Consider the following 56,559-nt stretch of genomic DNA (forward strand, 5'->3'; position numbering starts at 1 on the left):
TCGCGGCCCGCGCCGCGGTTCCACACCAGGCCGTCGCCGGTGCCCAACAGCAGGTCGGGCAGCCCGTCGCCGTCGAGGTCGACCTGGCGCAGGCCCGGGTCGTCGAAGTCCAGGACGGGGGTGGAGCGGAAGGGCCGGAACGGCGACCAGCCGCCGTCCTCGCGCAGCGCCGAGCCGAGGCCTCCGGGGCCGGCGTCGACCAGGCTGAGGCGGCCGTCGCCGGTCAGGTCGGTCAGTCGCAGCCGTCCTTCGCCGCCGGGCGCCGCCGTCCCCGGCGAGGGCGCCGTCACGACCTGCTCGGGCGGGGCGAGCCGGCCGCCGCCGAGGTTGCGCTGGTACCACCACGCCCCGGCCTGCCGGTTCAGGGCGCCGGGAAGGCCCTCGCCGTCGAGGTCCACCCAGTACGGCCCGTCGCTGCCCTCCGGTGCCGGAACCGCCTCGACCCGCCGGGCCTCGGTGTCCGGCTCGGCCGTCGTCCAGCCGAGTTCCAGCGGGGGCAGGGCCGCGGTGCGGTAGTCGCCGAGCGTCGGATCCCAGTCGTAGCCGGTGTGGGTCACCGACACGAGTTCGGTGGCCACGGCGTCAGGCGCGAAGGTCAGGTCGGTGGAGGCCACCAGCCGCGGGTTGGGGCCGCCGGCGAACTCCTCGGGGAAGTCGTGGAACATCATCACCCGCCGACACAGCCGGCGGGTCCTCAGCTCGAAGCCGGCCCGGTGGTCGGAGAAGGCGTCCTCGCGCACCGGCCAGGGCCGTACCTCCAGCGGGGCCCGGTCGTGCTCGCCGTAGTCGAAGACGACCAGGAAGCAGGACGGATCGGCCGATCCGGGTTGCCGGTTGCCATAGCGGACGCTCTTCAGGTACCGCGTGGCCGGCGGAGGCCCGTCGAGGCGGTGGCGTTCGTGCAGCGCGGAGGGGTCGACGCCGGCCAGGTCCTCGGACTTGTAGGTGTACGTGGTGACGTTTCCGCGGTCGTCGCGGACCTCCTCCAGCAGCCACTGGAAGACCCGCCCGGGATCGTCGGGGTCGGCGACGCGCGCGCCGGCGTCGCGGCCGAACACGCTGGTGACGTTGTCGCGCGAGAGCGTGCGCCAGAACACCTCGCCGACGCCGAGGCGTTCGCAGCGCTCGATGCGGCTGAACGCGGTGTCGCAGCGCGGGCGGAAACGGCCGACCCGGTACGCGGCGCCGTCGATGGTCACGTCGCGGACATCGGGCGACCAGGAACCGTCCGGCTGCTCCAGCAGGACCGGCACGAGATCCTCGGCGTCCGAGAGCAGGTACACGTCGGAGGCGTCGTACCGGGGGACGCCCTTGGCGGTCTTGCGGGAGATCGTGGGGAGCCCGATGTCGAAGCCGAAGCCGAACGTGCCGTTCCCGGCGCCCGATTCGTACCGCAGCGCCAGCCCGGGGCCGCTGCCGGAGCGTCCAGGGCTGAGGGCGAGCGGGACCGACATCGAGCCGGTGCCGCGCGCGGGGTTAACGGTGAACTTCTCGCCCAGCCCGCGGATCGCCCCACCGCCCTTGGGCAGCGACGGGGTCGGCAGCAGCGGCCCGGCGGCGCTGTCGCCGGCCGACGACCCCGAGGGCGCCGCGGTGCCCCCTTCCGGCACCAGGACTTCTTCCGGCACGCTCACCCGGTTCCCCGATTCCCTCGGCCCCGGGAGCCGACTGTCTCCGCGCATGGCCGCGTGTCTGTGCGCATGGTCGCGGCGGGTGCGACCGAGCGCCGTTCGACCTCAACGTAAGGGCCCTCGGGAGGGGCCGCGCGCCGCCATCGCCCGTCCGGTGGTGCGGGAGGCGGCCATTCGGATCACGGAAACGGGGGGCCAGGGCTGTGCACGGCGCACAGCCGCCACGGGTCGTCCTCGGCGTTCCGCGGGTGCGGCGGCACGGCCAGGTGCACGAGAGCCGAGGCGTTCGATTCGGTCGTCGCCGTGCCACCGGGCCATCTCGCGGAGTGCCGGCCGGAATTCCCGGGTGAGGACCGCGTCGAACTCGCAGAACAACGATTCCCCCGCGCCCTTCTTGAAGGCCTGGCCGGGCAGCTTCGCGTCGAGGTCGAGGACGGACGCACTGCGGGACCGGACATCGATCACGCGGTGGTCCCCAGGAAACCCACCGGGGTGTCAGCGGGCCGTCGCGGCCAGGCTCTGGCGCGTCCGGAAGAGCAGTTCCAGGATGGTGTGTTCCGTCGTGCGGTCCGGGCCGAGCAGGCGGTTGCAGTGCAGGTGGACGTAGCTGTCGCAGAGGTCGGGCAGCGGCTTGCCGAGCAGCCGGTGGCGGTCCAGGTCGGCGAGCCGGGCAGCGACGTCCTGCGCGGCGCGGCGGCGTTCGGCGAGGACGGCGTCGATGCCGGGCGGGGCCGGGCCGCGCAGAAGTTCGCAGAACTCCGCTTTGCGGGTGCGGTACTGGGCGCCGGCGGAGCGCAGTCGGTGGGTCCAACGGTCGTGGACCCGGCGGTAGAAGCGCAGCCGGTCCGGTTCGTCGAGGCCGAGGCCTGCCAGCAGGTCGTCGATGGTGAGCAGGGCGAGCGCCGTGTCGTCGAGCGGCAGTTGTCCGGTGCGGCCGAGGGACAGCAGGTCGAGGACGGCGAGGCTGTCGGCGGTGTAGAGCTGCTCGGTGGCGTCCATGGCGGGGAGGCCGCCGTAGCGTTCGATCTCGCGGTCGTAGACGTCGAAGCCGAACCGGGAGAGGTGTCCGTCGGCCAGGAGGGTTCCGGCCCAGTCGCCGAGTGCGGGGATGAGCCGGCCGGGGTCGCCGCGCAGGCGCAGCCGCAGGTGGGGGTCGGGGTCCGCGTAGCGCAGGAATATGCGGCGGTCCGTGTGGTGCGCCGTGGCGCGGACGAGGTCCCTGACGCCGTCGGCGAGCAGGGAGTTCTCGTCCTGCCGGTCGCCGTAGAGCTTGACGTAGGTCCAGTCGCTTCCGGGGTGGCGCATTCGCTCCGTGCGGCCGATCGGGGCGTGGGCGGGCCGGGACCGCCGTGCGGGAGGGGCGGCGGCCCGGCGGGTCATGGAGACGACGAGTTCCACGATGTGGGGCCCGTCGGGCCCGGTGGCCCAGGCGTCGTCGAGACCGGGGAGGGCTTCTTGGAGGACGACGGCGCCGCCGGGCCGCAGGTGGTTCACGGCGCGGCGCAGTTCCTCCGTGTGGGAGCGCGCGGCGAGGTCGATGAGGAGTCGGTGGTCGGCGGCCTCGTCGCTGCTCGTCAGGTAGGTGTGGCGGGGCACCCGCCAGTGGCGGCGCCAGGCGTCGAGCGCGGCCGGGAACGCGTCCGGGTGCCCGGTGAGCTCCTGTCCCCGGGCGTGGTCGAGGCGCCACTGGGCCGGGCGCAGGACGAGCGGGCCGCGGGTGACGCGGGGCAGGTAGGGGAAGCCGCGGGCCGGTCCCCAGCCGAAGCCGGTGAGCAGGGCGGTGCCGTCGCGGCTCAGGTCGGCGAGGAAGCGGCAGACGGCCGGCGCCCGGCTGTGGTTGAGCATGTGTCCGGCGCAGACGGCGATCTCCCGGACGGTGCCGGTGCCGTCGTCCCAGATCAGCGCGAACCTGGCGTCGGTGACCCGGACGGCGAGTTCGTCGAGGGGGATCCAGCGGGTCGGCCCGGGCTCGGCGCTGGTGCGGATGCCGATCTCGTGGTCGCGGACGGCGGGGCGCACGACGACGTTGGCCGAGCGGGTCTTCTCGGGCAGGTAGACCAGTTCGGCCTGGACGCGCTCGGGGTCCAGGGCCTGTTCGGCGTCGGCGATCCCGGCGAGGGCGGGTACGGCTTCGGGCAGTGCCCCCGCGAAGCGGCCGAGGTTGCGTCCGGCGGCTCCGGCGCCGGTGTTGGCGCCGAACACGAGCCGGAAGTCGCCCGCGTCGATGGCGGTGGGCGATGGGGCGGCGACCATGGCGTAGAGGTCGAGCGAGGCGGGCAGCCGGTGGGGCTCGGGGTCCGCGAGGGCGATCCGGTCGATGGTGTCCTGGTCGAGGTCGATGCCGGTCAGGTGGTCGTGGAGCGCCTCGGTGGCGAGCCGGAGCAGGGTGTCGGCCCGTGTGGTGTCCAGGGGTGCGCCCGCCGCGGACGGGGAGGGTGTGCCGAGGCCGGCGACGGGGTCGAGGAGTTCGAGGAGGGGCACGTCGCGGTCGGTGCCGTACCGGGCCTCGAACGCGCGCCGGTAGCCGGCGATGTGCGGCGGCCCGTCCGGGAAGGGGGTGAGACGCAGGAGCAGTTCGGCCGCCGCCACGGCCGCGTCGGCGACCTCGCGGGATATCCGCCCGGCCGCGAGGGGCAGCGCCGCGTCGACTTGGAGGGGCGTGGCCGTGGCGAGGCCGGTGACCCGGCGGGCGTGGTCGGCGAGTGCGGGGAACGTGGCGGCGCCGGTGTCGGGGGGCTGTTCCTCCCAGTCCCGGACGGCCGCGAGCAGCGCGTCGAGGTCGGCGTGGGGCACAGCGGCATGAACCAGGTGGCCGACGCGGTTGTGCTCGGCCAGAGCGCCACGATTCACCTGGTCAGCCGGTTGGAGGACCGGGGGTGCTGTCGCGCTTCATGTGCCCGTTCGACCGTCGGGGCATCTACACCGGCGTGAGCGAGCCCGGGTTGAAGTTCCTGGAGGAGGCCCGTCCGACCAGCGGTGTCGCGCTGCGCGAGGGCGCCGGACATGTGTCGAGGCTATGGCGCGCACGGCCGTGCCGCCCAGAGGCGCCGACCGCCTGGGTGACGGTTCCGCTCAGGAGGCGGCCTGCGACCGCGTAGCCGGAGCGCGTTTGGCAGGGCCGATGTGGGTGCCGTCTCTGCCCGCCCCGCGAAGGCGGTACCCCGGCCAGGTGCGTCCGTGCCTCGGTGGCCCACCCAGGCGGAGGACCCGGGCGGGCATCAGGGTATCCGAATCGAGGACCCTGCCGAAGACTCGTGCTTGGTGGGCGGTCAGCCCAGTTCGATCCCCGCGTCGTACAGAGCGTCACCGGGTTTGCACCATGCCTCCTTGGTGTTGGCAATAGGTACGCCCTCACCGTGGTTGCGAGGGTACCCCTGTCCCCAGGCCCAGGCGCTGGCGACGCCGTAGAAGCGGCCGTCCAGCGTTTCGCAGGTCGCCAGGACACGCCACCGCTGCGTCGTTGGAGCGTACAGGCAGGCCCCCTCGGCGTACTGGGGGTTGTGGCCGGTCTCCTGGCGCAGGCTACAGTCCGCGGGCACTGCTTGGGCGACCGGTGCTGCGGCCAGGGAGGTTCCCGCGGCCGCAGCGAGGGTGACGGCGGTTGTCACGAGTGCCCTGATGGTCTTCACGGTTGTGTTCCCTTCGAAGGCCCGGGCGGGCATGTGTACGGCCCGGGTGGTATCCAGGTGCCGGTCGGCAGTTATCGGAAGCCAGCCGACATGGTCCCCGGCAGCACGCACAACGGATCCCGGCAGACTTCCCCCTCCCGGGCGAACTGTTCCGGGGCCGTTGGAGCGAGGCAGGGAGACCGCTGCTTTCCGAGGCCGTCGTACGGCCCCACCGGACCGGGCGGCATCCGTCTGTGCGTGAGCGTGCCCCGATGGGCGGTCAGCCCGTTTCGATGGTCGCGTCGAGCAGGGCGTCACCGGGGTTGCATGTTGCCTGCTGGCTGTTGACAACAGGTACGCCCTCGCCGTGGTGATGGGTGTACCCCTGTCCCCAGGCCCAGGGGGTGACGACGGCATACTTGTGGTCTTCCAGCGTTGAACAGAACGCCACGACGCGCCATCGCTGGTTTGTAGGCGCATAGGCGCAAGACCCCCTGGCGTACTGGGGGTTGCTGTAGACGGACTGGTACAGGCTGCAGTCGCCCTGATCAACGTCCGCGGCCGCACTGGGTGCCGTGGCCACGGAGATTCCCGCTGCCGCCACGAGGGTGACGGCGGCTGTCACGAGTGCCCTGATGGTCTTCACGGTCGTGCTCCTCTCGCGGGCCCGGGCGCATGCGCACGGCCCGGGTGGTATCCAGGTGCCGGTCGGCAGCTGTCGGAAGCCAGCCGACACGGTCCCCGGCAGCACGCACAACGGATCCCGGCAGACTTCCCCCTCCCGGGCGAAGTGTTCCGGGGCCGTTGGAGCGACGCGACGGGAGCGGAGCTGTCGAACGATGGCGTCGGGCTCACCGGCTGCGGGGGGACGGGGTTGTCGGCGTCGGGGCTGGAGCGGTTCGGGGGCTGGGCCTGCGAGGTGTCCAGGCCAGGTGTGGACGGCTCGCGCTTCGCCCGGGTGTCAGCCGGCGGTGATACGGGCGAGGGCGGCCTGGAGGCGTCGCACGGCGTCTTCGGCTTCGGTGTACTGCTCGGGGGCCGGGGGGACGGTGCCGAAAGCGTGATCGTCCGCGGGTAGGGCGCGCCAGCGCAGGACGGGTTCGAGGGCGGTGATGGCACCGGAGAGGAACCAGGCAAGGCGGCCGTGGGTGCCGGCGAGGGCGATGGCGATGACCGCCAGGACTTCGCGCAGGTGTTCCAGCCGGTTCTGCTCCGGCAGGACCTCTTGGACGTTTGCCGGGCCGATGGCCTCGCGCAGTCCGCCCTCGACCCGGATCGCGAGGTCTCGCTCGCCTGCGGACGGTTCCCATACCCGCTCGTGGATCTGCTGCTCGGCTTCCTCCGTCAAGCGCGCAATCGCCGTCCGCATGTCCATGCGGCTCACCGTAGTGCCCGTGTCCAGCACGCCGGGTTGTGGAGGATTCGGGCGCCGGGGCGCCGGTCGATCGTCCCCGGTGGCGTCCCCGGCGAGGGCCTTGTCCGGCACCGGGCCCGGCACCGTGGTGCCGACCGCTCGCCGCGAGGACCCGCCCCGTACGGCGGGACGCTGCTGCGGCCCTGACCGGCACCCGCACCTTGAGTCCCCGCCTCGGCCAGGAAGGACCGGGCCCTGTTTCCAGGGGCGTGCGCTGTGTGCAGGGGTTGCGGGGACCGCGTCCTGTGTGCGGCCCCCGCGGGATGCGGCTACTCGTCCGGTGATCCGTTGTACAGGGGGACCTGGAACGTCTGGCCGGCCTGGATGGTGACATCGTGTCCGGAGACGTTCTGCACGTTCAGCACTTGCTCCCCCTCGCCGGAGTCGCCGATGCCAGTGGTCGCGAAGTAGGTGGACGGGATTCTGTTCGAGAAGGCGGGATTCTGCATGGCAGCTCCGTGATCGGATGTGGATAGGGACAGGAGTGCTTCCGTGTCTACCTGTAGCCCAGCTGGCTCGGGGGTAACCGCGCGTCGCAGGGAACCGTCCGAACGAGGCCACCGACGCACACCAGTCCACCGGCGCCTGAAGTGGGGAGCGGATGTTCTCGCTGCGTGGGCCTCGGCCGTGGGGATCGCCCTGCCGTGGACGGTCGGCCGATCCGAAGCCCGTGATCCGTCAGATGGCCCGCGAACTCGGGGTTCACCATGAGGCCCTGCGCAACTGGATCCGCCAGGACGAGGCGGACCGGGGTGAGCGCGACGACCGGCTTCCCGGAGCCAGGCGGCATCTCGTCACGGAGCCGGTGGGCCGACCCAGTCGGGAGGGCGCTGTTGGTGTCACCACATGCGCGCGAGCTGTTCACCGTCGGATGATTCCGGCGGCCACTGCGTGACCTCGCGTCCGCCAGGCTCGGTAACCCGCTAGAAACCCCTCGACACCTGGAGGACATCATGCGACGCCGAAGCGTTGCCGCTGCCGTGCTCGCCGGACTCTCCCTGGCCTTCGCCGTACCTGCGGCGGCCCACGCGGCGCGCGGCCCGCAGATCACCATGAGCGGCTCCTGGAACGACACCGCCACGATCGAGGGCACAGGTCTCTCGTCGCCGAAGGACGTGATCTGGGACGGGGATACAAGCGGGTCCGTCGCCGTGGGCGGGCAGGACTGACCGAGTCGCAACCAGGGAGGCTGCGGTGTCCGGCACTCGGCCGGGCACCGCAGCCTGTCGATAGAACAGTCGCGGTGACGTTCAGGTGGGCGCTGAACAGGCCAGGTTCTCCCGAACGGGCATGGAGACTCTCGTCGCCTCCCTCTTGTCGGCGTCGCCGGGGTCCCGGGGGAGGGATGCGGGGTGTCGATCGCGAAGAGCCGGCGGCCGGCGACGTACCCGCCCAGGAGGCCTCGGCGGTGAGCGCACCGCCGTCGGGGGACAGACCGGTGACGGTCATGGTGGTCGAGAGGGCGGCGATGTCGCGGGCCGCCGCAACCCGCTGCGGTCGACGAACTCGTCGCCACCTGGGAGAACGAGGCCCCGGAAGCGGCCGCATCCGAGGCGTGCATTGCTCTGCAGCAGGTGGATCGCGTCGCCGAGGTCGCGTGCGTAGGCGTCGAGGGCATCGGCGATCGGCCGCAGGTCCCACGCCCGGCCCGCGCGCCGCTGGGACAGGAGCTCCGAGAGCGCGGTCTGCAGGGGGCTGCGGGCCGGGTGGGAGGCGGCGCGGGCCCGCTGGACAGCGGGGGCGCGGTGGGGGTGGCCCTGGGTGACGTCCGCCCAGATCAGGACGGTGGCGATGTCGCGGCGCACGGCGTCGTCGAAGCGGCGGGAGGTGCGCTCGGGCAGGTGCTCGGCCAGGCGGTTCCAGTCGGTCTGGGGGAGGGTCCAGCGGGCGAGGGCCTCGCGGCGGTAGTGGTAGTCCACCGGGTTCGGGTCATGGTCGAGGTGGGCGGCGAGTCGTCGCAGGCCAGCCTGGGCCTCGTCGGTGGCGCCTGCCGTGGCGAGGCGGCGGCGGGCGTCGAACAGCAGCCAGCCGGCGGTGGCCCAGGGCAGGTCCAGGCGGGAGGCGGCGAGTTTCTGCGATCCGCCGGCGGTCATCTGGACCAGGCGGAGGGGCACGGCCCGTCTGAGCACGTGGTGGAGATCGGCGGGGACGTCGAAGTGCTGCCGGATCCACTGGGCGGGCAGGAGCTGGGGGACGTGGCGCCAGCTGAAGGTCCCGTGGTGGGTGGGCGGGATCGGGGGCTGCGGCCTGCGCGGTGCCGGGGCGGGTCGCGGAAGGCCGTCGGCTTCGTGCACCAGGCGGCGTATCGCCGGGGAGGCGTCGCGTGTGCCGTTGAGGACGGACTGCCAGCGGTGGGGTGACCAGCGGACGGCGGCCAGCAGGCCGCTGATCCTGTACTCGGCTTCAGCGGTGTCGAGGGCGAGGAGGCGGTGGGCGGCGGTGAGGGTGCGGGCGGCGTCGGCCGGGTGTTGCGGGAGGCGTCCGTCGCCCCGGGGCTCTGCGGTGTCGCTCTGGTCCGGGGTGGCGGTCATTGGCCGCAGCAGGACGGCGGTGGCGCGCAGGTCGTTGAAGTAGGTGGTCGGGGCTCTTTCCCACGGAGCCCCTACCCGCGGGATCCCCGCCAGTGGCCGCGACCGGCCGGAGTCCCGCTGTGGCAGCGGTTCCGGGGCGAGGAGTGACCCACCCTGCGGGAGTTGCTGGCGCCCGCGCGGCGGGTGGCCAGGTGGTGGGCCCTGGTGCCGCTGCTGTTCTGCCTGTGGCCGTTCCTGGTCTTCCTGGCGCTCTACCCGATGGCCAGGTCGGCACGGCGGCTGGCGCGACGGGTGTTCATCGTGCCCGGGCCCCGGGGGATCACCGACGAGGTGGTGCTGCGGGTGCAGAGGATACGGGGGTGGCTGGCGCTCGGGGCGGCGCTCGTGGTGCTGCTCGTGTACGGGACGGCGGACGACTGGGACCAGCTCGACGACCAGTTCGAGACCCGGCTGACGGTCACCCCGTTGCTGGTGCTGGTGACCGCGCCCGTGGTGGTCGGGGTGCTGTTCCGGCTCGCCGGGCCGGCCACGCGCCCTGCCATGCGGGCCCAGGTGCGGCCGGCGGTCCTGATGGCTTCGCAGTACCTGGGCGCGTGCGCGGCGGTGCCGGTGCTGCTGTGGCTCGCCGGTCAGGCGCAGGGGTCGGTCCAGGGGCTGTTCCTCGGGCCGCTGTTCAACCTGCTGGTCCTGGCGTTGCCGATCTGGGTGCTGATGTTCGTGGCCTTCGCCTCGCCGACGGTGGTTCGCACGGCCTTCACCATGGACCGGGTGCACCCGGTGTTCCCGCCCGTCCTGACCGGCGTCCTGGTCTGGGAACTCACCCTGATCGGGCTGGTGTTCGGCGGCCTGCCGCCCGGCCCGCCGGCCGTCCAGCTGGCCGCCGTGGTCGGCGGGCCCGCGACGGTGACCGCGGTGGCGTGGTGGGAGGTGCACCGGCTCCGGAGCCGCTTCGGGGTCTCCCTGCGCGGGCGGGCGACGGCCGGGAGCGGGCGGTAGCCAGGCCGGCGGCGGTCTCGGGACCCGCGGCGGTAGCGGGCCGGGCACGCCCCGGAGATCGGGCGGACAATCGAAGGCATGGGCGGAGCGGACCGGTTCGACACCCTCGGTGACATGTACGAGGAGATGTTCCTCCTGCCCTGGCGCCGACACCTGGAGTCGTTCAGCGTGTTCGCCGCACTGGGCACGGTCACCGGCCGCAGCGTCCTGGACATCGGGTGCGGTACGGGCCTGTACAGCCGGGAGCTCAAGCGACGCGGCGCGGCGCGGGTGGTCGGGTACGACGTCTCCGGCGGCATGCTCGACGTCGCGCGGCGGGCCGAACGCGCCGAGCCGCTGGGCATCGAGTACACCGAGCGCCGCGACCTCGTCGAGGACGGCGCCTTCGACGCGTGCCTGGCCGTGTACGTCCTGCCGTACGCGGAGGACTACGGAGCACTGCTCTCCCTGTGCGCCCTGGCATCACGGACCCTGCGCCCGGGCGGCCGGTTCGTCGCCCTGCCCGTGAACCCGGACTTCCACGGCGAGCGCACCTACTACGAGCGCTACGGCCTGCGCCTGGTGGAGACCGAGTCGCGCCACGACGCCTCGCGGGTGACGCTGGAACTGTGCTTCGGCCGCTACGACGAACGGATCACCGCACGGTACTGGAGCCGGGCCACCCTGGAACGGGCCCTGCGCGAGACGGGCTTCGCCTCGATCTCCTGGCCCGCCTTCCGGGTCTCAGGGGAAGGAACCGCCCGCCACGGCGAGGACTTCTGGCGGCCGTACCTCGCCTGCCCCCACGCGGCGATCATCAGCTGCACCAGGACCTGATCCCGGAGAACCCGACCCCCGGAGCCCGATCCCAGAGACACCACCATGGCGACCACACCACGGGACCACCGCCGCCCCGGCCCGATCGAGGCAGGATTCCCCCCGTCCCCCGCGGCGGTCGACCCCGCGCGGTGGGACCGGCTGATCGGCCCGGACAACTTCTACAACAGCAGCGCCTGGGTGCGCGCGCTCGAACTCGCCCACGGCGACACCGGCGCGCTCACCGCCGCCTCCGGCGGCCGGCTGCTGGGCGCCCTGTCCGTCTGGCCCGGCGAGAACGACGAACCCGGGCTGTTCCACCTGCCCACGCTGTTCCCGGACCTGGCGGCCGCCCGGTCCGCGCGATGGCTGTGGCTGGGAGCCCGGCGCTCGACCTACAACGAACTGGTCCGCACCCGCGGCGAGGACCGCGACCGCGCCCTGGAAGTCCTGCTGGAAGGGGCGCTGCGGCTGGCCCGCGACCGCGGCCTCGACGGCGTGGTCCTGCCCTACCTGGCCGCCGGCGACGCCCGTGAGCTCACCCGGATCCACCCCCGGGCCGTCGTCCTGCTGCACGACGCGGACGCCAACGTCGCCGTCCCGGCCGGCGGCTACGCCGAGCAGTCGGCGCGGATGAGCCAGCCCGACCGCACCCACCGCCGGGCCGAACGCCGCGCCTGCGAGCGCGGCGGCACGACCGTGGAGTGGCGGCCCCTGGCCCACGGGGACGTCGCCCGGCAGGCCGCGGCCCTGGTGACGCAGACCCGAGCCCGGCACGGTGGAACCACCGACCCCGCCTGGATGCTCCGCTCCTTCGCGGCCCAGGCCACGACGGGCGTGCTGGACCGGGCCGTCGGCTGCTTCGCGGTCCGCGACGGCCGCCCCGTCGCCGTGAACGTCTGCTACACCCACCACGACCGGCTCTACGGCCGCTACTTCGGCTTCGACTACCGCGCCGCCCAGCCCCGGAGCGAGTACTTCGTGCTCTGCTACCAGGCCCCCGTCGACTACGCGGCCGCCGGCGGCTTCCACCGCTACCGCCTGGCCGTCTCCGCCTGGCAGATCAAGATCCGGCAGGGCGCCGTGCTCTCCCCACTCGCCGCCGTCGTCCTGCCCCTGCACGGGCGGTTCTGCGACCCGCGGACGGCGGCCCGGCACAACGCCCACACCGCCCGGCTCTGGACCGGCCGGTGCGCCGCCCGCCCCTGGGCCCTGGCACCCGAGTGGAACGACTGGGCCCAGGACGGCCCCGACGCTCCCGCCTCCGGCTGACCGCCGCCGACATCGGAAGGAGACCCGCCGTGCTGCACCTGGTCTACCTGATCCAGCCCACGCCGGACGCGGAGACGGACCCGCACGCTTTCTGGGAGTGGGTCCGCGCCCGCGAGTCCTGGTACTACGACGGACTCGACACCGTCCTGCGCACCCGGTGGGCGGTACGCACCGTCGGCGCCCACGTCCACACCATCGAACACACCGTCAGCTTCGCCGACGAAGCCGGCTGGGGCCGCTACCGCCGCCAGGTCGCCGACCGCGGCCGCGACCCGGCCTGGGAACACCGCCGCACCGAACAGACCCGCTGGTGGACCCTGCTGGACGCCACCCTGCTCAGCGACCCCCCGGTCCCCCTCGGCTTCGACCGCACCCCCGCACCGGGACGCACCCCGTGACCGGCACCGACGAACTCCTGCGCCGCAGCGGGCACCTGCTCACCCACGCCCGGTTCATGACCCTGGCCACCACCGACGGCACCGAACCGTGGGCCTCCACCGTCAACTTCGTGCCGCTGCGCGCTCCCGGCGCCCCCTTGCGGCTGCTCTACTACTCGCTGCGCACCGCCCTGCACTCCCGCAACATCGGCTACCACCCCCGCGTCGCGGGCTCGCTCTACCTGACCGGCCTGCCCGGACTCGGCCTGGACGGGGCCCAGTTCACCGGCACCTGCCGCGCCACCGACGACCAGGGCGTGGCGGAACACCACCGGCTCTACTACGAGTTGAACTTCCCCGATCCCGCCGTGCGGAGCGAATGGCTCCTGCCCGCATCCGACTTCCGGGGTTCGGGCCCCCGCCGCTTCTACACTGTCGAGGTCGACCGCTGGTGGCTGTTGGACATCGACCGCTGGCTCGTCGACAAGCACGACCAGCGCGTCGAGGTCCCCCTCCACGCCCTCACCGGGCCGGGCTGAGCCACCTGGCGCACCGCCGCTCTCCCGCCGTCACCCGCGACGGTGGCTTCCCCGCGTTGCGGGGGCGTCCCCCGGAGCGCCCCCTCTACCGTTCGCCGCATGCCGCCGCACGCCGCCCGCGCGGCCAGGGAATCGAGGACCACATGACGTCGGCCGTGAAGAGCAAGAAGTTCAACACCCTGTTCGACTGGTTCGACCTGAACGGGGACGGACAGCTGTCCCAGGAGGACCTGCGCGGCACCGCCGACGTGTTCGCCCGGACCGCGACCAGGGACGACCAGGCCACCATCCGGGCCCTGCACGACGCCTTCGCGCGCTGGTGGGACCTCCTGCTGGAGCACGGGGACACCGACGGCGACGGACAGGTCTCGCGCCAGGAGTTCCTCACCGTCATGAAGGCCGACGTGACCACGCCCGCGCACTTCGAGGGCACGGTGCTGGCGATCGCCGACGCCCTGCTGAACGCCTACGACACCAACGGCGACGGCGTCCTCAGCAAGGAGGAGTACGTCCACATGTACGAGCAGCTGGGCGTGCCCCGCGTGCACTCCGAGCAGGCGTTCCCACGGCTGGACCGGGACGGGAACGGGGTGATCAGCCTCGACGAGTTCCGCAAGGCGATCATCGAGTTCTACCTCAGCGACGACCCCACCGCGCCGGGCAACTTCCTCCTCGGACCGATCGGCTGACGGCCGGCGCGCGGCAGCGTGCGCCGGCGGCTCCCAGCTGGATCGGCTGATGAGAGCCGACACGGGCCGACCCGGTGTCAGGAACGGGTACGGCCCGCCGGTTTCACCAGTTCCGGCCCCGCGACCGGATCCGGTCCCGCGCCGCTACTCGTGGCACAGGGTCTCCGGGCGCATCAGCCGCAGGAGCTGCGGCAGGCACACCGCACCGGGTGTCGGCCGCCGTACGCGCTCCCCTTGTACGGCGGCCGACGGCGTTCCGGAGCGGTCGCGGGTGGCTGGACCTCGGGTGGTTGGACCTCGGGCGGGGGCGTCGGGCGGGGGGGCGTCAGGGTGCCGGGGTCTCCGTGCCCTCGACGCCGGCGAGCAGTTTGCGCAGGAGCCCGTCCAGGGTGGCCCGTTCCTCGCCCGAGAGGGCGGCGAGCAGCGCGGTCTCGTTGGCCGCGTGGTCGGTGAAGGCGGCGTCCACGAGGGCGCGTCCGGCCGCGGTGAGGGCAATGCGGACGCTGCGCCGGTCCGCCGGGTCGGTGCGGCGTTCCACCAGGCCCGCCGATTCCAGCCGGTCGATCCGGCTGGTCATGCCGGCCCGCGACATCAGCAGCAGCGCGGCGAGTTCGGAGGGCATCAGTTCGTACGGCGCGCCGGAGCGGCGCAGGGTGGCGAGAACGTCGAACTCGCCGCGCTGGAGGCCGTGTTGCTTGAACACCTCTTCGACGACCCGGCCCGCGAGCAGCGCGAAGCGGCCGAGGCGGCCGACGGTGCCGACCGCCGCCAGGTCGAGGTCCGGGCGCTCCCGGCCCCACTGGTCGAGCATGACGTCCACGTGATCCATGGGGACATGTTATTCGATGGGAGATAGTTAGACGTAGTACTATCAGCCAAGGAACTATCGGAGTGCCCACCGTGGGGAGAGACCAATGACGTTGATCGGACCGGAAGCCGTGGTCGTGCGGGGCGACGAAGCCGAGACCGTCTCGATGCTCGGCGGCACAGGGCGGCTGCTGGCGGACTCCAGCGCCACCGGCGGCGCCCTGAGCACCCTGCGCGTCACGCTGGGGCGCGGCAAGGACGGCGCCACCCCGCACTACCACGGGGGCTCCTCGGAGCTGTTCTTCGTCGTCGACGGCTCGGCCCAGGTGCTCGTCGGGAACGAGGTCGTCACCGCCCGCAGCGGCGACCTCGTGGTGGTACCGCCCCACCTGCCGCACGCCTTCGCGGCCGCGCCGGACTCCGGGGCGGACCTGCTGATAGTGATCACCCCCGGCGTGGAGCGCTTCGACTACTTCCGCCTGCTGGAGCGGATCCGCGCGGGCGAGGCGACGGTCGAGGAACTGCTCGCCAAGCAGGACCTCTTCGACAACCACTTCCTGGAGTCGCCGAGTTGGCGCGACGCCCGGGACGAAGCCGCCCGGTCCCAGCCGTAGAGCGCCCGGCAACGAGCCCGACCCGACACCAGGAGAAGACCCCCGTGACCGACACCCGCACCATCACCAACCCGCCCGACCTGCACGACCCCACGCCGTTCGGCTACAGCCACGCCGCCTCCGCACCCGGCGAACCGGTGTTCATCGGCGGCCAGTACGCCTCCGACGCCCACGGCCAGGTCGCGCCCGGCGACTTCACCGCCCAGGTGGAACTCGCCCTCGCCAACCTGCGCACCGCACTCGCCGGAGTCGGCCTCGGCTTCGAGCACGTGGTCCGCCTCGGCTCGTACATCGTCGACCACGACCCGCAGAAGCTCGCCGTCCTCGGCAAAGCCCTCGCCGCGGCCTGGGGCGACCGACTGCCCGCGCAGACACTCAGCGGAGTCGCCTCGCTCGCCCTGCCCGGGATGCTCTTCGAGATCGACGCGGTCGCCGTCCGGCCGACGGCGGAGGCAACGGGCTGACCCACCCACCCGCAGGGGTCCCACCCGCCGGTGGGACCCCTCGCCGTACCGCCCGCCGTACCATCGCGTTCGAGCCGACACGGACCGCCCACACGGCCCGGGCCGCCGCCGGTGGAACCGTCCTGCGCGCAGGTCGCGGAGCCGGCGACGGACCGAGGTGGCCCGGATGAGGCTGCCCGTCGCCCGCCCCTGTCGCACAATGCCAAAAGCTTGTCGGGAAAAGACGATACGGCCGCCCCGCGAACCACGACAGTGGACCCATGACCACACACCGCACCGACGTCCTCGTCATCGGCGCCGGAGTCGCCGGCATCGGCGTCGCCTGCCGCCTGCGCCGGGACCTCCCCGGCCGTGACTTCGCGATCCTGGAGCGCCGGGCCGGCATCGGCGGCACCTGGGACCTGTTCCGCTACCCGGGCGTCCGCTCGGACTCCGACATGTTCTCCTTCGGCTACCGGTTCCGCCCCTGGAACGGGACCAGGGTGCTCGCCGACGGCGAGTCGATCCGCGACTATGTGACCGCCACCGCCCGCGAGTACGGCGTGGACAAGGCGATCCACCACGGACTGCGGGTGCTGGCCGCCGACTGGTCGAGCGAGCACCAGCGGTGGACGGTGACCGCGCTGCGGGAGGCGACCGGCGAGCGGGAGACCTGGGTCTGCTCCTTCCTCGTCACCTGCACCGGCTACTACGACTACGACCGGGGCCACCTGCCCGAGTTCCCCGGCGCCGAGCGGTTCGAGGGCGTGCGGATCCACCCGCAGCACTGGCCGCGGGACTTCGACCACACCGGGAAGCGGGTCGTCGTGATCGGCAGCGGCGCGACCGCCGTCACGCTCGTCCCGGCGCTGGCCGACAGGGCGGCCCATGTGACGATGCTCCAGCGCTCGCCCTCGTACGTCCTCTCGGTGCCCTCGATCGACCGGATCACCACCTGGCAGCAGCGGTTCCTGCCCGGTCCGCTGGTCGCCAGGATGACCCGCCGACGCAACATCGGCCTGCAGCGCGCCCTCTTCCGGACCGCCCGGCGCTTCCCCCGCGCGACGCGCCGGATGCTGCTGGCCGGGGTGCGCCGGGCGGTCGGCCCGCGCATCGACATGACCAACTTCAGCCCGGCCTACGACCCGTGGGACGAGCGGCTGTGCGCCGTCCCCGACGGCGACCTCTTCCGGGTGCTCCGGGAGGGCCGCGCCAACGTCGTGACCGACACCGTCGAGACCTTCACCCCCACCGGCATCAGGCTCGCCTCCGGCCGGGAACTCGCCGCGGACGTCGTCGTCACCGCCACCGGCCTGAACCTCCAGGCCTTCGGCGGCGCCACGATCAGCGTCGACGGCGAACCGCGCGACCTGCACGACGTCTGCACCTACAAGAGCGTCATGCTCGAGGGCATCCCCAACCTGGCCTGGGTCTTCGGCTACACCAACGCCTCGTGGACCCTGAAGGTCGACCTCGCCGCCGCCTACCTGGTGCGCCTGCTCAGGCACCTGGACGCCACCGGCCGCACCGTCGCCGTGCCCGTCGACCACGGGGCCAACGCGACCGACGAGGGCGTGGTCGACGAGCTGACCTCGGGCTACATCCGGCGGGCGAAGGACGTCATGCCGCGCCAGGGGCGCGAGTTCCCGTGGCGGATGGTGATGGACTACCACCACGACCGGAAGGTCCTGCTGTCCGACCCGATCGAGGACGGCGTCCTGGCCTTCGGCGGGCCCGGGAGTGCGCGTCTTACCGGTCCGTGACGCCGCCCCGTGTCGACCGGCCGCGGGCCCGGTCGGACGCTAGCGTCGGCGGCATGAGAATCCTGGTCACCGGCGGTGCCGGCTTCATCGGCGCGTCCGTGGTGCGCGCCCTGGTCGCGGCCGGGCATCACGTGCGCGTCCTGGACGCCCTGCTGCCCGCGGTCCATCCGACCGGGAACCCGCCCGCGCTGCCCGCGGGTGTCGACTTCCGGCGCGGGGACGTCCGGGACGCGGCGACCGTCGAGGAGGCGCTCGCCGGGGTGGACGCGGTCTGCCACCAGGCGGCGATGGTCGGCCTGGGACTGGACCTCCAGGACGCACCGCGGTACGTCGGCTGCAACGACCTCGGCACGGCGGTGGTCCTCGCCGCGATGGCGCGGACCGGCGTCCGACGGCTGGTCCTGGCCGGATCCATGGTGGTCTACGGGGAGGGGCGCTACCACTGCGCGGAGCACGGCGAGGTGGCACCGGGGCCGCGGCGGCCCGCCGACCTGGACGCCGGACGGTTCGAGCCGCCGTGCCCGGTCTGCGGCGCTCCCCTGCGGCCGGGCCTGGTCGCGGAGAGCGCACCCGCCGACCCGCGCAGCGTCTACGCGGTGACCAAGCTCGCGCAGGAACACCTCTCCGCCGCCTGGGCACGCGCCTGCGGCGGAACAGTACTGACGCTGCGTTACCACAACGTGTACGGCCCCGGGATGCCGCGCGACACCCCGTACGCGGGGGTGGCGTCGCTGTTCCGCTCGGCCCTCGCCCGCGGCGAGGCGCCCCGGGTCTTCGAGGACGGCCGCCAGCGCCGGGACTTCGTCCACGTCGAGGACGTCGCCGCCGCCAACCTCGCGGCACTGACGGCCGTGGGCGACCGGCCGCCGGGCAGCGTCCGGGCGTACAACGTGGGCAGCGGCGAGGTGCGCACCATCGGTGAGATGGCGGCCGCGCTGGCCGCGGCCCACGGCGGTCCGGCGCCGACGGTGACCGGCGAGTACCGGCTCGGCGACGTACGGCACGTCACCGCCGACTCGAACCGGCTGCGCGCCGAACTGGCCTGGCTGCCGCGCGTCCCGTTCGACCGGGGCCTGGCGGAGTTCGCCGCCGCACCGCTGCGGGTCTGAGGTCAGCTCCGGGCGGACGGCAGGGCGATCTCGAAGCAGCAGCCGCCCGCCACGTTGTGGACGCGGGCCCGCCCGGCGTGGGCCTCGACGATGCCGCGGACGATGGCGAGGCCCAGGCCGGCACCGCTGCCGCCGGCCTCGGGCCGGTCGGACCGCCCGCCGGGATCGGCCGGCCTGGGCGTGCGGGCCGCGGTGCCACGCCAGCCGGTCTCGAAGACCCGGGTCAGGTCCTGGGCGGGGATGCCCCCGCAGCCGTCGGTGACCGAGAGCAGCACCTCGTCCGCCTCCCGCCGCGCGGAGACCGTGACCACGCCGTCCTGAGGGGTCGAGCGGATCGCGTTGACCAGCAGGTTGCCCAGGACCCGGGTGATCTCGCGGCTGTCGACCTCGACCGGTTCGGGCTCCACCTGCCGGCCTTCGAGCCGGACGCCGCGCTGCCGGGCCAGCGCGTGGGCACCGGCCAGCGCGTCGTCGACCAGGTCGTAGACGGAGACCCGGGAGAGCGAGAGGGCGAGCGTTCCGGCCTGGATGCGGGAGAGTTCGAAGAGGTCGTCCACCATCCCGGTGAGCCGCTCGACCTCGGTGCGGATCCGCCGGAGGTAGCGGTCCGGCTCCTCGGCGACGCCGTCCTCCAGCGCCTCGGCCATCGCCCGCAGCCCGGCCAGCGGGGTGCGCAGGTCGTGGGAGATCCAGGCGACCAGCTCCCGCCGGGACTGTTCGAGGGCCTGTTCGCGGCCCCGGGATTCGGCGAGCCGGGCGCTGGTGGCGGACAGTTCCTCGCTCAGCTGGGCCAGTTCGCGGCCCAGCGGGTGGACGGGCGCGGTGAAGCCGGTGTCGCTGCCGACGGTCCGGGCGGCCGCGGTCAGGGCCCGGCTGCCGGCGACCACCTGTCGGCCCAGCAGGGCGGCGGTGCCCAGGGACACGACGGCGGCCATGGCGAGCACCGTTATCACGACACCGAGGTCGTGGGCGGAGAGGAACATGGCCTGCGCGACGGCGAAGGTGCCGGAGACGACCGCGAGCACGGTGACGACGGCGACGCAGAACAGCGAGAGCGCCATCGAGCGCCTGCGCAGCAGCCGGACGGCCGGCCAGCCGAGCAGGCCCGCTCCGCCGGCGCCGAGCGCGGCGAACAGGGCGATCAGCAGCAGGTCCTTCACCCGCGGTCCTCCCCGGCACCGGGCACCGGGTCGTAGCGGTAGCCGACGCCCCACACCGTGCTGATCATCCGGGGGGCGGCGGGATCGTCCTCGATCTTCTCGCGCAGGCGCCGCACGTGGACGGTGACGGTGGAGAGGTCGCCGAAGTCCCAGCCCCAGACGCGGGCCATCAGCTCCTGGCGGGAGAACACCGTCCCGGGGAACCGCAGGAGGAAGGCCAGCAGGTCGAACTCCCGTGCGGTCAGGGACAGTTCCCTCCCGGAACGGTGAGCGCGACGGGCCGGCCCGTCGACGGTGATGTCCCCGGAGCGGACGGGCCCGGCCGGGGCGCCCGCCGCGGGTGCCGCCACGCGCGAGCGCCGCAGCACCGACTGGACCCGCAGGACGAGTTCGCGTGGACTGAACGGCTTGGTGACGTAGTCGTCGGCGCCCAGCTCCAGGCCGAGGACGCGGTCGTCCTCGTCACTCCTGGCGGTGAGCAGCACGACCGGCAGCTCCCCGCCGGCGGCCTGGCCGCGCAGCCGCCGCAGCACCTCCAGGCCGTCGATGCCCGGGAGCATCAGGTCCAGGACCACGAGGTCGGGCTGGTGGGCCCGGGCGAGGGCGAGCCCCCGCGGACCGTCGGCGGCGTGGTCGACGTGGTGGCCGGCCCGGGTGAGGTAGCCGGCGACGACCTCGGCCACGGTCGGGTCGTCGTCGATCACCAGGATGCGGCCGGCGGCCGACGGCCCGGCGATGGCGGAGGGCACGTTGGCGGAGGGCTCGTTCACCCCGCCGAGAATAGGCGCCGGACGCCGGTGCGGACGCCGCCGCCGTCCCCCCGTTCGACCTCCGTAAGATCCTGGGCCCCGTCCGCACACCCGTCCGCACACCGGTCCGCACCGGTGCGGCCCCCGACGGCTCACCGGTGGGCCGTCGGCGCGACGTTCGGCTTCCGTAAGGCTGCGGCACCACCGTCCCGGGCCGACCCGCCCTTAGCGTGGCCGACGTGACCTCCGCTACCCCTCGTTCGTCCGGTGTCGATGTCGTCCTGCCCTGCCTCGACGAGGCCGAGGCGCTGCCCTGGGTGCTCGGGCGCATCCCGCCCGGCTGGCGGGCCATCGTCGTGGACAACGGTTCGCGGGACGGCTCGGCCGAACTCGCCCGATCGCTCGGAGCGACCGTGGTCGAGGAGTCCCGGCGCGGGTTCGGCGCCGCCTGCCACGCCGGGCTCCTCGCCGCCACCGCCGAGCTGGTCTGCTTCCTGGACTGCGACGGCTCGCTCGACCCCGCCCAACTCCCCCGGGTCACCGCTCCGGTGGCCGACGGCACGGCGGACCTCGTCCTCGGCCGCCGCCGGCCGGTGAGCACGGGCGCCTGGCCCGTGCACGCACGGCTCGCCAACACCGTGCTGGCCCGCCGGCTGCGGGCCCGCACCGGCGCCCCGCTGCACGACCTGGGCCCGATGCGGGCCGCCCGACGGGAACGCCTGCTGGCGCTCGGTCTGGGCGACCGCCGCTCCGGATACCCGCTGGAGATGGTGCTCGCCGCCTCGGCCGCCGGCATGCGGATCACCGAGACCTCCGTCGACTACCTGCCGCGCGCGGGCCGTTCGAAGGTCACCGGCACGGTGCGCGGCACCTGGCAGGCGATCCGGGACATGCGGGCCGTGCTCGCCGCCCCGCCGCCCACCCTGCTGGTCATCGCCAAGTCGCCCGTACCCGGCCGGGTGAAGACCCGGCTCACCCCGGCCTGCACGCCCCAGCAGGCGGCGGCGCTGGCCGAGGCCGCGCTCTCCGACACCCTGCACACCCTGGCCACCGTGCCGGCCGGGCGGCGCCTGCTGATCCTGGACGGCGAACCGGGCCGCTGGCTGCCGCCCGGGTGGCAGGTGCTTCCGCAGAGCGGCGGCGGACTGGACGCCCGGCTGGCGGCGGCCTTCGGCCACGCGGCCCGGCTGGCCCCGCACGCGCCCGCGCTGCTGGTCGGCATGGACACCCCGCAGCTCAGCGCGGCCACCCTGGCCGAGCCGCTCTCGCCGGCGGGCCGGGCCGGGGCCGACGCCTGGTACGGGCCCGCGACCGACGGCGGCTTCTGGGCCCTCGGCCTGGCCCGGCCCACCGAGGACCTCGCCCAACGGCTCCTCCTGGGGGTTCCGATGTCGACCCCGGACACGGGGCGGGTGCTCCTCGACCGGCTCGGGGCGGCCGGCCTGACGGTGCGCACCCTGCCGGAAGCCACCGACGTGGACACCGTCGAGGACGCCCTGCTGGTCGCCTCCCAGACACCGCGGAGCCGGTTCACCGCCCGCCTGCGCTCGTTCCGCACCGTCCCCGAGGTGGCGGGTTGACCGGCACCTCGACGGCATGGATCGACGACCCGTTCGCCGACGCCGTCCGCACCGGACGCGGTCCGCTGTGGCTGCGCGGCGACGACGGACGCCGGATCCCGCTCGACATCGAACGCTGGTGCGCACCGGCCGCCGGCGGCGATCACAGCCTCCTGATGCGCTGCTTCCACCTGTCCGCGCCGGTCGTGGACCTCGGCTGCGGACCCGGCCGGCTCGTCGCCGCGCTCCTCGCCGTGGGCGTCCCGGCCCTCGGCGTCGACGTCACCCCGGCGGCCGTCGCCCGCACCCTGGGCCTCGGCGGCGCGGCCCTCTGCCGGTCGGTGTTCGACCGGCTCCCCGCCGAGGGCCGCTGGGGTGCGGCCCTGCTGGCGGACGGCAACCTCGGCATCGGCGGGAACCCGGAGGCCCTGCTACGGCGTGCGGCCGAACTCATCGCGCCGGACGGGCTGTTGCTGGTGGAGGTCGAGCCGCGCGAGGTCGACGAACGCGTCACCGTCCGGGTCGAGGGCCCGGACGGCCGGCTCGGCCCGCCCTTCGCCTGGGCACGCCTCGGCGCCAGGGCCGCCGCACGCCGGGCCCACGGCGCCGGGCTCGTCGAAGCGGAACGCTGGACCTCCCACGGCCGACGCTTCCTCACCCTGCGCCGCCGCACCGCGCCCGCCCGCTGAGAGCGCCCGCCATCACCACCCGTCGGCCGACCTCTCTCGCCCTACGCCCTTCGACCAGTTCACCCGCACTCACGATCCGACCCGAGCCGCTCCGTCAGACCCCGTCGGACTCCGTCAGTTCCCGGCCCCCGCCACGGCGGCGACCCGCCCCGTACGGCGCTGGCGCAGCAGCGGGACCAGGAGGACGACGCACAGGGCCGTGCCGTAGGCGAACTGCTGCGCCACCGGGCCCTGCACCAGGTAGAGCGCCTGCCCGGCGGCCGGGACGGCCAGCCACTCCCAGCGGCCGTCGAGCGCCACCAGCGCGACCACCAGGAGCCCGTACCAGGGGTAGGAGGGCGCGACCAGCAGCAGCGCCGTGCCCGTCACCAGGAGCGCGCCGGCCCACGGCTCACTCCGGTCGCCCCGGCGGAGGACCCGGACCGCCACGGCCGCCAGGACGAACGCCGCCGCCCACGGCGCGAGGCGGTCGGACAGCACCAGCCGCAGCAGCCCGAACCGGTCGATGTGCCCCTGCTCGTAGCCCTCCTCCTTCAGGTAGCCCGGCAGGTAGCCCAGGACCGAGGTGCCCGAGGCCACGACGTACGGGAGGTAGGACAGGGCGAAGGCGCCGAGCGCGGATCCGACCAGCAGGACGTCCTTCCGGGAAGGGCGCCGGGCCGACAGGCCCGCCAGCGCGCCGGGGAGGACGAGGGCCGGCAGCAGCTTGGTCGCGACCGCGCCGCCGAGGAGGAGCCCCCCTCGCACGGCCCTCCCCCGCGCCGCGCAGCCGAGTCCGGCGACCGTCAGCAGGGCTCCGAGCGTGTCCACGTGCGCGTCGTTGACCGCCCACACGGCCACGCCGGGGAACCACCCCCACAACGCGGCCCGCCACCGCTCCCGCCCCACTCTCAGCAGCAGGGCGGTCGTCGCCACCGCCAGCACCGCACCGCCGGCCTGCACCCCGCGGACCCCGCCGCCGAACGGGTGCACGACGACGAACCAGACCTGTGCCACCGGCGGATAGATGGTGTGCACGGCCGGCCGGTTGATCCGGGTGCAGTCCCCGGCCGTGGTGCGCCGCTCGTCCCAGCCCGTGCAGCCGTCACCGACCGGGAAGAGCCCCGGGTCACGCAACCGGGCCAGCGCCGGATCGTCCGGGGTGTGGGCGTAGGGCGAGATCCCGGCCGCCTGGACCCGGCCGTCCCAGACGTAGCGGTAGGCGTCGTCGCTGGTGCGGGGTGGGGCCAGCAGCCCGACGGCGGCGACGGCCACGGCACCGACCAGGACCAGCGGTGCGACCAGCCGGCCGGGCACCCCGCGCAGCAGCACCACCGCGACCGCGAAGAGGGCCGTGTCGAGGACGTACCAGACGGCGAGCGGCACGGAGCCGCCGTCGGTGACGGTCAGCGCCAGAGCGCTGACCAGGGCCGCGAGCGCGAGCGCGCAGGACGGAACGGTACGGTCGATCATCCTGCCCAACCTCCCGGTGATGAAGTCTCGCGGCCCCGGCGTTCCCTCGCCGGGATGGGGCGTCAGACGCCGGGGACCCCCGGAAGACCGGTCGTGAGACCGTCCAGGGCGTGCGGGCAGGGGCACTCGCGCACCAGCGGCAGCCGTTCCACCGCCTTGAACAGCACGGTGCGCAGCCGGTCGACGTTGCGGGCGAACTCCTTCAGCACCTCGCCGTGGGTGACGCCCGCGCCGCTCTCCACCCCGGCGTCGAGATCCGTGACCAGGGCCAGCGAGGCGTAGCAGAGCCCGAGTTCACGGGCGAGGACGGCCTCCGGATGTCCCGTCATGCCGACCACCGACCAGCCGTTGGCGGTGAACCAGCGGGACTCGGCGCGGGTGGAGAAGCGCGGGCCCTCGATCACCACCAGCGTTCCGCCGTCGACGGGCTCCCAGGCCGCCTCCCGGGCGGCGTCCAGTGCCGCCTTCCGCCCCGCCGGGCAGTACGGGTCGGCCATGGACACGTGCACCACCTCCGGCACCGTGCCGTCCGGCAGCGGCAGGCCGTCGTAGAAGGTCTGCGGGCGCCCCGAGGTCCGGTCCGCGAACTGGTCGGGCACCAGCAGCGTGCCCGGCCCGTACTCCGGGCGCAGCCCGCCCACCGCGCACGGTGCGACCACCTGCCGCACACCCAGCGTGTGCAGTGCCCACAGGTTGGCGCGGTAGTTGATCCGGTGCGGGGGAAGCCGGTGGCCGCGCCCGTGCCGGGGCAGGAACGCGACCCGGCGGCCGGCCGCCTCTCCCACGAACACCGCGTCGCTCGGTTCGCCGTACGGGGTGTCCACCCGTACCTCGGTCACGTCGTCCAGCAGCTCGTAGAGCCCGGAGCCACCGATGACGCCCACCTCGGCGCTCGGCGGGACGTCCTGGTCGACCGTCATCCCGGTCCACCTCTCTTCTCGGGAACAGCCTCCCGGCCAACTCTAGGAACGGACCGGGCCGGAACCGGGGCACCATGCCTTACGGATCACGAACGTCCCCGCGCCGCCGGCTCGCGGCGGGGCTTGTGCGACCGTCCCCGCCGGGCGGTCGCGGCGAGCAGGCAGAGCGCCGAGACGGCGAAGAACGCCGCGGTCAGCAGCAGCCAGCGCCCGAGGAAGACGTCCGGGTCCAGGCCGGTGGCGGAGCGGTACCCGGGGACGCGACGCAGGACGAGCGGGTACCAGACGACCAGCAGCAGCAGCGAGAGGAACGCGGGGACGCGGACGTAGTTGACCGCCGGCATCCGGTGCGTACCGCCCGCGGGAGCCTGGCGGACACCCGTCAGGGCCTGGGCGGCCCGGTCGGTGAGCGTGTAGAGCGGCAGCAGGACCAGGTCGTGGAGCAGTGCGGCCCCGACGAACCAGATCGCGACGCCGAGCGGATCGCCCTTGAGGAGGCGGATCCCGGCGTACAGGGCCAGGGCGAAGGAACACAGGAGGAGGAGCAGGTGCAGGGGGGACGCGCCGTAGCGCTCGCGGAAGCCGCTGCGGCGCTTCATCCGGTGGCTCCGAAGGTGAGGCGGGTGACCCATTTGGTGTTGTGGACACCGGGGTTGGCGGGAACGATGATCCGGGCCGGGTAGCCGTGGTCGGGCGAGAGGTCGGCTCCGTTGACGCGCAGGGCCAGCAGGGAGCGGGCGTCGCGGACCTGGTTGTCGCGCAGGACGGTGGAGGAGAAGGACCCGCCGCGTTCGACGGATTCCACGAAGACGTCCGGTGGGCTGTCGGTCAGGCCGACGAGCGCGGCCAGCTCGGTCAGCCGGACGCCGGTCCACTCCTGGTCGGGGGTGGACCATCCCTCGACGCAGGCGATGGGCAGGGCCGCGGTGGTCTGCGGCAGGCTCCTCAGCTGGTCCAGGGTGAGGACGGTTTCGCGGCCGGGGCCGCGGACGGTCAGGCGCCAGTCGGGGCCGATGTCGGCGGGGCGGATGCCGACGGCGGCGGCGGTCTTGTTGATCTGGAAACCGTTCGGGCCCTCGCCGGGCTCCTGGCCGTGCGGGGCGAGCAGCGCGGTCCTGCGCCACCATCCGCCGATGCTCTGACCGACCGTCACCGCGAACAGCGCGAGGGAGCCCGCACCGGCCAGCGCGAGGGCTCCGCGCCGGGAGAGGGTCGCGGGGGCGGGGCGCGGGGAGACCAGACCGGTGTCGTCGGGCGGCTCGGGCAGCGTGTCGGCGGCGCCGGTGCGCAGTTCGGTGCGCAGGCGCCGGCTGCGCAGCGCCCGGACCATGACCGGGACGCGGAACACCACGTGGACGACGAAGGCGCCGATGAAGACCCAGGCACCGTAGTAGTGCAGGGTGTAGAAGGAGCCGGGAAAGATGTAGTGCAGCTGGATGTTGAGGACGCCGGTGGCGAACTCGAACAGCGCGCCGCCGACCAGGAGCAGCAGCGACAGGCGCTCGACCGCCTGGGCCGGCGAGCGGAGCGGCGGCCAGGCGAAGAGCTTGGGGATGACCGACCAGAGCTTGGCCAGCAGCACCGGGACCAGCACGATGCCGAGGGTCACGTGGATCCCCTGGTTCAACCGGTACAGCCAGCTGGGGCTGGTCGGCCAGGAGAAGAGGTAGAAGCCGAGCCAGCCCTTGTCCGGGGTCTGGTCGTTGACGGCGGCGAGGTCGGGGTTGTAGGCGGCGTAGGACAGCAGCCCGGTCACGAACACCACCGTGATCCCGGGCAGCAGCACCAGGCCGAACACCGAGGTGAGCCAGGGGCCGCGCAAGGGGCTGCGCCAGAACTCCGGGCGTGCGGGCCCGGGCGGGGGGCCTACGGCGGGCGCGGCACGCAGGCGGGATCCCCTGGGCTTGGGGGCTGTGGGTGTCGGCGCGTGGGGCTGCTCGGGCTGCGGGAGCGGTGGCGGAGGTCCGGCGGCCGGCCTGCCCGCGGAGGGCTGCGGTGCCGGGGCCGGCCCGGGCTCCCGCTCGGGTCCGGGTTGCGGGCGGTGGGGTCCGTCGGCGTCGTCGTGGGCGTTCAGGGTGGCGCTCCTTCGCGGGTGCGTGCGGAGGCGGGTTGGCCGCGCTGACACGACCGTATGCCGCAGATCACCCATGAAGCAGCAATCAACTTATTACGGAATTTCAGGTCGCCGTCGGCCATCGAGGAAGCATCCGACGTCTCACCCAATGGATTTGACTACATGTCAGATCATCCTCTGCCGTGGCACCGTGACTCGGCCGTCCGAACCCCCGCGCCGGCACCGGTCGCGGAGCGCCACGGTCACGGGCGGACGGCCGCTGTCCCGCGCCTCGAACGAAGGCCTCGCGACCGACATCCGGTTCGTCGAGATCCCCAACGCCGGCCACTTTCTGTCGGAGGAACAGCCGGAACTCCTGAGCCGCGTACTGATCGGCTTCTTCAAGGCTCGCGCGAACGCGGCACCCACCAGGCAGCCGGTCATTCGAGTTCGACGAAGATGACATGGGTGTCCGTCGTTCCGATGTTCTCGCCGACGTGGGTCCGGGCCGGCAGCCGGTTCGCCTCAGGTGCCCGTGTCCGCTCGACCTCGACCACGGTGTCGCCTCCTCGGTCATGCGGCGTCGGAAGGTACTCAGGACGACCATGACGCTGTCGGGGTGGCGGTGGAGCCCGGTCTTGGCTCCGGCCGTAGGCGGCCGGCGACGGCGGCGGGCGGGGCGATGACGACCGGCGGCGGACCGCCACGCGCGGCGACAGCCCCGGGCCTCCGACACTGCCGCGATCAAGAACGAGGCGCAGCCTGACGCCGCCGACCGGCCCCGAACCACGATTGCGCCGAACGCGGACGTACTGGTCGTACAACCCCTGGTCAGCCGGATGAAACCGTTGCTCGGACGGGGCCGCACGAACCCGTACGGGTGACTGGGACCAGCGCCTCCACCGGCTCCTACGCGACCCTGACCACGTACTTGCCCCGGACGCCGCCCGCCTCCAGCGCCCGGTGTGCCGCTGCCGTCTCCTCCAGGGGGAAGACCGTGTCCACCGCGGGGCGCAGCTTGCCCTCGGCCACGTGGCGGGCGAGGTCGTCGAAGTCCGCCCGCTTGGGGTCACCGCTGAAGAAGCGGACCCGGCGGTGTCCGTGGACCGTGCTGGCCGCGACGTAGCCGAACGTCGCGGCGGGCCGTTTCGCGTCGAAGGCGAGGGCGACCATGCGCCCGCCGGGGGTCAGCAGGCGCCGGAAGACCCGCAGGTCGGTCCCCACGGCGTCCAGGACCACGTCGAAGCGGCCCAACTCGGCCGAGCGCACGGTCCGATGGTCGACGGCCCGGTGCGCGCCGAGCCCGCGGACGAAGTCGAGGCTCGCCGCGCGGGCGAGGGCCGTGACCTCGGCGCCGTACGCCCGTCCGAGCTGGACGGCGGCGTTGCCGACACCGCCGGCCGCGCCCCGGACGAGCAGTCGTTCGCCGGGGCGCAGCCCGGCCTTGTCCCGCAGGGCGGTGATGACGGCGGTGGCCACGGGCAGCGCGGCGGCGTCCACCGGGTCGAGGCCGTCGGGGAGCCGGCCGACCCGCTCGGCGGGCACGGTGACGTACTCGGCGGCGCTGCCGAACCCGGAGGTGCGGCCCAGGACTCCCCAGACCCGGTCGCCGGCCGCCAACCGGGTGACTCCGGCTCCCGGTGCGGCGACCTCGCCGGTGAAGTCCAGGCCGACGCGCTTGGGGAACGTCCGGCCGCTCAGGAGGCGGAGACGGCCGGCCCGGACGGCCAGTTCGCCGCCGTTGACGCTGAACGCGCGCACCTTCACGAGGACCTCGCCGCGGGCCGGCTCGGGGCGCGGCACGCGGCCCGTGTAGAGCACGTCGGGGCCGCCGTAGCGGTCGTAGAGCACTGCCTTCATCATGTGGTCGTCCATCGTTCCGCCTTTGCCGCCGGGGGCCGCAGGGATCTGGCAGCGACCGTAGGCTCTCAAGTGGACGCAATCGTCCGTTTCGACCGGAAGCGAGAGACAGTGATGGCGGAATCCTCTCGGATCACAGCCCGGGACGGGGTGCGGGCGGACGCCCGGCGCAACCGGGAGCGCGTCCTCGTCGCCGCCCGTGCGGTCTTCGCGGAGCACGGGATCGACGCCCCGATGGCGACCGTGGCCCGTCGGGCCGGGGTCGGCGTGGCGACGCTGTACCGGCACTTCCCGACCCGGGACGCCCTGGTGCGGGGCGCGTTCGCGCGGCAGATGGAGACCTGCTCGCGGGCGCTCACCGAGGCGCTGGCCGCCCCCGACCCGTGGCAGGGCTTCCAGCAGCTGGTCGAGACGGTCTGCGCCCTGCAACGGGAGGAACGCGGCTTCCCGGCCGCGTTCGTCACGGCCTTCCCGGACAGCACGCCGGAGCACGCGCCGTCCCGGCGACGAGCCGAGCGGGACCTCACGACCCTGGTGCGCAGGGCCCAGGCCTCGGGCTCGCTGCGGGCCGATTTCCACCCCTCCGACCTCACCGTGGTCCTGCTGGCACACTGCGCCCTGGTGACCGCCCTGCCGGACGACGGTGCGGCGTCCCGGCGCCTGGTGGCCTACCTGCTCCAGTCGTTCCGCGCCGACGCGGCCAACGGACCGCTGCCTCCGCCGGCCGCGCTGACACTGCGCAACCTCCCGATGCCGACGGACAGTTCGCAGCGGCAGCGGCACCCCAGGGGCTGACACGAGACGGCACCTGCCGCAGGGCACGCCAGTCCGACGACTCCGCCGACGTCCCGTCCATCCGTCCGGTTGCGGGGCGCTCGGGGCCGGTGCCCTCACGCTGGTGTCGGGAACGACGAGCCTCAGTCCCCTCCTGTGGGGAGCGACGAGCCACCCCGGCCCTACGGGGTCCGACGCTGCACGCCGTCGAGCAGCAGACCGAGCCCCAGCTCGAACCCGCGGTCGTCGAGGCCCGTCGCGCCGCCGCCGCGGGCGAAGGAGCTGTCCAGGGCGTCCGCGAGCGCCGGGTACTCCGGCCGGTACTCGGCCGGTGCCCGGGTGAAGCCGGCCGCGAAGGTCTCCACCGCGGAGCCGAGTACCAGGTAGTCCACCGCCGCGGCGACCTCCGCCGCGTCCGCGGGGCCGAGGCCGGCCCGGCCGAGGAGGGCGAGCAGCCCGTTGTAGCCGCGCAGCGCGCTGGCCGCTTCGACGCGGCGGCGGGCGAGCAGGGCGATGGCGTTCGGGTGCCTCAGGAAGACCGCGCGGTAGCCGCGCGCGTACGCCGCGAGGCCGGCCCGCCAGTCGGAATCACCCAGCGGTGTGTGGTCGATCTCGTCGTTGACCAGCCCGGAGACCGCGTCGACCAGCTCGTCCTTGCTCTGGATGTGGTTGTAGAGCGAGGCCGCCTTGACCCCGAGCCGCTCCGCCAGCGCCCGCATGGTCAGGCCGTCGGGGCCGTCCTCGTCCACCACCTGGAGCGCGGCGAGCGCGATCCGCTCGCGGGTCAGCACTGCCCTGCTCGGTCGGCCCACAGAAAAATCCCCTCTTCCGCTCCCCGTGTCCGGAGGCTATCGTGCCAGATCAACAGCGGTTGCTAACAAAGTTAGTTTTATCTGGAAGGCGCAGCCCGTGGCCGAGACCACCCCGACCGATGCCGACCGGCTGGCCACGCTCGGCTACCAGCAGGAGCTGCGGCGCAGCCTGACCGTGCTCGGAAACATCTCCATGGGCTTCGCCGTCGTCTCCCCGGTCGTGGGGCTGTACGCCGCCGTGCAGGTCGGCATGAGCGTCGCGGGCGGGGCCTGGGTCTGGGCGCTGCCGCTGTGCCTGCTCGGGCAGTGCCTGGTCGTCGCCGTCTACTCCGAGCTCGCCTCGCAGTGGCCGCTGGCCGGCGGCGCCTACCAGTGGAGCAGACGCCTGGCGAGACCGGCTGTCGCCTGGCTGAGCGGCTGGATGTGGCAGTTCGCCGTGATGTTCGGCAACACCACCGTCGCCTACCTCGCCTCGCCCTGGCTCTTCGCGCTCTTCGGCACCGTCCCGACGCCCGCCGAACAGGTCCTCGTCTCGGCCGGCTTCATCCTCTGCTGCACCCTGGTCAACGCCTACGGCATCAACTTCCTGCGCTGGTTCGTCGGCCTGGGCATCGCCGCCGAAGCCGTCGCCTCCGTCCTGGTCGGCCTCACCCTGCTGCTGGTCTTCCGGCAGCACGGCCTCTCCCTGCTCACCGACTTCCTGAACGCGCCGAAGGGGCTGGGCATCAGCGACACCGGTGCCCTGCTCGCCGCCGTGGCCGTCGCCGGCTGGGCCTTCATGGGCTTCGACGCCTGCGTGTCGACCGCCGAGGAGACCAAGGACGCCGCCCGACAGGTCCCCAGGGCGTTGTGGTGGTCGCTGCTCAGCGTCGGACTCGTCGTCATCCTCAACGCGGTCTCCGTCGAACTCGCCCACCCCGACCCCGCCGACGTCGTCGCGGTCAAGGACCTCGACCCGGTCACCACCGCCGTCACCCACGCCTTCGGCGGCTGGGCCGAGAAGCCCTTCGTCCTCGTCGTCCTGATCAGCTTCACGGCCTGCCTGATGGCCTCCCAGGGCGGCGCCGCCCGCGGCCTCTACTCCCTCGCCCGCGACGACGTCTTCCCCTTCTCCCGCCACGTCCGCAGGGTCAACCGGCACAAGGCACCGATCGGCGGCCTCGTCGCCGCCACGGCGGTCAGCTGCGCCGCGCTGGTGCTCGGCCTGAACACCTCGGCCATCGGCAGCCTGATCACCTTCGGCAGCGCCGCCATCTTCGTGCCGTTCTTCATCCTCGCCCTCGTCGCCCTCGTCGCCCGCCTGCGCGGCACCTGGACGCCCGCCGGAGCGGTCGGCTACGGACGCCTCGGCACCCCGCTCAACGTCCTCGCGGTGCTGTGGACCGGCTTCGAGCTGGTCAACATCTGCTGGCCGCGCGCCATCCTCGCCCCGGCCGGAGCACCCTGGTACCAGATCTGGGCGGCGCCGCTCGGCGTCGGCACCGTCACCCTCGCCGGCCTCGCCTACCTGCTGGCGCGCCGCCCCGACCGCCGCATGACCGACACCGACCAGGAGCACCCGCACACCGCCGAACTCGCCCCCGCCGTCCTGTAGCCGGCGTCGGCCCGGGCGGCACCGCTCGGCCGACGCGTGCGAAGCTGCATCCCATCCCCCGGGCGGGGTCACGTCCCACCAGCGGCCCAGCGCCGCACCTTCGAGGCCCGACACCTCGGACCGTTCAACCGAAAACCCTGGAGGCACCCGCATGACACGCGCATTCGACGTCGTCGAGACCGGTATCGCCGACCTGCGCGCGGCGTTGGAGAAGGGCGAGACCACCGCGGTCGGCCTGCTCGACGCCTATCTCGCCCGGATCGACGCCTACGACCGGCCCGGCACCGCCACCGCGCTCAACGCGCTGGTCGTGACGAACCCCCGCGCCCGCGCCGAGGCCGAGGCCTCCGACGCCCGCCGCGCCCGCGGCGAGACCCTCGGCCCCCTCGACGGCATCCCCTACACCGCCAAGGACAGCTACCTCGCCGAGGGCCTCACCGCCGCCGCCGGCTCACCGGCCTTCGAGCACCTCATGGCCCAGCGCGACGCCTTCGCCATCGAGCGCCTGCGCGCCGGCGGGGCCGTGCTCATCGGCCTGACCAACATGCCGCCGATGGCCAACGGCGGCATGCAGCGCGGCGTGTACGGCCGCGCGGAGAGCCCGTACAGCGCCGACTGGCTGACCAGCGCCTACGGCTCCGGCTCCTCCAACGGCTCCGGCACCGCCACGGCCGCCTCGTTCGGCGCCTTCGGCCTCGGTGAGGAGACCTGGTCCTCGGGCCGGGCCCCCGCCTCCAACAACGCGCTGTGCGCCTACACGCCCAGCCGCGGCGTGATCTCGGTGCGCGGCAACTGGCCGCTCGTCCCGACCATGGACGTCGTCGTCCCCCACACCCGCACCATGGCCGACCTGCTCGAACTGCTCGACGTCATCGTCGCCGACGACCCGGACACCCGCGGCGACCTGTGGCGCGCCCAGCCCTGGATCCCGCTGCCCGCGCCGTCCCAGGTCCGTCCGGCCTCCTACCCGGCGCTGGCCCCCGCGGACGCGGCAGCGGCGCGCGCGACGCTCGCCGGGCGGCGCGTCGGCGTCCCCCGGATGTACATCAACGCCGACCCCGACGCCGGCACCAACCCCGACGGCGGCATCGGCGGCCAGACCGGGCAGCCGATCGACACCCGCGCCTCGGTGATCGCCCTGTGGCAGGCCGCCCGCCGCGACCTGGAGGCCGCCGGCGCCGAGGTCGTCGAGGTCGACTTCCCCGTGGTGACCAACTACGAGTCGGACCGCCCCGGCGCGCCGTCGCTCCTCACCCGAGGCCTGGTCGGCCGCGACTTCCTCACCCACGAGATCCTCGACCTCTCCGCCTGGGCCTGGGACGACTTCCTGCGCGCCAACGGGGACCCCGCGCTGGCGACCCTCGCCGAGGTCGACGGCGCGCTCATCTGGCCCAAGCACCCCGGCGAACTGCCGGACCGCTACGCCGGCTTCGACGACGGGATCGCCGACTACCCGCGGCTGGTGCGCGACCACCCCTACGCGTCGATCTCCGAGATGCCGCACCTCGAGGAAGGCCTGCGCGGCCTGGAGGAGACCCGCCGGATCGACCTGGAGACGTGGATGGACGAACTCGGCCTGCACGCCGTGGTCTTCCCCACCGTCGCCGACGTCGGCCCCGCGGACATGGACGTGAACGAGGCCTCCGCCGACCTCGGTTGGCGCAACGGCGTCTGGGTCGCCAACGGCAACCTCGCCCCCCGCCACCTCGGCATCCCGACGGTCACCGTACCCATGGGCACCATGGCGGACACCGGCATGCCCGTCGGGCTGACCTTCGCGGGCCGCGCCTACGACGACAACAGCCTGCTCCAGCTCGCCGCCGCCTTCGAGTCGACCGGACACCGCCGCACGGAGCCGCCGCGCACCCCGCGCCTTCCGGCCGTCTGATGACCTGACGGACCGTCAAGACACCGAGGAATTGGCGGGTTTACACCTTCCCGACCGCGATTCCACAGACCGGAGAGGCCGTTTCCACCAGAGGGTGGAGGCGGCCTCTTTGGCCCTTTCCTTCCGTCACTGGACGCTCGCCGCGGGTCGTACGACGATCTCGTTCACGTCGACGTACGGCGGCTGGGAGATCGCGTAGGCGACGGCGTCCGCGATCGCGGAGGCCGGCAGGGCCACGGCGCGGTAGGTCCGCATGGCCGCCCGGGCGGCCGGGTCCGCGATGCCGTCGGCGAGTTCGGACTCCGTGACGCCCGGCGAGACCAGCGTGACCCGGACGTCACCGGCGGACTCCTGACGCAGGCCCTCGGAGATCGCACGGACCGCGAACTTGGTGGCGCAGTACACGGCGGCGGTGGGAGAGACCTCGTGCGCACCGACGGAGGCGATGTTCACGATGTGCCCGCCGCCCTGGGCGCGCAGCACGGACAAGGCGGCGGAGATGGCCGCCAACGCATTGGCCGAGGCCCTGTACTCCCCCTTCGAAGCGATGGACAACCTGGCCCGCATGGTCTTCCTCGACCCGGCAGGTCGACCGTTCCACCCCCGATGGGACCGGACGGCGGAGACGGTGGTGGGACACCTGCGCCAGGCGTCCGGCGTCGACCCGGGCAGTCCGCGCCTACGGGCTCTCGTAGGCGAACTCAGCACGCGCAGCATGGACTTCGCCCGGCTGTGGAACACCCACACCGTGCGCGGCAAGACCCGCGAACACAAGCACGTCCACCACCCGGACGTCGGCGGCATGACCCTCACCCATCACGCGTTCGACGTGCGGGACGCCCCCGGCCAGCAGTTGATCATCTACCATGCCGAACCCGGCAGCCCCAGCGCCGAGGCACTCGGCCTGCTCGGCTCCGTGCACGCCACAGCGAACCGCGCCTACCGGTCCGCCGGGTGACAGCCTGCCCCGCGACCCCCGGCGGATTTGCCTTAACCTTCATCCATTGCAACGTTCCGTTGCGTTCGACCCCAGCGTCATTGCATCAGTTTACCGCCGTTGAGCTGGCACAATGCCTTTCATGCGATTGACGCCACGTCAGGAAAAGTCGTAGCTTTCCAGTTATCCGAACGTGCGGCAACGCGAAACGAGGCACGGCCATGGGGGAATCCCCGCACACCGTCACGACCATGCCGGCGGCGCGCCGCCCCGGCTGTCCCTTCGACCCGCCCGCCGAGCTGATCGACGCCCGCCGGCACGGGCCGATGAGCCGCTACACCTTCCCCGGCGGGCAGCCCGGCTGGCTGGTCACCGGCTACGACCTGGTCCGGGCGGTGCTGGCCGACACCCGGTTCAGCTCGCGCAAGGACCTGATGCTCCACCCGACCATCGACTACGGCGACTTCCAGATCCCGCCGGCGCCGCCCGGGGAGTTCGTCCTCATGGACGAGCCCCAGCACAGCCGCTACCGCAAGCCCCTGACGGGCAAGTTCACCGTCCGGCGCATGCGGCTGCTCACCGAGCGCATCGAGAAGGTCACCGCCGCCCGCCTGGACGCCATGGAGGCCGCCGGGCCTCCGACGGACCTGGTGACCGCGTTCGCCAAGCCCATCCCCGCCATCGTGATCTGCGAACTGCTCGGGGTGCCGTACGAGGACCGGGGCTCCTTCCAGGAGCAGGTCGACTCGTTCATGAACGGGGAGACCAGCGACGAGGACCTCATGGCGGCCTACGCCGCGACCCAGGAGTACCTGGCGGAACTGGTGGCCGCCAAACGCGCCAACCCCACCGACGACGTGCTCAGCGACCTCACCGACAGCGACCTGACCGACGAGGAGCTGAAGGGGATCAGCCTGATCCTGCTCGCCGCCGGTCTCGACACCACCGCGAACATGCTGGCCCTCGGCACCTTCGCGCTGCTGCGCACCCCGGACCAACTGGCCGCGCTGCGCGCCGATCCCGCGCTCGCCGACCGGGCCGTGGAGGAGCTGCTGCGCTACCTGAGCGTCGCCAAGACCTTCATGCGGACGGCCCTGGAGGACGTCGAACTCGGCGGCCGGACCGTCAAGGCCGGCGACCGGCTGATCCTCTCGTTCAACACCGCCAACCGCGACCCCGAGCGCTTCCCCGATCCCCACGTGCTCGACCTGAGCAGGCAGGACGGCGGACACCTGGCCTTCGGCCACGGCATCCACCAGTGCCTGGGCCAGCAGCTGGCCCGCATCGAGATGCGGGTCGCCTTCCCCGCGCTGCTCGGCCGCTTCCCCACGCTGCGGCTGGCCGTACCGCCCGAGGAGGTCGCCCTGCGCCCGGAGCTCGCGGACATCTACGGGGTGAAGAGCCTCCCCGTCACCTGGGACGTGTGACCGATGAGGATCACCGTGGACCTCGACCGCTGCATCGGCTCCGGAATGTGCGCCCTCACGGCCGGCGAGGTCTTCGACCAGCGCGAGGACGACGGCACCTCGGTCGTACGGCAACCCGAGCCTCCCGCCGAGGCGTTGGACGCGGTGCGCGAGGCGGTCGCCCTGTGCCCCGCCTCGGCGATCAGCCTGTCGGCCGAGCTGTGACGGCCGGGCCGGTCCGACACATGATCGCCCGGTCGTCTCGCGGAGCCGGAGGCCCGGGGAGGGCCTGCGGCGCCAGGGCCCGCGGCCGGGCGTTCGGTGGCCGTGACCAGCGCCGACGGTCTCGCCTTAGGATGCGGGACATGAACAGCACCACGCCGCCGCACGGAGAGCCCATACCGACGACGCGGCGAACCCGCTGGCAGGAGGCGGGGCAGAGCGGGAACTACGGCAAGCGGTTCGCCGACCTCATCTCCGCCGGCGAGGACGTCGACGGTGAGGCCCGGCTCGCCGACACCCTCCTGCCGCGCGGCGCCCGGGTGCTCGACGCCGGCGCCGGCATGGGCCGGGTCGCCGCGGCGCTGCTGCGGCGGGGGCACGACGTGGTCGCGATCGAGCCCGACCCGGCCTTGGTCCACCAGGCCCGGGAGACCTACCCCGGGCTGGCGATCGAGGAGCGCGACATCCTCGACCTCGGCCCCGACGACGGCCCGTTCGACCTGGTCGTCTGCGTGGGCAACGTCATCGTCTTCCTCGCCGAGGACACGGAGCGCAGGGCGCTGGGCGCGATGCGCGACGTGCTCGGCGAGAACGGCCGGATCCTGGTCGGCTTCCACCTCCAGGACCCGCCGCCGCACGCCCGCACCTACCCGGCGGCGGAGTTCGAGGCGGACCTGGCCGCCGCCGGACTGCGCGTCGACCTGCGGGCCGGCACCTACCAGCTGCACCCCGCGAACGACGCCTACGGCGTCTGGGTCCTGAGTCGCGCCCAGGCGTAACGCCACCTCCCGGGGCCCTGCCCAGCCGCCGGGACGGTGCTCCCGTCCGTCAGGCGCGGGCGGCGGCCCTGCGCAGGCAGTAGGCGGCGGCACCGGCCGCGATCACCGCGGCTCCCCACAGGACCGAGGAGGGCGGCAGGGCGAAGGCCAGGAGCACGCAGCCGACGGCGCCGACGACGGGCACGATCCGCACGGGGCCCTTCACGGGGGTGAGGGTCCAGGCGGACACGTTCGCGATGGCGTAGTAGGCCAGCACACCGAAGGAGGAGAGGCCGATCGCGCCGCGGACGTCCGTGGTGGCGGCCAGGACCGCGACCACCGCGCCGACCGCGAGCTCGGCGCGGTGCGGCACCCGGAAGCGCGGGTGGACGGCGGCCAGGACGTGGGGCAGGTGCCGGTCGCGGGCCATCGCCAGGGTGGTGCGCGAGACCCCGAGGATCAGCGCGAGCAGCGAGCCGAGCGCCGCGACGGCCGCCCCGGCGCGCACGACCGGGGCGAGCGCGGGGACGCCGGCGGCACGCACGGCCTCGGTGAGCGGTGCGGCGGTGTGGGCGAGCCGGTCGGGCCCGAGCACGGCGAGCACGGCCACGGCGACGGCGGCGTAGACGACGAGCGTGATGGCGAGCGCGGTGGGGATCGCTCGGGGGATGGTCCGTTTCGGGTCGCGGACCTCCTCGCCGAGGGTGGCGATGCGCGCGTAGCCGGCGAACGCGAAGAACAGCAGGCCGGCGGCCTGGAGCACCCCGCCGAAGGTCGCGTCCGCACCGACGGCGAGCCGAGCGCCCTCGGCGGCGGGGCCGGTCAGGCAGGCGGTGACCACGGCGGCGAGCACCGCCAGGACGACGGCGACGATCCCCCGGGTCAGCCACGCGGACTTCCGCACGCCGACGTAGTTCACCGCGGTCAGCACCACCACTGCGGCGACCGCGACCGCGTGCGCCTGTCCGGGCCACACGTAGGAGCCCACCGTGAGGGCCATCGCCGCACAGGAGGCGGTCTTGCCGACCACGAAGCCCCAGCCCGCCAGGTAGCCCCAGAACTCGCCGAGCCGCTCACGGCCGTAGACGTAGGTGCCGCCGGACTCCGGGTAGCGGGCGGCCAGCCGGGCCGAGGAGGTGGCATTGCAGTACGCCACCACCGCGGCCAGCGCGAGGCCCGGCAGTAGGCCGGACCCGGCCGCGCCGGCGGCCGGCGCGAGCGCGGCGAAGATCCCCGCGCCGATCATCGACCCGAGCCCGATCACCACGGCGTCGAACACGCCCAGGTGGCGCCCCAGCTCCCCGGCCCGGGCCGCTGCCGGTGTCCCCATCGCTCGCTCCTCGACCACGGCGCACGGCCGTTCCGGACTTCGGTTCCGGCGCACGCTATAGGAGCAAGGTGTCGAGCCGGCCTCGCGGACCGGACCGAGGCGAGGCCTGGCCACCGCCCGCGAGCCAGGACGCCTCACCGTGAGTCGGCACGAGCCCGCGGGTCGGTCCCCGCGGAGCACGTCATCCGACCTCGCGGGTGGCGGACCGAGCCGGAACACCGAGCACCCGCCGCAGCTCCTCGACACTCGGCGCCCCGTCCACCCGGCCGTCCGCGCTCCGGTAGAGCCGGCAGGACACGCTCGGCGGTGTTCCGGGGGCGGCGAACGGGTCGTTCCCGTCGACCAGCAGGGTGGGCGAGCCGTGCATGCCCAGGCGTTCGGCGTCCTCCTGGTCCTCGACCACGTGCCGCACCAGCCCGACGCCCGGCAGGTCGGCCAGCACCACGGCGAGCCGCTCCGCCAGCACCGACTCGTTCGGGCACCGCGGAACCGTCAGCATCTCCAGCCGCACGGCCGCCACCTCCTTCGTCCTCGTCGTCAGCACCGTTCACGCTAGACCGGATCACCGCCCGGCGCGGTGGGTGCCCGGGATTGGCGAGGTGAGGGGTCAGGCGGCCGTCACGTGCCCCCACTCTCCGCATGAGCCGAAAGGTAAAGATTCTACCAAGTACGCAAGTATGCCCGGGGCGGAGGACTATGCTTTTCGAGGTTTGAAGAAGGCACCTCGTTCGGTGAGGCTTCTTCACGGACACAGGCCACTGATCCGACGACGTCGAGAGACGCCCAGGGTTAGGACAGATCCTCCCGACCTAAGGGTTGATCCGAAGTGGCTTCCGGCCTATGCGGCCGGACACGCCGTGGAGTGCCAAAGCTCTGACGAGTTGGGGTGAGTCGGCCGCTGTTTCCGCGCGCCGGCGAACTCCTTGCCGTGTCGATCACACGCACCACGGGGTGCGTCGACCGGGAGGAGGCGAGAGACATGGATTGCAGTAGTCCGGGCCACAGTCGGCCCTTCCCGCGCCTGCCCTCGTACACCTCCGGCACGCGGTAGCCACCTTCCCCGCGCGCACACGCGCCGCTGCGTCACGCCCGCCCGACGGCTTCGCTGTGCCCTGCGGCGTCGCGTCCTCGCAGCGCGCAGCGCGGTCTCCACCGGTTGCGATATCGGCACGGGTGCCCTGCGCACCTACCCGCCGATCGTGACGGTCCTGGTCGTCATCACGATCGTCCGGACCGCCCCGGGCGGCTGACCCACCGCGCCGGGGGCGCCGGCCGCGTGCCACCGTCCGTACCCCTCCTCCCGTGAAGGAGGTGCCGTCGTGCACACCCTGACCACCGTCGACTTCCTGGTACGGCTCGCCACCGGCGTCGCCTGCGGCGCGCTGATCGGCGTCGAACGCCAGTGGCGGGCCCGGATGGCCGGCCTGCGCACCAACGCCCTGGTCGCCGCCGGCGCCACCCTGTTCGTGCTCTACAGCGAGGCCGTCGGCGACGCCGCCAGCCCCACCCGGGTCGCCTCCTACGTCGTCTCCGGCATCGGCTTCCTCGGCGGCGGCGTCATCCTGCGCGACGGCGCCGGCGTACGCGGCCTCAACACCGCCGCCACACTCTGGTGTTCGGCCGCCGTCGGAGTGCTTGCCGCCTCCGGCAAACTGCGGTTCGCCGTCCTCGGCACACTCGCCGTCCTCGTCGTCCACCTGGTCCTGCGCCCCGCCGGCCGACTCCTCGACCGGGCCCCGCAGGCCGGCAGCGACCCCGACTCCACCACCCGCGCCACCGTCCACCTGGAATGCGACCGCAAGTCCGAGACCCACATCCGGGCCCTGCTGCTCCAAGCCCTCGCCGCCTCCGGACTCGCCCCCACCGGCCTGCGCGCCCGCCGCACCGACAACGGCGACGCCACCAGCCTGCGGGCCACCGTCGCGATCGCCCGACAGATCGCCCCGGCGCTCGAACAGGTCGTCACCCGGCTGTCCTTGGAGCCCGGCGTACGCGACCTGCACTGGCACCTCGACGACGGCCGCGACGCCGCCGAGCAGCCGACAGCCGGGCACCCGACGACAGCCGCGGAGCCGGCACTCGCCTGAGTACGGCCCGCACCCGGCCGCCCGTCGAAACCACCCCGACCACCCCGACCGAGAGGACACCGCAGTGATCACGGCCCTCGACCACGTCCAGCTCTCCGCACCACCCGGCAGCGAGGCACTGCTGCGCGCCTTCTACGGCGACGTCCTCCAGATGGCGGAGCTGCCCAAGCCCGGGCCGCTGACCGGCCGCGGCGGCTGCTGGTTCGCCGCCGACGGCGGCCGGGTCCGGCTCTACCTCGGCGTCGAGGAGCGCTTCCGCCCCAGTACCAAGGCCCACCTCGGCCTCGCGGTCTGCGAGATCGACGACTTCGCCCACCGGCTCGCCGAACTCGGCGCGCACGTGGTCTGGGACGACAGCCTGCCGCCCCAGCGCCGCTTCTACACCACCGACCCCGTGGGCAACCTCCTGGAGTTCGTCGAAGCCGCGGCCCCCTGACCGGACGGGGCCGGGCGCGTCACAGCGCGGCTTCCGCCCCGGGTTCGAGCTCGAACTCGGCGTCGTCGGCGTCGTAGTCGTACAGCTCCGCGTACCGACCCCAGTCGATGGCGGTCTCCAGCTGCCGGCGCGCGCCGACCGGGTCGAAGCCGCGCCGCAGCAGGTCGAGGAAGAGGCCCTCGCGCAGGGTGTGGTCCTCGGTGGCCGCCAGGGACTGGACGATGGCGCGCACCAGCGGGGCACGGCGGGCGGCCAGCCGGGCGAAGAGCTGCTTGCTGGCGAGGATGTCGGCGGCCGCGAACTCCCGGCCGACGCCGGTGACCGCGATCCGGCCGGCCATGGTGGTGGCCAGGCCCAGCAGGACGGCGGCGTCCACGATCGGCAGGAGGTCGTCCACCTCGAAGTTGAGCTCGTCGGCGATCTCCGCGAGGCTCTCCTCCCCGCCCATCGCGAGCAGGATCTCCAGCAGGCCGGCGAGGCCGCCCACGCTCGCCTGCGGCAGCGGGACGGTGATCGGGGTCTCGACCGGACGGGCGGCCGGTCCGGCGCCGGCGGCCGCGCCCTCCTCCCGCCCGGTGAGGATGCCGTAGACCGTGTCGACCAGCGCCTCGAACTGCGGGGTGCGACGGTCGCGGGGCCGGGTCAGGTCCACCGTGAGTTCGGCGCGGATCCGCCCGGGGTTGGAGGAGAGCACCAGGATCCGGTCGGCGAGCAGCACCGCCTCCTCGATGTTGTGGGTGACGATCAGGATCGCCTTGACCGGCGCCTCGTGCCCTTCCCACAGGCCCACCAGCTCGGAGCGCAGGTTCTCGGCGGTCAGCACGTCCAGCGCGGAGAACGGTTCGTCCATGAACAGCGCGTCCGGCTCGACCACCAGGGCCCGGGCGAACCCGACCCGCTGCCGCATGCCTCCGGACAGCTCCTTGGGGTAGGCGCCCTCGAAGCCGTCCAGACCGATCAGGTCGATCGCGTCCAGCGCCCGTCGGCGCCGCTCCTCCTCCCCCACCCCGCGGGCCCGCAGGCTGAGTTCGACGTTCTGCTGGACCGTCAGCCACGGCAGCAGCGCGAACGACTGGAAGACCATCGCCACCCCGGGGTTGGCGGCGGTGAGCGGATCGCCCCGGTAGGAGACGGTGCCGGACGACGGGGCGATCAGGCCGGCCAGGCAGCGCAGCAGGGTGGACTTGCCGGAGCCGGACTTGCCGAGCAGGGCGACGATCTCGCCCTCGACCAGGCGCAGGCCGATGTCCTCCAGCACCGGCAGGGCCCGCCCGTCGGGGGTGGTGAAGGTCTTGGTCACGCCGACCGCCTCGACGATCGGGGTGTGGACGGTGCTGGTGGTCATCGCGCTCCCTCGGTCCTCGGCCTCTCGGTCCCTCTGTCTCGCCGTCCCGCTGTCTCGCCGCCCCTCGGTCTCTCGGTCCCTCGGCCCCTCGGTCAGAGTGCGTAGCGGGTGTCGGCGATCCGGTAGAGCCTGCGCCACAGCAGGCGGTTGAGGGCGACGACGTAGATGCTCATGACGCTGATCCCGACCAGGATCCTCGGGAAGTCGCCGGTGGCGGTGGCGGCGGTGATGTAGGCGCCGAGCCCGGTCGCGGTCAGGTGGTGGGATCCGTAGTCGACGACCTCGGCGACGATGGAGGCGTTCCACGCGCCGCCCGCCGCGGTGATCCCGCCGGTGACGTAGTACGGGAAGACCGCCGGCAGGATGAACGCGCGCCACCGCAGCGTCCCGCTCACCCCGAAGCCGGTCATCGCCTCGCGCAGGTCGGAGGGGATCGCGTAGGCGCCGGCGATGACGTTGAACAGGATGTACCACTGCGCGCCCAGGGCCATCAGCAGCACCGCGCCGACGTTCAGCGAGATGCCCACCGCCACGAAGAGCACCGTGGCGAAGGGGAAGAGGAAGTTCGCGGGGAAGCTCGCCAGTACCTGCACCACCGGCTGGGCGAAGCGGGTGACCTTGGGGTTCATGCCGATCCACACACCGATCGGCACCCACACCACGGTCGCCGCGACGAGCAGGACCACGACCCGGCCGAAGGTGACCGCGCCCAGCCACAGGGCGTGGACGAACTCGCCCAGCCCGACCGTGGCGTCGACGTAGTCCAGGGCCCGCCAGGTGCCGAGCAGCACCACGGCCGTCACCGCGCCCGCGAAGAACACGTCCCCGGTTCGCTCGCGCGCCGCCGGAGGGGCCAGCGGGTGCTCGGCCAGGCCGAAGGCCCGGGTGCCGCGGTCGAGCGCCGTGCCGACCGGCCGCAGCGGCCGTCCGAGCAGCTCCGGCACGCTGGAGCGGCGCAGGAGGTCCAGCACGGCGCTGCGGGGCCGCTCGGCGGCCTCCGACTCCTCCACCCGGAAGCGCTCCGACCAGGCCACCACCGGCCGCCAGAACAGCACGTTCACCCCGACCACCATCACGACCATCACCGCGATCGCGATGCCCACCTTCCCCAGGTCCCCCTCCTGGATCGCGGCGGCGGCGTAGGACCCGATGCCCGGCAGGGCGTACTGGTGCCCCAGGACCCTGATCGACTCGGACGCGGCGAGGAAGAACCACGCCCCGCCGAAGCTCATCATCCCGTTCCACACCAGCGGGATCATCCCGCCCGGCACGTCCAGCTGCCAGAACCGCTGCCACTTGGTCAGCCGCATCACCCGGGACGCCTCGTCCAGCTCCCCGGGCTGGCTGGTCAGCGAAGCGTAGAAGGCGAACGTCATGTTCCACGCCATCGACGTGAAGATCGCGAAGATCGACGCGCACTCCAGCCCCAGCGTGGAACCGGGGAAGAGGTTGATGAACGCGGTCACGGTCACCGACAGGAACCCCAGCACGGGCACCGACTGGAGGACGTCCAGCACCGGCAGCAGCACCTTCTCCGCCCGCCGCATCCGCGCCGCGGCCGTGGCGTAGACGAAGGTGAACAGCACGGAGACGACGAGCCCCACGAACATCCGCAGCAGGGACCGCACCGCGTAGTACGGCAGGTCCGACGGATCGCTCGACACCCTGGACGGCGCCTGCTCCGGCAGGAACGGCGCGTCCAGCGACGGGGCCAGCCGCAGCAGGCCGTACAGCAGCCCCACCAGCGCCGCCGTCACCAGCACGTCCACCCAGCGCAGTGCCGGGCGCCGCCACACGCCGCGGGAAGGGAACCCGCCCTCGCCCGACATCCGCACCACCCTCCGAAACCCCTGGTCGCCGCCGTCCGCGCCACTGAACCACGCCCGGCCCGCCGGACCGCCCATCCCCGGGCACGCGACGGGACCGCTCACCGGCACGGACCAATGCCCCGGGCCCGGGCCCGGTGGTGTCTCAGGCCGCGAGGCCGACGTCGAGGACCGGGGCGGCACCGGCGGGGCGATAATTCCGGCCGGTCTCCGCAACCCGCCTGTTAGGCTCCGCGGGTGTTCATCGTGATGTTCATCTGACGGTCCTGGGTCCCTCCCGCCCAGGTTCTGATCCGTCGAGGGTGCGGTTCCCCATGCCCTCCGGACTTCGATCACCGTCAGACGTCGGCGGCCGCGCACACGACCCCGGCCGCGCATCATCGGAGCCTCCTCATGCTCGCAGTGCTTCTCCTTCCCGGCGCGCTTCGCGCCTTCCTCCCCGCCCTGGTCGCCCGGTCCGCCCTCGCGATGGGCGGCCTGGCCCTCCTCCTCGCCGTCCAGGCCAGTACGGGTTCGTACTCCCAGGCCGGCTTCGCCACAGCGACGTTCGGGATCGCCAACGTCGTCGCCGCCCCCTGGCGCGCCCGGGCCGTCGACCGGCTCGGGCAGCGGATCGCACTCACCGCCATGGCGGCAGGCCAGGCCTCGGGGTTCGTCGCCCTCGCGCTCATCGCGGGAGCCGAGGGCGTCGCGGATGCCTGGTTCCTCGTCCTCAGCGCGGTGGTCGGCCTGACGGCGCCGCCCCTGGGGGCCGCGATGCGGATGATCTGGGCGTCGCTCACGACCGCCGGTGACCAGCGGACGAAGGCGTTCAGCATCGACGCGGTGTGCGAGGAGCTCCTCTTCGTCGGCGGTCCCGTCGTCATCACCGCGGTCATCGTGGCCACGTCTCCCGCCACCGGCCTCTGGGTGACCGCCGCCACGGTCTTCCTCGGCACCGCGGCGATGACGTCCAGCGCGTCGTCGGGGGCGCTGCGCGGAACCGGAGGGGGCGTCGCTCGGGGTGACCGCCCGCTCCAGCAGCCGGGATTCGCACGGGTGTTGACCGTCCTCGTGGGCGTCGGCGGCGTGCTCGGCGTCGCGGAGATCGCGGCGCCGGCCGTCGCCGCGCAGCGTGACGCCGTCGCGGCCTCGGGCTGGCTCCTGGCGGCCTTCGCCGGCGGAAGCGCCCTCGGCGGGTTCCTCTACGGGCAGCTGAAGCTCACGTCGGGAATCGGCGCGAGGCTGTTCACCCTGTGCACCGGCATGGGGCTCGCCGCGGTGCTCGTGTCCCAGCTGCACCCGCTCGGTCTCTTCGCCGTGGGCCTCGCCCTCGTCGGCCTCTTCCTCGCCCCCTCCCTCATCACCGGGTACCTCATCGCCGACACCGTCGTCCCGGAGTCCGGCCGGACGGAGGCGTCGACCTGGATCAACACCTCCGTGAACCTCGGCGCCTCGCTGGCGTCCGCCGCGGCCGGAGTCGTCATCGACAGGTCCGGCGGCTGGTTCGCCCTCCTGCTCATGGGAGCGATCGCTCTCGCTCTCGCCACGGCCGCGCCGTTCGCACGACTGCGCGAGATGGAGCGGCCCGCGGCCCCGGCTCCCGATCGTTGCGAGAACGGCTGACGATCCCGTTGGCGTCACCGACGCCGACACCGGGTCCGGGCCCGGACCGGACCGGACCGGACCGGACCGGCCACGACGAGCGACGAGGCCGCAGCTTCCGGGCTGCGGCCTCGTCACGGTGAGGAGCGTTTCAGTGCCGAACGCCGCCGTGGCACAGCCGGGCGGTGTGGACGGTGTCGGCCGTGAGGTAGAAGGCGTCGGGACGTCCGAGGATGCCCGCGGACGTGTCGCTGTCCAGGAGCTGCTCCAGCGTCGCGCGGTCCTCCGGATCCAGCCGGTCACCGATCCGGTCGCGCAACCGGGTCAGACGCAGGTGCAGGTACTCCCGCGCCGACATCCCGAGGGGGGACGTGAGATCGGTGAAGAAGCTGCGCGTCCCACTGGGGACGAGCCCGGCACGGGCGAGCATGGCCGGCCAGTCCTCCACCGTCGCGGCCACGCCCGGCAGTTGGTCGCGCATCGCGCCGAAGGCATCCTCGGCGGCCGCGTCCAGGCGGGCCTGCAAGCCCGGACGCCCCGTGCCGATGTCGCGGGGCAGGAAGCGCGGGGGAAGCCCGCTCTCGGCGACGGCGAGGAGTCCGCCCGGCCGCAGGCAGGCGACCAGGGAGCGCAGTGCCGCCTGCTGGTCCCCCACCTGCTGGACGCCGTGACGGCTCCAGATCAGGTCGGCGGCACCCAGCGCGTCGAACTCGCCGCTGACGTCCGTCAGTTGAGTGACGACGCGGTCCGCCACCCCCTGCGCCGCCGCGCGCGAACGGACCTGTTCCAGGAGGCCGGGCGACCGGTCGACGGCAACGACCTCGGCGTCCGGGAAGGTCTGCGCCAACAGGCAGGTCACCACGCCCGGGCCGCTGCCGACGTCCAGCACCCGGTGGACGGGGGCGTGTCCGCCGCCGCCGATCCGCAGCAGACCCCGCAACCACTCCACGGCCCGCAGGAGAGCGGGGGCGTGCACGCCGGCTTCGCGCTCCTGGAGCGCGCCGGAGGCGTCCCACCCGAGGTCCTGGTCGTGATGCGGGTTCATGAGTCCATGCCTTCCTTCGTGGGTCGGTCCGGGTCCGCGCTCAGCGGAGGAAGGGTGCGAGCTGGCGCTCCAGGACCGGCTTCGGCGCGGCCCCCGTCCACACCATGGCGACGGCGCCGTCGGTGTAGACCACGAAGGCGGGGATCGACGTGACCCCGTGCCGCTCCGCCAGTCCGGGCTCCTCGTCGACGTTGATCTTGACGACGTCCAGGACGCCCGCGTGCTCGGCGGCCAACGCCTCGACGATGGGAGTGACCCTGATGCACGGCCCGCACCACGCGGCCCAGAACTGGACCAGGACGGGGCGCTCCGCCTTCAACACGCGGGCGGGGAAGGTCTGTTCGGTGACACTCTCCACGAAGCGGGTGGACTTTTCGGCCATGGCGGGGCTCTCCTCTTCCGGTGCGTTCGCGCACGAGCGCCGCTCCCGGCGGGACCGGACCGGGACCGGGGCGGCGCTCGAACCTCAGCTCCGAGGGTGCGCCCGCAATCGCGGAGGCGGCAAACAGGCTTGCCGTTTTCGCAAATATGGTTCCTGGTTCAGGGAAGGTGCGGGGGCCGGGGCACGCTCGGTCTACGATGCGGCCGGGTCGTGGAACGACGCGTCGGCGGGCCCCTGACGGAAGCCGGTGAACCGTACCTGAAGGCCCTCACGCTGCGGGGAGCAGCAGAACGGGCCGGCTGATGCCACCGCCTCCGGTGCCAGCGGGGCGAGCCGGACCATGCGCCACGGGTCGTCGTCGCGACGGGCCCGGATCGTCAGGGCATCGCCGACGCGGCTGGCCCGGACGGTGATGTGGCGCCCGTTCCAGTCGGGCACGGGGGCCAGGGACCAGTCGGACTGGCCGCGGGTGACGACGGCGCCCAGGTGCGGGACGCCGTCCGTCATCTCCACGCCGGCCTTGATCCACGTCCGCTCGTCCACCCGGACCATGAGTCCGGCCTGGTCGTAGAGGGCGTCGAAGTCGGCGACGAAGGTCACTTCGACGGCGCTGGCGTCCGGCAAGGGGGTCAGCAGCGCGTGCCCGTCGTCCCGGACGAAGCCGTAACTGGTGGTGCGCCAGAAGTCGCTGCGGTCCCGGGTGGTGACCAGCAGCCCGGAGCCGTCGTGGACGGCGTCCAGCGGAGGGTTGAGCCAGGTCGCGTCGTCCCAGCCGATGGTGTGCTGATCGCTCATGTCTCTGCTTCCGTTGTGCGGATGGGGCGCTCGGTCGGTGTTCGTCGGCCCCGGACTCCTCCGCGCCAGTCGACACGAGGGGAACCCGTCGCGCGGCGGGCGTCTACGGGTGGTGGAGGGCGTCGGCGTGGCGTCCCGTCAGCAGGCCCCCGGGGGCCAGGAGGATGCCGGCCCCACCGCGCCCGTGCCGGACACCGGCCGCCCCCGGCCCAGGGTACTGGCCAGGGTTCGACACTGGCTCGACGGGCCCGTGGTCCCGGGATCGTGGTCGGTGGACGCCGCACGGCTTCCACGGCCGCGAAGGAGCTGACGGGGGTGGGGCCTGTTGGCAGGGGCTTCCGGCGTCGGCACGACCGCCCTGGGGCCCGCACGCCGACCAGCGCCGGACGCCTTGCCGGCCTGCCGGAACCACGGGTGGACGGGCTCCGCGACGACGACGCCCGGACGTTGCTCGACTCGATGCCGCCCGGTCCGGTGCACCCCCGCGTGCGGGACGCGATCGTCGTCGAAGCACGCGTCAACCCGCCGGCGCTGCGGGAGCTGCCGCGCGGTGGGAACGAAATCAGGAAGGGGCAAGGGGACATGACCGGGTTCCAGCGATGGGGCGTCGCCACGGCGATGGTGGGCCGCGAGGACGAGCAGGCGGAGCTCGCGGCGTTCGTGACGGCCGCGACGGGCCAGGCGCTGGTCCTGCGGGGGGAGACGGGGGTCGGCAAGAGTTCGTTGTTGAGCCACGCCGCCGCGCTGGCGGAGCGGGAGAGCCAGGTCGTCATCCGGGCCGCCGGTGTCGAGGCGGAGTCCGAGCTGCCCTATGCCGGGCTGCACCAGGTCCTCCATCCGCTGCTCACCGACGTCGCGCGGCTGGACGACGGGACCCGGGCGGTGTTCGACGCCGTGTTCAGCGGAGTGCGGGGCGATCCGCCGTCGGTCATGGCGCTCGGCATCGCCGTGCTCAGCCTGCTGTCGCTCTCCGCCGCGCAGCGGCCGCTGCTGCTGGTCCTCGACGACGCGCAGTGGCTGGACGACTCCAGCGCCGACGTCTGCGGCTTCGTGGGCCGACGCCTGGCCGGCGGCCCGGCGAAGATGCTGGTCGCGGTCTGCAGCGACATCACGTCCCGCTTCGACACCGCCGCACTGCCCGAACTGCCGGTCACCGCCCTCACCGACGAGGACGCGGCCCGCCTGCTGGACCACCGGTACCCGGAGCTGAGCCGACAGGTCCGTCGGATCGTCCTGGAGCGGGCCCGGGGCAACCCGCTGGCCCTGCTGGAGCTGCCCGCCCACTTCGCCGGCCGGTCGAGCGATCTCCCGGTCGAAGACCTGATCGGTCAGCACGGCGTGCCGTTGCCCCGACGGCTGCAACGGCTGTTCGGCACCCGCATCGCCGCCCTCGACGAGCGGGTGCGGACCGAGCTGCTGATGGGCGCGCTCGACGGCGCCGGGGCCCCGAGCGGCACCGACACCGTCCCCGGCACCCGTTACGGCATGCGTGACGCCGACACGGCGGTGGCCGCGGGGCTGCTGGACGTCGAGGTGGTCACCGGCGATCTCGTCTTCCGGCACCCGCTCGTACGGTCCGCCGTCGTGCGGATGGCCACTCCCAACCAGCGCCGCGCCGCCCACCTGGCGCTGGCACAGGTTCACCGGGAGAACCTCGAACGCCGGGCGACGCACCTGGCGGCGGCAACGGTCGATCCGGACGAGGACGTCGCCGACATCCTGGAGGCGGCGGCCGAGTCGGCGACCCGGCGCGGCGGCGCGCTGGCGGCCGTGGCCTGGCTGACCCGGGCCGCCGAGCTCAGCGAGACCCACACCGGCCGGTCCCGGCGCCTGGCCGACGCGGCCTTCGTCGCCGCTCACGCCGCCCGCCTCGGCCAGGCGCACCGGCTGGTCCAGGCGGACCTCACGCCCGGCTCGACGGGGTCGCCGGCCTCGGTGCTGGCGGCCGCCTACCGGGCGCTCCACCAGGACGGGGACGTCCGCTCCACGCACCGCCAGGTCTCGGCCGCGATCGAGAAGCTCCGGGACGGCGGGTCGGCCGTCGCGTCGACCGTCGGCGAAGCCGAACCTGACGAGGTCCTCACCCGACTGGTGGTCCTGCTCCTGACGATCAGCCAGTACAGCGGGGACCGCGCGGCCTGGGAGAGCACGCACGAACTCCTCGCCTCCCTGGGCAGCCTCCTCACCCGGCGCTCGCGTCTCTACAGCGGCACCTGGAGCGACGTGACCAGGCACGGAGCCGGCTTCGCCGGGCCGGTGCGACAGGCCGCCGCGACCCTGCCGGATCTGGAACCCTGGGACGTCACGCAGTTCGGCGCGGCCGCGTACCACCTCGACCTCCTGAGCCACTACCGCCCCCACCTGCAGCGTGTCGTCGACCGCGAGTTGGAGACCGGGGCCGTGGCAACCGGCATGGTCATGCTGCACCAGATCATGCTCGACCAGTTGACGGTCGGAGAATGGGCCGAGGCCGAGGACACCGGACAACGCGGCCTGGACCTGGCGACCGAGCACGGCCACCAGCTGTTCGCCGCCCAGAGCCGCGCGTACCTGGCCCAGCTCGCGGCGCTGCGCGGACAGGTCGGGCGGGCCCGGGACCTGCAGGCCGAGGTGGACGCCTGGGCCCGCCCGCGCGGACTGGGATTCCTGACCCAGGTCGCCGACGCCGCCGGCGCGACCGCCGCGCTGAGCTCCGGCGACTACGAGACCGCGTACCTCTACGCCATCGGCATCACCCAGCCGGGCAAGTTCCGGCCCTACGCCTACCAGGCCTCGCGCACCCTGCTCGATCTCGTCGAGGCCGCCCGGCACACCGGACGCGTCGACCAGGCCCGGGCGCACGCCCTCGCCGCCCGCGACGCCGGTCTGCCGGAGGTGTCGCCCCGCCTGGGGCTGATCACCTACGGCGCGCTGGCGATGACCGCCGAGGACGAGCGGGAGGCCGCCGAGATGTTCACGCGCGCCGAATCCCAGCCGGACGCCACCCGCTTCCCGTTCGAGCTGGCCCGGATCCGGCTGGCGCACGGCATCCGGGTGCGCCACGTCCAGGGCCCGGCCCCGGCGCGGCAGTACCTGGTCCCGGCGGCCGAGGTGTTCGAGCGGCTGGGCGCGGCCGGCTGGACCGAACGGGCCCGGGCCGAACTGCGCGCCACCGGGGCCCCGCCCCGCGTCCCGACGCTGACCGTGGCCCCGCTGACCTGGCAGGAACGCCGCATCGCCGACCTGGCCGCCGGCGGCCTGACGAACAAGGAGATCGGCGCGCGGATGCACCTGTCGCCGCGTACCGTCAGCTCGCACCTGTACCGCGTCTTCCCCAAGCTGGGCATCACGGCCCGGGCGGCACTGCGCGACGCGTTGAGCCGGACCGACGCGGCGCAGGTCTGATGCCCGCGCTCACCCCTGTGGGGCCACGGCCTCGACGCCGTTGGCGGCCAGCCAGCCGAGGACGTGGTCGGCGACCGAACGCCAGCCGCTGTCGAACACCAGGGAGTGCCCCCGATCGGCGAACTGCTTCAGGTCCGTCACGGCGGAGGAGTCGCCGTAGAGCTTGTAGACCGAGCGGGTCACGGCGTCCGGGACCATCCGGTCCTCCTGGCCGGAGACCAGCAGCAGCGGTCCGCGCGCCGTATTGGCCGTGTCCACGACGGTGCCGACCGGCCCGGTGGCGGTGCCGTCGAGACCGAGGTCCGCGAGCAGCCGGAGCGGGGCCGGGACGGCGTACCGGTCGAAGAGCCGCTCGGCCTCCCCCTCTCCGACCGTGTTGACGACGAGGTGTCGGAACCGGGCGCGCGGCAGCTGCCCGAAGCCCGGGTGCCGGGTCGGGCCGGCCGACATCAGCGGCCACGGCCGGGACCGGCCGTCGGCCGGCGGCACACCGCCGGCCGGCAGCGGCGCGAGGGCGACGGCGGCGCGGCCGAGGTCGGCCCCGAGGAGGTGCTGGGCGATGAGGCCGCCGGCCGAGTGCCCGATGAGGACCGGCGGGTCGTCGAAGCTGCGCACGACCTGCTCGTAGTGGGCTGCGAGCGCGGCGAGCCCGAGGTCGCGCGGCGGGCCGGGATCGCGGCGGGCCCGGTCGGCGGTGTGGGCTTCGCCGGGCCAGCCCGGGACGCACACCGCGTAACCGTACGCGGTGAACCGCTCGGCCCAGCCCTCCCAGGAGGACATGTGGAACCACGCACCGTGGATGAGGACGACGGGGGTTTGTTTCACGGCCAGACCTTCCGAATTGCACGCACGACGATCCGCCGGCATCACGGCGCTCCTTCGAGGATCACCGAGCGGCAGGCCGGCGGACACAGTCGAATGACTGAATCCGGCGCCCCGGCAGACCCTTCGCGGGTCCGCGGGCGACTTCCCGCGTCTCGACGTCATGTGACCGATGCGTCCGGCCGGCGGCCGGAGAACAGTGGAGGCACCAGCGGGTCTCCAGGAAGGATCAGACATGATCGACAGGCGTGCCTTCACCAAAGCGGTCGGTCTCGGCATGGGCGCCACGGCCGTGTCGGTCGGCGCGGTCTCGAACGCGCCTGCCGCCTTCGCGGCCGGTTCCGACCGGCCCGGCCGCCCGGCCCCGGTCGTCCCGGCCGTCACCGCGGGCACCCACACCACGTTCACCGACCTGAAGCGGGTCCAGGCCGGCGTGCTCGACATCGGCTACGCCGAGGCCGGGCCGAAGCACGGGCCCGTGGTCATCTGCCTGCACGGCTGGCCCTTCGACATCCACAGCTATGTCGACGTGGCGCCGCTGCTGGCGGACGCCGGCTACCGGGTGATCGTGCCGTACTTGCGCGGCCACGGCACCACCACCTTCCTGTCCCCGACGACCGTCCGTACCGGGCAGCAGTCCGCGATCGCCCTCGACGTCATCGCCCTGATGGACGCCCTGAAGATCCCCGAGGCGGTGCTGGCCGGCTTCGACTGGGGCTCGCGGGCCGCCGGCACCGTCGCGGCGCTGTGGCCGGAGCGGGTCAAGGCCCTGGTGGCGGTGAGCGGTTACCTGATCGTCAACCTCCCCTCGCAGAAGAACCCGCTGCCGCCGAAGGCCGAGCGCACCTGGTGGTACCAGTACTACTTCGCCACCGACCGCGGCCGCGTCGCCATGGAGACCAGGCAGAACCGGCACGACCTGTGCCGGCTGGTGTGGGAGGAGACCTCCCCCACCTGGAGGTTCGACGACGCCACCTTCGAACGCACCGCGGCGGCGTTCGAGAACCCCGACTACGCCGCCATCGTGATCCACAACTACCGCTGGCGTCTGGGCCTGGCCGACGGCGAGCGCCGCTACGAGCACTACGAGCGGCTGCTCGCGGCCCGACCGCCCGTCACGGTGCCGGCCATCGCCGTGGACCCCGCCCTCGACCCGTTCCTGCCCACCACCGACGGCAGTGGGTACCGGAAGTTCTTCACCGGCCCCTACGAGCACCGCGTCCTCACCGGCATCGGCCACAACGCGCCGCAGGAGGCGCCGACGGCGTTCGCCCAGGCCGTGGTGGACGCCGACCATCTGTGACCCCTGCTGATCCCGCACGGCCGTCACCGCGCGGCCGTCACCGCATCGCCGTCACCGCACGGCCGTCACCGCACGGCCGTCACCGCACGGACAGGGCGCCGTCGATCTCTCGACGGGAGGAGATCCCCAGCTTGGCGAAGACCTTGCGCAGGTGCCACTCGACCGTACGGGGACTCAGGAACAGGTGCTCGCCGATCTCCGCGTTCGGGTGCCCGGCGGCCGCGAGGCGGGCGATCCGCGCCTCCTGCGGGGTCAGGACCGGCGCGCCGACGGTCCTCTTGCGAACCGTCTCACCGGTGGCGAGCAGCTCACGCCGGGCCCGCTCGGCGAAGCCCTCCATACCCGTGCGCCCGGCCGCCTCGTACGCCGCCCGCAGCTCGGTACGGGCCTGCGCGCGCCGGTTCCGGCGGCGCAGCCACTCCCCGTACAGCAGTCGGGCCCGGGTCTCGAACACGCCGAGCCCGCCGCGGCCGAAGTGGTCGACGGCCTCGCGGTAGCGGTCCTCGGCCTGCTCGGGTGCTCCGGTCAGGGCTTCGGCGACCGCGTGCGCGCCCAGGGCCCAGGGCGTGCCGGCCCGGCTCCAGTCGGCGAGCCGCTCGCGCGCCCCGGCCGCCACGGCCGGCTCGCCGGCCCTGGTCGCGGCCTCGACCAGCTCGCCGCACGTCCAGACGTGCACCACGAGGTCCTGGTACTCCCCGCCCCGGAGCGCCGCTTCCATGGCGAGCGGATAGTTGCCCAGGCCGTTGTGGAGCACCGCCCTCGCGCACGCGGCTACGCCGACGAGTCGGCCCAGGCCGCGCTGCTCGCCCTCGTGCTCCATCGCCTCGATCGCTTCCAGGGCCGGTCGTTCCCGTCCCTGGTACGCGCTGATCAAGGCCGCCGTGGCCGTGCGCGCCACCGAGCCGGTGACCTTGTCCAGGGCCGCGGCCTCGGCCAGCAGGTCGCCCGCTGGGGAGAAACGCCCCGCGAAGCCCAGCGCGGACGCCTGGTAGGGCAGCGCCGTCGAGAGGAGCGACAGGGTTCCCGTCCGGCGTGCGAAGCGGACCGCCCGGCCGCCGATGTCCAGCCAGCCCTGGAGATCGCCCAGCTCCGCGGCGGCGTTCGCGGCCGCCCACAGGACGGACGGGTCCTCCTCGTCGGTGAGGGAGCGCAGCGCCCGTGCCAGCTGCGGGAAGACGGCAGCCGGCCCGTCCACGCTCCGGGCGACCAGGGCCCTGAGGAAGACTCCCGCCGGCTCGTCGCCGGGCGGCAGGTCTCGAGCGGCCTCGGCGACCCGGCGCAGTGCGCCTTCGTCGTACCGGCCGACCCAGATGGCCGCGTCGTACGCCGCGAGGCAGGTCTCCCGCGCGAGGGCCGGGTCGAGGTCCCTGAGCCGACCCGCCGCGTCGAGCAGCGGCTGCACCGCGCCCCTCCCCGAGTCGGTCATGGACGACGCCTTGGCCCGCAGCCGGCCGGCATGGGCCTGCTGCAGCCGGTCCAGCGGCCCCAGCTCCGCGGCGGCGAGCAGGTCGGGCACCCGGGCCGGCACGCCCGCGGCGACATGGGCCGCCGCGGCCGCCAGAGCGCGCCGCGCCCGCGCCTCCGGGCAAGGGGTGAGCGCGGCGGCACGTTCCAGAAAGGAGGCGGCGGCCGCCCGGCCGCCGCGTGCCAGGGCCCGGTCGGCGGAGCTCTCCAGTGCGGCCGCCACCTGTTCGTCCGGCCCGACCGCGGCGTGGGCCCGGTGCCAGGCCCGCCGGTCGGGGTCGCGCTCGGCGTCGGTGGCCTCGGCCAGGGCCGCGTGCGCCGCATGCAGCGCCGCGGCATCCGCGCCGCGCCACACCGCCGAACGCACCAGCGGGTGCCGGAACCGCACGGCGGCTCCCAGGGTGATCAGGTCCGCGGCCTCGGCCGGCGCCACGGCCTCCGGCCCGATGCCCAGCAGACGCAGGGCGTGCCACAACAGCGGCCCGTCGCCGACCGGTTCGACCGCCGCGACCAGCAGCAGGGCACGGGTGTCGGCCGGCAGGGCGTCGACGCGCCGACGGAAGCCGTCCTCGAGCCGGGTCGCCAGCGGGCCGGCGCCGGGCCCGCCGAAGCCGAACGCCAACTCCGCCGGCGACAGGCCCCGGGGCAGCTCCAGCAGGGCGAGCGGATTCCCGCCGGTCTCGGCCACGATCCGGTCCCGTACCCGGGCGTCGACCGGCCCCGGCAGCACGCCGTCCAGCAGCGCCCGGGCGTCGGCATCGGCCAGCCCGCCCAGCGGAAGGTCCGGCAGACCGGAAAGGCCCTCGTCGTCCGCCTTCCCGTCGGCGATCCGCTCGGCGAACACCAGCGCCACCGATTCCGCGTCCAGCCGGCGCCCGACGAACGCCAGGATTCGCCGGGACATCAGGTCCAGCCACTGCGCGTCGTCGACCAGGCACACCAGCGCGGACCGGGCCGCCGCCTCGGCGAGGAGACCGAGGACCGCGAGCCCCACCAGCAGCATCTCGGGCGGGTTTCCCGTGCTCAGGCCGAACGCGACCCGCAGCGCGTCCTGCTGCACCTCCGGCAGCCGGCCGAGGTGCGACAACAGCGGGGCGCACAGCCGTTGCAGGGCCGCATAGGCGAACTCGGCCTCGGCCTCGACACCGGCCGCGCGTACCACCTGCCACTGCCCCGCCTGCCCCGCCAGGTGGTCGAGCAGCGCCGACTTGCCGACACCCGCCTCACCCCGCAGCACCAGCACCCGGCTGCGCCCGTCGCGCACCTCGCGCAGCAGACGGTCCAGCACCTCCACCTCCCGGGTACGCCCGATGAGCTGGTGGTTCGCGGACTGCG

General features: G+C 73.7%; 50 protein-coding genes, 4 pseudogenes and 1 riboswitch (2 of these 55 running past the window's edge). Of the genes and pseudogenes, 28 read left to right on the plus strand and 26 right to left on the minus strand.

Annotated features, from left to right (window positions below):
- Together ACFCY1_RS17675 and ACFCY1_RS17680 are read right to left on the minus strand one after the other, a co-directional pair.
- Positions 1-1,628: the start of a SpvB/TcaC N-terminal domain-containing protein gene (locus tag ACFCY1_RS17675; RefSeq protein WP_375875125.1), read on the minus strand. The gene continues 5,686 nt to the left of window position 1, outside the view; the window shows 1,628 of its 7,314 coding nt (coding positions 1-1,628); it begins with the start codon at positions 1,626-1,628; its stop codon lies off the left edge, out of view.
- Positions 1,629-2,126: 498 nt separating this feature from the next.
- On the minus strand, positions 2,127-4,481 hold the full coding sequence (locus ACFCY1_RS17680; RefSeq protein WP_375875126.1) for a lantibiotic dehydratase: 2,355 nt from the start codon (positions 4,479-4,481) through the stop codon (positions 2,127-2,129).
- Between ACFCY1_RS17680 and ACFCY1_RS17685 the strand changes: the two are divergent.
- A pseudogene (locus tag ACFCY1_RS17685) lies at positions 4,419-4,729 on the plus strand (hypothetical protein); the annotation flags it as partial. The gene ACFCY1_RS17680 and the pseudogene ACFCY1_RS17685 overlap by 63 nt on opposite strands.
- 171 nt (positions 4,730-4,900) lie before the next feature.
- Here ACFCY1_RS17685 and ACFCY1_RS17690 read toward each other — a convergent pair.
- From ACFCY1_RS17690 to ACFCY1_RS17705, 4 genes are all read right to left on the minus strand, one after another.
- The gene (locus ACFCY1_RS17690; protein ID WP_117486294.1) at positions 4,901-5,260 is read right to left on the minus strand and encodes a hypothetical protein; all 360 of its coding nucleotides are present in this window, start codon (positions 5,258-5,260) and stop codon (positions 4,901-4,903) included.
- Positions 5,261-5,519: 259 nt separating this feature from the next.
- A complete protein-coding gene (locus ACFCY1_RS17695) occupies positions 5,520-5,885 on the minus strand; it encodes a hypothetical protein (RefSeq protein WP_049650463.1) in 366 nt (121 codons plus the stop codon).
- 315 nt (positions 5,886-6,200) lie between these two features.
- Positions 6,201-6,614, minus strand: coding sequence for a hypothetical protein (locus ACFCY1_RS17700; RefSeq protein WP_049650469.1), 414 nt, complete (start codon positions 6,612-6,614; stop codon positions 6,201-6,203).
- A 308-nt stretch (positions 6,615-6,922) separates the two neighbouring features.
- Positions 6,923-7,102 carry a hypothetical protein gene (locus tag ACFCY1_RS17705; protein ID WP_049650462.1) on the minus strand — a complete coding sequence of 60 codons (180 nt, stop codon included), beginning with the start codon at positions 7,100-7,102 and terminating at the stop codon, positions 6,923-6,925.
- A gap of 152 nt (positions 7,103-7,254) precedes the next feature.
- Between ACFCY1_RS17705 and ACFCY1_RS17710 the strand changes: the two genes are divergently transcribed.
- Positions 7,255-7,548 carry a transposase gene (locus ACFCY1_RS17710; protein ID WP_117486295.1) on the plus strand — a complete coding sequence of 98 codons (294 nt, stop codon included), beginning with the start codon at positions 7,255-7,257 and terminating at the stop codon, positions 7,546-7,548.
- 58 nt (positions 7,549-7,606) lie between these two features.
- The gene (locus tag ACFCY1_RS17715) at positions 7,607-7,822 is read left to right on the plus strand and encodes a hypothetical protein (protein ID WP_147409018.1); all 216 of its coding nucleotides are present in this window, start codon (positions 7,607-7,609) and stop codon (positions 7,820-7,822) included.
- A 276-nt stretch (positions 7,823-8,098) separates the two neighbouring features.
- On the opposite strand, the gene ACFCY1_RS17720 is transcribed toward ACFCY1_RS17715, so the two are convergent.
- Positions 8,099-9,184 carry a hypothetical protein gene (locus ACFCY1_RS17720; RefSeq protein WP_159028388.1) on the minus strand — a complete coding sequence of 362 codons (1,086 nt, stop codon included), beginning with the start codon at positions 9,182-9,184 and terminating at the stop codon, positions 8,099-8,101.
- Between the two features lie 162 nt (positions 9,185-9,346).
- Between ACFCY1_RS17720 and ACFCY1_RS17725 the strand changes: the two genes are divergently transcribed.
- From ACFCY1_RS17725 to ACFCY1_RS17750, 6 genes are all read left to right on the plus strand, one after another.
- Positions 9,347-10,180, plus strand: coding sequence for a hypothetical protein (locus ACFCY1_RS17725; RefSeq protein WP_375875127.1), 834 nt, complete (start codon positions 9,347-9,349; stop codon positions 10,178-10,180).
- Between the two features lie 78 nt (positions 10,181-10,258).
- Positions 10,259-10,996 (plus strand): class I SAM-dependent methyltransferase, encoded by a 738-nt coding sequence (locus ACFCY1_RS17730; RefSeq protein WP_375875128.1) that lies wholly within the window; start codon positions 10,259-10,261, stop codon positions 10,994-10,996.
- Positions 10,997-11,041: 45 nt separating this feature from the next.
- Entirely contained in the window at positions 11,042-12,247 is a 1,206-nt protein-coding gene (locus ACFCY1_RS17735) for a GNAT family N-acetyltransferase (RefSeq protein ID WP_375875129.1), read from the plus strand.
- Between the two features lie 29 nt (positions 12,248-12,276).
- Positions 12,277-12,645, plus strand: a complete 369-nt coding sequence (locus tag ACFCY1_RS17740; RefSeq protein ID WP_049650457.1) for a hypothetical protein — start codon at positions 12,277-12,279, stop codon at positions 12,643-12,645.
- Positions 12,642-13,163, plus strand: a complete 522-nt coding sequence (locus tag ACFCY1_RS17745; RefSeq protein ID WP_375875130.1) for a pyridoxamine 5'-phosphate oxidase family protein — start codon at positions 12,642-12,644, stop codon at positions 13,161-13,163. Before ACFCY1_RS17740 ends, ACFCY1_RS17745 begins: the two co-directional genes overlap by 4 nt.
- A gap of 143 nt (positions 13,164-13,306) precedes the next feature.
- The gene (locus ACFCY1_RS17750; protein WP_375875131.1) at positions 13,307-13,852 is read left to right on the plus strand and encodes an EF-hand domain-containing protein; all 546 of its coding nucleotides are present in this window, start codon (positions 13,307-13,309) and stop codon (positions 13,850-13,852) included.
- 325 nt (positions 13,853-14,177) lie between these two features.
- On the opposite strand, the gene ACFCY1_RS17755 is transcribed toward ACFCY1_RS17750, so the two are convergent.
- Positions 14,178-14,681: a MarR family winged helix-turn-helix transcriptional regulator gene (locus ACFCY1_RS17755; RefSeq protein ID WP_375875132.1), complete on the minus strand. Its 504-nt coding sequence runs from the start codon at positions 14,679-14,681 to the stop codon at positions 14,178-14,180.
- 85 nt (positions 14,682-14,766) lie between these two features.
- On the opposite strand from ACFCY1_RS17755, the gene ACFCY1_RS17760 reads away from it, so the two are divergent.
- The 4 genes from ACFCY1_RS17760 (at position 14,767) to ACFCY1_RS17775 (ending at position 18,588) form a co-directional block, all read left to right on the plus strand.
- Complete coding sequence (locus tag ACFCY1_RS17760; RefSeq protein WP_375875133.1) at positions 14,767-15,273, plus strand: cupin domain-containing protein; 507 nt, start codon at positions 14,767-14,769, stop codon at positions 15,271-15,273.
- A 44-nt stretch (positions 15,274-15,317) separates the two neighbouring features.
- Complete coding sequence (locus ACFCY1_RS17765) at positions 15,318-15,737, plus strand: RidA family protein (RefSeq protein ID WP_375875134.1); 420 nt, start codon at positions 15,318-15,320, stop codon at positions 15,735-15,737.
- Positions 15,738-15,997: 260 nt separating this feature from the next.
- On the plus strand, positions 15,998-17,479 hold the full coding sequence (locus tag ACFCY1_RS17770; RefSeq protein WP_375875135.1) for a flavin-containing monooxygenase: 1,482 nt from the start codon (positions 15,998-16,000) through the stop codon (positions 17,477-17,479).
- Positions 17,480-17,532: 53 nt separating this feature from the next.
- Entirely contained in the window at positions 17,533-18,588 is a 1,056-nt protein-coding gene (locus ACFCY1_RS17775) for an NAD-dependent epimerase/dehydratase family protein (RefSeq protein WP_375875136.1), read from the plus strand.
- Positions 18,589-18,590: 2 nt separating this feature from the next.
- Here the strand turns inward: ACFCY1_RS17775 and ACFCY1_RS17780 are convergent, their stop codons facing one another.
- The gene (locus ACFCY1_RS17780; protein ID WP_117486306.1) at positions 18,591-19,748 is read right to left on the minus strand and encodes a sensor histidine kinase KdpD; all 1,158 of its coding nucleotides are present in this window, start codon (positions 19,746-19,748) and stop codon (positions 18,591-18,593) included.
- Positions 19,745-20,518 carry a response regulator transcription factor gene (locus tag ACFCY1_RS17785; protein ID WP_375875137.1) on the minus strand — a complete coding sequence of 258 codons (774 nt, stop codon included), beginning with the start codon at positions 20,516-20,518 and terminating at the stop codon, positions 19,745-19,747. The genes ACFCY1_RS17780 and ACFCY1_RS17785 overlap by 4 nt, the downstream gene beginning before the upstream one ends.
- Positions 20,519-20,727: 209 nt before the next feature.
- Between ACFCY1_RS17785 and ACFCY1_RS17790 the strand changes: the two are divergent.
- The 3 genes and pseudogenes from ACFCY1_RS17790 to ACFCY1_RS17800 all read left to right on the plus strand — a co-directional run.
- Positions 20,728-21,450, plus strand: a pseudogene (locus ACFCY1_RS17790) (glycosyltransferase family 2 protein); the annotation flags it as partial.
- Positions 21,451-21,618: 168 nt separating this feature from the next.
- On the plus strand, positions 21,619-22,077 hold the full coding sequence (locus tag ACFCY1_RS17795) for a DUF2064 domain-containing protein (RefSeq protein WP_375875183.1): 459 nt from the start codon (positions 21,619-21,621) through the stop codon (positions 22,075-22,077).
- The gene (locus ACFCY1_RS17800; RefSeq protein WP_049658826.1) at positions 22,074-22,745 is read left to right on the plus strand and encodes a methyltransferase domain-containing protein; all 672 of its coding nucleotides are present in this window, start codon (positions 22,074-22,076) and stop codon (positions 22,743-22,745) included. The genes ACFCY1_RS17795 and ACFCY1_RS17800 overlap by 4 nt, the downstream gene beginning before the upstream one ends.
- 114 nt (positions 22,746-22,859) lie before the next feature.
- Here ACFCY1_RS17800 and ACFCY1_RS17805 read toward each other — a convergent pair whose 3' ends face one another.
- From ACFCY1_RS17805 to ACFCY1_RS17825, 5 genes are all read right to left on the minus strand, one after another.
- On the minus strand, positions 22,860-24,197 hold the full coding sequence (locus tag ACFCY1_RS17805) for a glycosyltransferase 87 family protein (RefSeq protein ID WP_375875138.1): 1,338 nt from the start codon (positions 24,195-24,197) through the stop codon (positions 22,860-22,862).
- A gap of 62 nt (positions 24,198-24,259) precedes the next feature.
- Positions 24,260-25,117, minus strand: a complete 858-nt coding sequence (locus tag ACFCY1_RS17810; protein WP_375875139.1) for an S-methyl-5'-thioadenosine phosphorylase — start codon at positions 25,115-25,117, stop codon at positions 24,260-24,262.
- 86 nt (positions 25,118-25,203) lie between these two features.
- A complete protein-coding gene (locus ACFCY1_RS17815; RefSeq protein ID WP_375875140.1) occupies positions 25,204-25,716 on the minus strand; it encodes a hypothetical protein in 513 nt (170 codons plus the stop codon).
- Positions 25,713-27,005 (minus strand): molybdopterin-dependent oxidoreductase, encoded by a 1,293-nt coding sequence (locus ACFCY1_RS17820; protein WP_375875184.1) that lies wholly within the window; start codon positions 27,003-27,005, stop codon positions 25,713-25,715. Before ACFCY1_RS17820 ends, ACFCY1_RS17815 begins: the two co-directional genes overlap by 4 nt.
- 1,074 nt (positions 27,006-28,079) lie before the next feature.
- Positions 28,080-29,045, minus strand: a complete 966-nt coding sequence (locus ACFCY1_RS17825; RefSeq protein ID WP_117486312.1) for an NAD(P)-dependent alcohol dehydrogenase — start codon at positions 29,043-29,045, stop codon at positions 28,080-28,082.
- Between the two features lie 99 nt (positions 29,046-29,144).
- Between ACFCY1_RS17825 and ACFCY1_RS17830 the strand changes: the two genes are divergently transcribed.
- On the plus strand, positions 29,145-29,825 hold the full coding sequence (locus ACFCY1_RS17830; protein ID WP_375875141.1) for a TetR/AcrR family transcriptional regulator: 681 nt from the start codon (positions 29,145-29,147) through the stop codon (positions 29,823-29,825).
- A 161-nt stretch (positions 29,826-29,986) separates the two neighbouring features.
- On the opposite strand, the gene ACFCY1_RS17835 is transcribed toward ACFCY1_RS17830, so the two are convergent.
- Positions 29,987-30,616, minus strand: coding sequence for a TetR/AcrR family transcriptional regulator (locus ACFCY1_RS17835; protein ID WP_375875142.1), 630 nt, complete (start codon positions 30,614-30,616; stop codon positions 29,987-29,989).
- Positions 30,617-30,713: 97 nt separating this feature from the next.
- Between ACFCY1_RS17835 and ACFCY1_RS17840 the strand changes: the two genes are divergently transcribed.
- Entirely contained in the window at positions 30,714-32,210 is a 1,497-nt protein-coding gene (locus ACFCY1_RS17840) for an APC family permease (protein ID WP_375875143.1), read from the plus strand.
- Positions 32,211-32,361: 151 nt separating this feature from the next.
- Entirely contained in the window at positions 32,362-34,098 is a 1,737-nt protein-coding gene (locus tag ACFCY1_RS17845) for an amidase (RefSeq protein ID WP_375875144.1), read from the plus strand.
- A gap of 126 nt (positions 34,099-34,224) precedes the next feature.
- Here ACFCY1_RS17845 and ACFCY1_RS17850 read toward each other — a convergent pair.
- Positions 34,225-34,608 (minus strand): annotated as a pseudogene (locus tag ACFCY1_RS17850) (SDR family oxidoreductase); the annotation flags it as partial.
- Here ACFCY1_RS17850 and ACFCY1_RS17855 point away from each other — a divergent pair.
- The 4 genes and pseudogenes from ACFCY1_RS17855 to ACFCY1_RS17870 all read left to right on the plus strand — a co-directional run.
- A pseudogene (locus tag ACFCY1_RS17855) lies at positions 34,598-35,056 on the plus strand (transcriptional regulator); the annotation flags it as partial. The pseudogenes ACFCY1_RS17850 and ACFCY1_RS17855 sit on opposite strands and share 11 nt — an antisense overlap.
- A gap of 200 nt (positions 35,057-35,256) precedes the next feature.
- The gene (locus ACFCY1_RS17860; RefSeq protein WP_375875145.1) at positions 35,257-36,462 is read left to right on the plus strand and encodes a cytochrome P450; all 1,206 of its coding nucleotides are present in this window, start codon (positions 35,257-35,259) and stop codon (positions 36,460-36,462) included.
- A gap of 3 nt (positions 36,463-36,465) precedes the next feature.
- Positions 36,466-36,666 (plus strand): ferredoxin, encoded by a 201-nt coding sequence (locus ACFCY1_RS17865; protein WP_375875146.1) that lies wholly within the window; start codon positions 36,466-36,468, stop codon positions 36,664-36,666.
- A 140-nt stretch (positions 36,667-36,806) separates the two neighbouring features.
- Entirely contained in the window at positions 36,807-37,442 is a 636-nt protein-coding gene (locus ACFCY1_RS17870) for a class I SAM-dependent methyltransferase (protein ID WP_375875147.1), read from the plus strand.
- A gap of 49 nt (positions 37,443-37,491) precedes the next feature.
- Here the strand turns inward: ACFCY1_RS17870 and ACFCY1_RS17875 are convergent, their stop codons facing one another.
- Complete coding sequence (locus tag ACFCY1_RS17875; protein WP_375875148.1) at positions 37,492-38,751, minus strand: APC family permease; 1,260 nt, start codon at positions 38,749-38,751, stop codon at positions 37,492-37,494.
- Between the two features lie 181 nt (positions 38,752-38,932).
- The gene (locus ACFCY1_RS17880; protein ID WP_375875149.1) at positions 38,933-39,295 is read right to left on the minus strand and encodes an alkylmercury lyase; all 363 of its coding nucleotides are present in this window, start codon (positions 39,293-39,295) and stop codon (positions 38,933-38,935) included.
- Positions 39,296-39,467: 172 nt separating this feature from the next.
- Positions 39,468-39,644: riboswitch (M-box (ykoK) riboswitch) on the plus strand.
- 426 nt (positions 39,645-40,070) lie between these two features.
- On the opposite strand from ACFCY1_RS17880, the gene ACFCY1_RS17885 reads away from it, so the two are divergent.
- Complete coding sequence (locus ACFCY1_RS17885; protein ID WP_375875150.1) at positions 40,071-40,838, plus strand: MgtC/SapB family protein; 768 nt, start codon at positions 40,071-40,073, stop codon at positions 40,836-40,838.
- Between the two features lie 64 nt (positions 40,839-40,902).
- Positions 40,903-41,274 carry a VOC family protein gene (locus ACFCY1_RS17890; RefSeq protein WP_375875151.1) on the plus strand — a complete coding sequence of 124 codons (372 nt, stop codon included), beginning with the start codon at positions 40,903-40,905 and terminating at the stop codon, positions 41,272-41,274.
- Positions 41,275-41,293: 19 nt separating this feature from the next.
- Here ACFCY1_RS17890 and ACFCY1_RS17895 read toward each other — a convergent pair whose 3' ends face one another.
- On the minus strand, positions 41,294-42,619 hold the full coding sequence (locus tag ACFCY1_RS17895; protein WP_049650703.1) for a nitrate/sulfonate/bicarbonate ABC transporter ATP-binding protein: 1,326 nt from the start codon (positions 42,617-42,619) through the stop codon (positions 41,294-41,296).
- A 92-nt stretch (positions 42,620-42,711) separates the two neighbouring features.
- Positions 42,712-44,448: an ABC transporter permease gene (locus ACFCY1_RS17900; protein ID WP_375875152.1), complete on the minus strand. Its 1,737-nt coding sequence runs from the start codon at positions 44,446-44,448 to the stop codon at positions 42,712-42,714.
- Between the two features lie 390 nt (positions 44,449-44,838).
- Here ACFCY1_RS17900 and ACFCY1_RS17905 point away from each other — a divergent pair, with 390 nt between their 5' ends.
- Positions 44,839-46,050: an MFS transporter gene (locus ACFCY1_RS17905; protein ID WP_375875153.1), complete on the plus strand. Its 1,212-nt coding sequence runs from the start codon at positions 44,839-44,841 to the stop codon at positions 46,048-46,050.
- A gap of 130 nt (positions 46,051-46,180) precedes the next feature.
- Here the strand turns inward: ACFCY1_RS17905 and ACFCY1_RS17910 are convergent, their stop codons facing one another.
- The 3 genes from ACFCY1_RS17910 to ACFCY1_RS17920 all read right to left on the minus strand — a co-directional run bounded on the left by ACFCY1_RS17910 (position 46,181) and on the right by ACFCY1_RS17920 (position 48,251).
- Positions 46,181-47,074 carry a class I SAM-dependent methyltransferase gene (locus ACFCY1_RS17910; protein WP_375875154.1) on the minus strand — a complete coding sequence of 298 codons (894 nt, stop codon included), beginning with the start codon at positions 47,072-47,074 and terminating at the stop codon, positions 46,181-46,183.
- Between the two features lie 40 nt (positions 47,075-47,114).
- Positions 47,115-47,456 (minus strand): thioredoxin family protein, encoded by a 342-nt coding sequence (locus tag ACFCY1_RS17915; RefSeq protein ID WP_375875155.1) that lies wholly within the window; start codon positions 47,454-47,456, stop codon positions 47,115-47,117.
- A gap of 192 nt (positions 47,457-47,648) precedes the next feature.
- The gene (locus ACFCY1_RS17920; protein ID WP_375875156.1) at positions 47,649-48,251 is read right to left on the minus strand and encodes a DUF1349 domain-containing protein; all 603 of its coding nucleotides are present in this window, start codon (positions 48,249-48,251) and stop codon (positions 47,649-47,651) included.
- Positions 48,252-48,869: 618 nt separating this feature from the next.
- Between ACFCY1_RS17920 and ACFCY1_RS17925 the strand changes: the two genes are divergently transcribed.
- On the plus strand, positions 48,870-51,635 hold the full coding sequence (locus ACFCY1_RS17925) for an AAA family ATPase (protein ID WP_375875185.1): 2,766 nt from the start codon (positions 48,870-48,872) through the stop codon (positions 51,633-51,635).
- Positions 51,636-51,644: 9 nt separating this feature from the next.
- On the opposite strand, the gene ACFCY1_RS17930 is transcribed toward ACFCY1_RS17925, so the two are convergent.
- The gene (locus tag ACFCY1_RS17930) at positions 51,645-52,460 is read right to left on the minus strand and encodes an alpha/beta hydrolase (protein WP_375875157.1); all 816 of its coding nucleotides are present in this window, start codon (positions 52,458-52,460) and stop codon (positions 51,645-51,647) included.
- Positions 52,461-52,692: 232 nt separating this feature from the next.
- Here ACFCY1_RS17930 and ACFCY1_RS17935 point away from each other — a divergent pair, with 232 nt between their 5' ends.
- Positions 52,693-53,760, plus strand: a complete 1,068-nt coding sequence (locus ACFCY1_RS17935) for an alpha/beta fold hydrolase (RefSeq protein WP_375875158.1) — start codon at positions 52,693-52,695, stop codon at positions 53,758-53,760.
- Positions 53,761-53,839: 79 nt separating this feature from the next.
- On the opposite strand, the gene ACFCY1_RS17940 is transcribed toward ACFCY1_RS17935, so the two are convergent.
- Positions 53,840-56,559, minus strand: the 3' portion of a protein-coding gene (locus ACFCY1_RS17940; RefSeq protein ID WP_375875159.1) for an AAA family ATPase. It continues 4 nt past the right edge of the window; 2,720 of the gene's 2,724 nt are visible here — the last part of the coding sequence; its start codon lies off the right edge, out of view; the stop codon is at positions 53,840-53,842.

It is taken from the genome of Kitasatospora sp. NPDC056273 (assembly GCF_042268845.1).
In the GTDB taxonomy this organism is placed as follows: Bacteria; Actinomycetota; Actinomycetes; order Streptomycetales; family Streptomycetaceae; genus Kitasatospora.

Coding starts and splice junctions, on each gene's coding strand:
- ACFCY1_RS17895 (WP_049650703.1), bottom strand. CDS start 42,619: ATGACCACCAGCACCGTCCACACCCCGATCGTCGAGGCGGTCGGCGTG.
- ACFCY1_RS17715 (WP_147409018.1), top strand. CDS start 7,607: ATGCGACGCCGAAGCGTTGCCGCTGCCGTGCTCGCCGGACTCTCCCTG.
- ACFCY1_RS17770 (WP_375875135.1), top strand. CDS start 15,998: ATGACCACACACCGCACCGACGTCCTCGTCATCGGCGCCGGAGTCGCC.
- ACFCY1_RS17735 (WP_375875129.1), top strand. CDS start 11,042: ATGGCGACCACACCACGGGACCACCGCCGCCCCGGCCCGATCGAGGCA.
- ACFCY1_RS17905 (WP_375875153.1), top strand. CDS start 44,839: ATGCTCGCAGTGCTTCTCCTTCCCGGCGCGCTTCGCGCCTTCCTCCCC.
- ACFCY1_RS17915 (WP_375875155.1), bottom strand. CDS start 47,456: ATGGCCGAAAAGTCCACCCGCTTCGTGGAGAGTGTCACCGAACAGACC.
- ACFCY1_RS17900 (WP_375875152.1), bottom strand. CDS start 44,448: ATGTCGGGCGAGGGCGGGTTCCCTTCCCGCGGCGTGTGGCGGCGCCCG.
- ACFCY1_RS17845 (WP_375875144.1), top strand. CDS start 32,362: ATGACACGCGCATTCGACGTCGTCGAGACCGGTATCGCCGACCTGCGC.
- ACFCY1_RS17910 (WP_375875154.1), bottom strand. CDS start 47,074: ATGAACCCGCATCACGACCAGGACCTCGGGTGGGACGCCTCCGGCGCG.
- ACFCY1_RS17700 (WP_049650469.1), bottom strand. CDS start 6,614: ATGGACATGCGGACGGCGATTGCGCGCTTGACGGAGGAAGCCGAGCAG.
- ACFCY1_RS17935 (WP_375875158.1), top strand. CDS start 52,693: ATGATCGACAGGCGTGCCTTCACCAAAGCGGTCGGTCTCGGCATGGGC.
- ACFCY1_RS17760 (WP_375875133.1), top strand. CDS start 14,767: ATGACGTTGATCGGACCGGAAGCCGTGGTCGTGCGGGGCGACGAAGCC.
- ACFCY1_RS17920 (WP_375875156.1), bottom strand. CDS start 48,251: ATGAGCGATCAGCACACCATCGGCTGGGACGACGCGACCTGGCTCAAC.
- ACFCY1_RS17815 (WP_375875140.1), bottom strand. CDS start 25,716: ATGAAGCGCCGCAGCGGCTTCCGCGAGCGCTACGGCGCGTCCCCCCTG.
- ACFCY1_RS17720 (WP_159028388.1), bottom strand. CDS start 9,184: ATGACCGCCACCCCGGACCAGAGCGACACCGCAGAGCCCCGGGGCGAC.
- ACFCY1_RS17710 (WP_117486295.1), top strand. CDS start 7,255: ATGTTCTCGCTGCGTGGGCCTCGGCCGTGGGGATCGCCCTGCCGTGGA.
- ACFCY1_RS17870 (WP_375875147.1), top strand. CDS start 36,807: ATGAACAGCACCACGCCGCCGCACGGAGAGCCCATACCGACGACGCGG.
- ACFCY1_RS17810 (WP_375875139.1), bottom strand. CDS start 25,117: ATGACGGTCGACCAGGACGTCCCGCCGAGCGCCGAGGTGGGCGTCATC.
- ACFCY1_RS17705 (WP_049650462.1), bottom strand. CDS start 7,102: ATGCAGAATCCCGCCTTCTCGAACAGAATCCCGTCCACCTACTTCGCG.
- ACFCY1_RS17805 (WP_375875138.1), bottom strand. CDS start 24,197: ATGATCGACCGTACCGTTCCGTCCTGCGCGCTCGCGCTCGCGGCCCTG.
- ACFCY1_RS17730 (WP_375875128.1), top strand. CDS start 10,259: ATGGGCGGAGCGGACCGGTTCGACACCCTCGGTGACATGTACGAGGAG.
- ACFCY1_RS17865 (WP_375875146.1), top strand. CDS start 36,466: ATGAGGATCACCGTGGACCTCGACCGCTGCATCGGCTCCGGAATGTGC.
- ACFCY1_RS17860 (WP_375875145.1), top strand. CDS start 35,257: ATGGGGGAATCCCCGCACACCGTCACGACCATGCCGGCGGCGCGCCGC.
- ACFCY1_RS17925 (WP_375875185.1), top strand. CDS start 48,870: ATGGTGGGCCGCGAGGACGAGCAGGCGGAGCTCGCGGCGTTCGTGACG.
- ACFCY1_RS17750 (WP_375875131.1), top strand. CDS start 13,307: ATGACGTCGGCCGTGAAGAGCAAGAAGTTCAACACCCTGTTCGACTGG.
- ACFCY1_RS17875 (WP_375875148.1), bottom strand. CDS start 38,751: ATGGGGACACCGGCAGCGGCCCGGGCCGGGGAGCTGGGGCGCCACCTG.
- ACFCY1_RS17825 (WP_117486312.1), bottom strand. CDS start 29,045: ATGGACGACCACATGATGAAGGCAGTGCTCTACGACCGCTACGGCGGC.
- ACFCY1_RS17775 (WP_375875136.1), top strand. CDS start 17,533: ATGAGAATCCTGGTCACCGGCGGTGCCGGCTTCATCGGCGCGTCCGTG.
- ACFCY1_RS17830 (WP_375875141.1), top strand. CDS start 29,145: ATGGCGGAATCCTCTCGGATCACAGCCCGGGACGGGGTGCGGGCGGAC.
- ACFCY1_RS17755 (WP_375875132.1), bottom strand. CDS start 14,681: ATGGATCACGTGGACGTCATGCTCGACCAGTGGGGCCGGGAGCGCCCG.